Origin of the sequence: Streptomyces sp. NPDC004327 (assembly GCF_042873935.1) — a bacterium.
Taxonomy (GTDB): domain Bacteria; phylum Actinomycetota; class Actinomycetes; order Streptomycetales; family Streptomycetaceae; genus Streptomyces.
Map to the genome: position 1 here is coordinate 483,081 of NZ_JBIAME010000007.1, position 51,173 is coordinate 534,253.

At 70.3% G+C, this 51,173-nt stretch carries 43 protein-coding genes, 2 pseudogenes and 1 riboswitch (1 of these 46 only partly in view); of the genes and pseudogenes, 13 read left to right on the forward strand and 32 right to left on the reverse strand.

Annotated elements, in window-relative coordinates:
- Window positions 1-806, forward strand: partial view of a bifunctional cytochrome P450/NADPH--P450 reductase gene (locus ACFYU9_RS25880; RefSeq protein ID WP_389346187.1) — the end only. 2,410 nt of this gene lie to the left of the window's left edge; only the last 806 of its 3,216 coding nucleotides appear in the window; its start codon lies off the left edge, out of view; its stop codon occupies window positions 804-806.
- A 71-nt stretch (window positions 807-877) separates the two neighbouring features.
- Here the strand turns inward: ACFYU9_RS25880 and ACFYU9_RS25885 are convergent, their stop codons facing one another.
- The 16 genes from ACFYU9_RS25885 to ACFYU9_RS25960 all read right to left on the reverse strand — a co-directional run bounded on the left by ACFYU9_RS25885 (window position 878) and on the right by ACFYU9_RS25960 (window position 20,470).
- Window positions 878-1,504, reverse strand: a complete 627-nt coding sequence (locus ACFYU9_RS25885; protein ID WP_389346188.1) for a TetR/AcrR family transcriptional regulator — start codon at window positions 1,502-1,504, stop codon at window positions 878-880.
- Between the two features lie 17 nt (window positions 1,505-1,521).
- Window positions 1,522-2,505: a SpoIIE family protein phosphatase gene (locus ACFYU9_RS25890; protein WP_389346189.1), complete on the reverse strand. Its 984-nt coding sequence runs from the start codon at window positions 2,503-2,505 to the stop codon at window positions 1,522-1,524.
- A gap of 22 nt (window positions 2,506-2,527) precedes the next feature.
- Window positions 2,528-3,892, reverse strand: coding sequence for an NAD(P)/FAD-dependent oxidoreductase (locus ACFYU9_RS25895; RefSeq protein WP_389346190.1), 1,365 nt, complete (start codon window positions 3,890-3,892; stop codon window positions 2,528-2,530).
- A gap of 178 nt (window positions 3,893-4,070) precedes the next feature.
- Window positions 4,071-5,033, reverse strand: coding sequence for a dihydrodipicolinate reductase (locus tag ACFYU9_RS25900; protein WP_389346191.1), 963 nt, complete (start codon window positions 5,031-5,033; stop codon window positions 4,071-4,073).
- A gap of 570 nt (window positions 5,034-5,603) precedes the next feature.
- Complete coding sequence (locus ACFYU9_RS25905) at window positions 5,604-6,704, reverse strand: phosphotransferase family protein (protein ID WP_389346192.1); 1,101 nt, start codon at window positions 6,702-6,704, stop codon at window positions 5,604-5,606.
- Window positions 6,704-7,942, reverse strand: coding sequence for an acyl-CoA dehydrogenase family protein (locus ACFYU9_RS25910; protein ID WP_389346193.1), 1,239 nt, complete (start codon window positions 7,940-7,942; stop codon window positions 6,704-6,706). The genes ACFYU9_RS25905 and ACFYU9_RS25910 overlap by 1 nt, the downstream gene beginning before the upstream one ends.
- Window positions 7,943-7,969: 27 nt before the next feature.
- Complete coding sequence (locus ACFYU9_RS25915) at window positions 7,970-8,743, reverse strand: SDR family oxidoreductase (RefSeq protein ID WP_389346194.1); 774 nt, start codon at window positions 8,741-8,743, stop codon at window positions 7,970-7,972.
- 3 nt (window positions 8,744-8,746) lie between these two features.
- The gene (locus ACFYU9_RS25920) at window positions 8,747-10,426 is read right to left on the reverse strand and encodes a class I adenylate-forming enzyme family protein (protein ID WP_389346195.1); all 1,680 of its coding nucleotides are present in this window, start codon (window positions 10,424-10,426) and stop codon (window positions 8,747-8,749) included.
- A gap of 44 nt (window positions 10,427-10,470) precedes the next feature.
- Window positions 10,471-12,027, reverse strand: a complete 1,557-nt coding sequence (locus tag ACFYU9_RS25925) for a long-chain fatty acid--CoA ligase (protein ID WP_389346196.1) — start codon at window positions 12,025-12,027, stop codon at window positions 10,471-10,473.
- A gap of 99 nt (window positions 12,028-12,126) precedes the next feature.
- Window positions 12,127-13,278: an aspartate aminotransferase family protein gene (locus tag ACFYU9_RS25930; RefSeq protein WP_389346197.1), complete on the reverse strand. Its 1,152-nt coding sequence runs from the start codon at window positions 13,276-13,278 to the stop codon at window positions 12,127-12,129.
- Window positions 13,279-13,401: 123 nt separating this feature from the next.
- Complete coding sequence (locus tag ACFYU9_RS25935) at window positions 13,402-14,517, reverse strand: Zn-dependent alcohol dehydrogenase (RefSeq protein WP_389346198.1); 1,116 nt, start codon at window positions 14,515-14,517, stop codon at window positions 13,402-13,404.
- Between the two features lie 28 nt (window positions 14,518-14,545).
- Entirely contained in the window at window positions 14,546-15,904 is a 1,359-nt protein-coding gene (locus ACFYU9_RS25940; protein WP_389346199.1) for an NAD-dependent succinate-semialdehyde dehydrogenase, read from the reverse strand.
- 26 nt (window positions 15,905-15,930) lie between these two features.
- Entirely contained in the window at window positions 15,931-16,635 is a 705-nt protein-coding gene (locus tag ACFYU9_RS25945) for a transporter (RefSeq protein ID WP_389346200.1), read from the reverse strand.
- Window positions 16,632-18,026, reverse strand: a complete 1,395-nt coding sequence (locus ACFYU9_RS25950; protein WP_389346201.1) for a flavin monoamine oxidase family protein — start codon at window positions 18,024-18,026, stop codon at window positions 16,632-16,634. The genes ACFYU9_RS25945 and ACFYU9_RS25950 overlap by 4 nt, the downstream gene beginning before the upstream one ends.
- On the reverse strand, window positions 18,010-18,945 hold the full coding sequence (locus tag ACFYU9_RS25955) for an alpha/beta fold hydrolase (protein WP_389346202.1): 936 nt from the start codon (window positions 18,943-18,945) through the stop codon (window positions 18,010-18,012). Before ACFYU9_RS25955 ends, ACFYU9_RS25950 begins: the two co-directional genes overlap by 17 nt.
- Entirely contained in the window at window positions 18,938-20,470 is a 1,533-nt protein-coding gene (locus ACFYU9_RS25960) for a flavin-containing monooxygenase (protein WP_389346203.1), read from the reverse strand. Before ACFYU9_RS25960 ends, ACFYU9_RS25955 begins: the two co-directional genes overlap by 8 nt.
- A gap of 571 nt (window positions 20,471-21,041) precedes the next feature.
- Between ACFYU9_RS25960 and ACFYU9_RS25965 the strand changes: the two genes are divergently transcribed.
- Window positions 21,042-22,529, forward strand: coding sequence for an APC family permease (locus tag ACFYU9_RS25965; RefSeq protein ID WP_389346204.1), 1,488 nt, complete (start codon window positions 21,042-21,044; stop codon window positions 22,527-22,529).
- On the opposite strand, the gene ACFYU9_RS25970 is transcribed toward ACFYU9_RS25965, so the two are convergent.
- A complete protein-coding gene (locus ACFYU9_RS25970) occupies window positions 22,526-23,134 on the reverse strand; it encodes a helix-turn-helix domain-containing protein (protein ID WP_389346205.1) in 609 nt (202 codons plus the stop codon). The genes ACFYU9_RS25965 and ACFYU9_RS25970 overlap by 4 nt on opposite strands.
- 297 nt (window positions 23,135-23,431) lie before the next feature.
- Between ACFYU9_RS25970 and ACFYU9_RS25975 the strand changes: the two genes are divergently transcribed.
- Window positions 23,432-23,557, forward strand: coding sequence for a hypothetical protein (locus ACFYU9_RS25975; protein WP_389346206.1), 126 nt, complete (start codon window positions 23,432-23,434; stop codon window positions 23,555-23,557).
- A gap of 51 nt (window positions 23,558-23,608) precedes the next feature.
- On the forward strand, window positions 23,609-24,844 hold the full coding sequence (locus ACFYU9_RS25980) for a PucR family transcriptional regulator (protein ID WP_389346207.1): 1,236 nt from the start codon (window positions 23,609-23,611) through the stop codon (window positions 24,842-24,844).
- Between the two features lie 7 nt (window positions 24,845-24,851).
- Here the strand turns inward: ACFYU9_RS25980 and ACFYU9_RS25985 are convergent, their stop codons facing one another.
- A complete protein-coding gene (locus ACFYU9_RS25985) occupies window positions 24,852-26,135 on the reverse strand; it encodes an MFS transporter (protein ID WP_389346208.1) in 1,284 nt (427 codons plus the stop codon).
- Window positions 26,136-26,392: 257 nt separating this feature from the next.
- On the opposite strand from ACFYU9_RS25985, the pseudogene ACFYU9_RS25990 reads away from it, so the two are divergent.
- Both ACFYU9_RS25990 and ACFYU9_RS25995 read left to right on the forward strand, forming a co-directional pair.
- Window positions 26,393-26,516: pseudogene (locus ACFYU9_RS25990) on the forward strand (CbtB-domain containing protein); the annotation flags it as partial.
- Window positions 26,517-26,891, forward strand: a complete 375-nt coding sequence (locus tag ACFYU9_RS25995) for a CbtA family protein (protein WP_389346209.1) — start codon at window positions 26,517-26,519, stop codon at window positions 26,889-26,891. It begins immediately after the preceding pseudogene.
- Window positions 26,892-26,976: 85 nt separating this feature from the next.
- Here the strand turns inward: ACFYU9_RS25995 and folP are convergent, their stop codons facing one another.
- The 5 genes and pseudogenes from folP to aceA form a co-directional block, all read right to left on the reverse strand.
- Window positions 26,977-27,828, reverse strand: a complete 852-nt coding sequence (gene folP, locus ACFYU9_RS26000; protein WP_389346210.1) for a dihydropteroate synthase — start codon at window positions 27,826-27,828, stop codon at window positions 26,977-26,979.
- A 120-nt stretch (window positions 27,829-27,948) separates the two neighbouring features.
- Window positions 27,949-30,267, reverse strand: coding sequence for a 5-methyltetrahydropteroyltriglutamate--homocysteine S-methyltransferase (gene metE / locus ACFYU9_RS26005; RefSeq protein WP_389346211.1), 2,319 nt, complete (start codon window positions 30,265-30,267; stop codon window positions 27,949-27,951).
- Window positions 30,268-30,442: 175 nt separating this feature from the next.
- A riboswitch (cobalamin riboswitch) is annotated at window positions 30,443-30,637 on the reverse strand.
- A 197-nt stretch (window positions 30,638-30,834) separates the two neighbouring features.
- Window positions 30,835-31,719: a 3-hydroxybutyryl-CoA dehydrogenase gene (locus ACFYU9_RS26010; protein ID WP_389346212.1), complete on the reverse strand. Its 885-nt coding sequence runs from the start codon at window positions 31,717-31,719 to the stop codon at window positions 30,835-30,837.
- Entirely contained in the window at window positions 31,716-33,311 is a 1,596-nt protein-coding gene (gene aceB / locus ACFYU9_RS26015; protein WP_389346213.1) for a malate synthase A, read from the reverse strand. Before aceB ends, ACFYU9_RS26010 begins: the two co-directional genes overlap by 4 nt.
- Before the next feature lie 96 nt (window positions 33,312-33,407).
- A pseudogene (gene aceA, locus ACFYU9_RS26020) lies at window positions 33,408-34,692 on the reverse strand (isocitrate lyase).
- A 365-nt stretch (window positions 34,693-35,057) separates the two neighbouring features.
- Here aceA and ACFYU9_RS26025 point away from each other — a divergent pair.
- Window positions 35,058-36,467 (forward strand): short-chain fatty acyl-CoA regulator family protein, encoded by a 1,410-nt coding sequence (locus ACFYU9_RS26025; RefSeq protein WP_389346214.1) that lies wholly within the window; start codon window positions 35,058-35,060, stop codon window positions 36,465-36,467.
- 542 nt (window positions 36,468-37,009) lie between these two features.
- Here the strand turns inward: ACFYU9_RS26025 and ACFYU9_RS26030 are convergent.
- The 9 genes from ACFYU9_RS26030 to ACFYU9_RS26070 form a co-directional block, all read right to left on the reverse strand.
- The gene (locus ACFYU9_RS26030) at window positions 37,010-37,900 is read right to left on the reverse strand and encodes a metal ABC transporter permease (RefSeq protein ID WP_389346215.1); all 891 of its coding nucleotides are present in this window, start codon (window positions 37,898-37,900) and stop codon (window positions 37,010-37,012) included.
- The gene (locus tag ACFYU9_RS26035) at window positions 37,897-38,766 is read right to left on the reverse strand and encodes a metal ABC transporter ATP-binding protein (RefSeq protein WP_389346216.1); all 870 of its coding nucleotides are present in this window, start codon (window positions 38,764-38,766) and stop codon (window positions 37,897-37,899) included. Before ACFYU9_RS26035 ends, ACFYU9_RS26030 begins: the two co-directional genes overlap by 4 nt.
- An 11-nt stretch (window positions 38,767-38,777) precedes the next feature.
- Window positions 38,778-39,719, reverse strand: a complete 942-nt coding sequence (locus ACFYU9_RS26040; RefSeq protein ID WP_389346217.1) for a metal ABC transporter solute-binding protein, Zn/Mn family — start codon at window positions 39,717-39,719, stop codon at window positions 38,778-38,780.
- 205 nt (window positions 39,720-39,924) lie between these two features.
- Entirely contained in the window at window positions 39,925-40,287 is a 363-nt protein-coding gene (locus ACFYU9_RS26045) for an ArsR/SmtB family transcription factor (RefSeq protein ID WP_389346218.1), read from the reverse strand.
- A complete protein-coding gene (locus ACFYU9_RS26050) occupies window positions 40,274-40,681 on the reverse strand; it encodes a (2Fe-2S) ferredoxin domain-containing protein (RefSeq protein WP_389346219.1) in 408 nt (135 codons plus the stop codon). The genes ACFYU9_RS26045 and ACFYU9_RS26050 overlap by 14 nt, the downstream gene beginning before the upstream one ends.
- Complete coding sequence (locus ACFYU9_RS26055; protein WP_389346220.1) at window positions 40,678-41,703, reverse strand: WD40 repeat domain-containing protein; 1,026 nt, start codon at window positions 41,701-41,703, stop codon at window positions 40,678-40,680. The genes ACFYU9_RS26050 and ACFYU9_RS26055 overlap by 4 nt, the downstream gene beginning before the upstream one ends.
- Complete coding sequence (locus tag ACFYU9_RS26060) at window positions 41,700-42,749, reverse strand: CobW family GTP-binding protein (protein ID WP_389346221.1); 1,050 nt, start codon at window positions 42,747-42,749, stop codon at window positions 41,700-41,702. The genes ACFYU9_RS26055 and ACFYU9_RS26060 overlap by 4 nt, the downstream gene beginning before the upstream one ends.
- Before the next feature lie 9 nt (window positions 42,750-42,758).
- Complete coding sequence (locus tag ACFYU9_RS26065) at window positions 42,759-43,034, reverse strand: hypothetical protein (RefSeq protein ID WP_389346222.1); 276 nt, start codon at window positions 43,032-43,034, stop codon at window positions 42,759-42,761.
- Window positions 42,977-43,465 carry a Fur family transcriptional regulator gene (locus ACFYU9_RS26070; protein WP_389346223.1) on the reverse strand — a complete coding sequence of 163 codons (489 nt, stop codon included), beginning with the start codon at window positions 43,463-43,465 and terminating at the stop codon, window positions 42,977-42,979. The genes ACFYU9_RS26065 and ACFYU9_RS26070 overlap by 58 nt, the downstream gene beginning before the upstream one ends.
- A 202-nt stretch (window positions 43,466-43,667) precedes the next feature.
- On the opposite strand from ACFYU9_RS26070, the gene ACFYU9_RS26075 reads away from it, so the two are divergent.
- The 6 genes from ACFYU9_RS26075 to ACFYU9_RS26100 all read left to right on the forward strand — a co-directional run bounded on the left by ACFYU9_RS26075 (window position 43,668) and on the right by ACFYU9_RS26100 (window position 51,018).
- Window positions 43,668-44,327, forward strand: coding sequence for a choice-of-anchor M domain-containing protein (locus tag ACFYU9_RS26075; RefSeq protein WP_389346224.1), 660 nt, complete (start codon window positions 43,668-43,670; stop codon window positions 44,325-44,327).
- A gap of 75 nt (window positions 44,328-44,402) precedes the next feature.
- Entirely contained in the window at window positions 44,403-46,124 is a 1,722-nt protein-coding gene (locus ACFYU9_RS26080; RefSeq protein ID WP_389346225.1) for a choice-of-anchor M domain-containing protein, read from the forward strand.
- Between the two features lie 79 nt (window positions 46,125-46,203).
- The gene (locus ACFYU9_RS26085; protein WP_389346226.1) at window positions 46,204-47,748 is read left to right on the forward strand and encodes an anchored repeat ABC transporter, substrate-binding protein; all 1,545 of its coding nucleotides are present in this window, start codon (window positions 46,204-46,206) and stop codon (window positions 47,746-47,748) included.
- A complete protein-coding gene (locus ACFYU9_RS26090; RefSeq protein WP_389346227.1) occupies window positions 47,745-49,391 on the forward strand; it encodes a TIGR03773 family transporter-associated surface protein in 1,647 nt (548 codons plus the stop codon). The genes ACFYU9_RS26085 and ACFYU9_RS26090 overlap by 4 nt, the downstream gene beginning before the upstream one ends.
- Window positions 49,388-50,143 (forward strand): anchored repeat-type ABC transporter ATP-binding subunit, encoded by a 756-nt coding sequence (locus tag ACFYU9_RS26095; RefSeq protein WP_389346228.1) that lies wholly within the window; start codon window positions 49,388-49,390, stop codon window positions 50,141-50,143. The genes ACFYU9_RS26090 and ACFYU9_RS26095 overlap by 4 nt, the downstream gene beginning before the upstream one ends.
- Window positions 50,140-51,018, forward strand: a complete 879-nt coding sequence (locus ACFYU9_RS26100) for an anchored repeat-type ABC transporter permease subunit (RefSeq protein WP_389346229.1) — start codon at window positions 50,140-50,142, stop codon at window positions 51,016-51,018. Before ACFYU9_RS26095 ends, ACFYU9_RS26100 begins: the two co-directional genes overlap by 4 nt.
- The last annotated feature ends 155 nt before the right edge of the window (window positions 51,019-51,173 follow it).

Consider the following 51,173-nt stretch of genomic DNA (forward strand, 5'->3'; position numbering starts at 1 on the left):
CGCTCACCGCCTTCGCCACCGTCGATCCCGGGACCTTTCGGGAGACGGTGACCGCGGCAGGGCTCAGTGTCCTGGACCTCCTGGAGCGATACCGTGCGTGCGAGCTGCCCTTCGAACGCTTCCTGGAACTGCTTCCGGTACTGCGTCCCCGTCACTACTCGATCTCGTCGTCGGCCGCGGCCCGGCCCGGCGAGGCCGACCTGATGGTGTCGCTGCTCGCCGCGCCTCACCGGTCGGGGGAGGGCACCTTCCGGGGCATCGCCTCGCACTACCTGCAGACCGTGAACGCGGGTGACGTGATCCAGGCCCGGGTCCTGCCGTGCAGCGAGTCCTTCCGCCTCCCCGAGGACACCTCCGTGCCGGTGATCCTGATCAGCGCCGGCACCGGCCTCGCGCCCTTCCGCGGCGCGGTCCTCGACCGCCACCACACCGGATCGACCGGCACCCTGCTCTGCTACTTCGGCTGCGACCATCCCGACGTGGACTTCCTGCACCGGGAGGAGTTCGAGGCGGCCGAGGCAGCCGGCGCCGTCAGCATGCGCCCCACCTTCATGCACGCGCCCGAGAACGGGGCCCGCTTCGTCCAGGAGCGCATCGCCCGCGAGAGCGAGGAGGTGTGGTCGGTCCTGGAGGCCGGCGGCCGCGTCTACATCTGCGGCGACGGCCGCCGTATGGCACCCGCCGTACGGGAGGCGTTCATGGCGATGCACCGCGAGCGGACCGGTGCGAGCGACGAGCAGGCCGTGGCATGGCTCGCGGAACTCGTCGCGTCCGGACGCTACGTCGAGGACGTCTGGGCAGGCTGAACCTCACGAGGAGGCGGAGACGGTTGTGGGCGCACCTGGAAAGGTGCGCCCACAACCGTTCTCGCGTCGTGTCACGCCATCGGCACGTCAGGGAGGTCGAGGTCCCCCCTGGCCAGCGCCACGGTCGCGGCCACGAGCGCCATGAGGCCCGTCCGCGCAGCGGCCTCGTCCGGCAGCGACACGAGTACCTGCATGGTCAGTCCGTCGAAGCCGGAGAGGAAGAACCGGGCAACCGTCTCCGGGGACTCGGCCAGTTCCTGCCCCGTCCTCTGCGCCGTCTCCGTGATCACCTGTGCGGTCACCTCTATGACCCGCCGGTAGTGACCCTGCCGCGCCTCGTTGAGACCGGGCACCCGCAGGGCGAACATGGTCAGCTCGCTCAGCAACTGGTGGTGCGACGTCGGCTCGCGCACGGTGCCCCACAGGGCCCCCGCGAAGGCGCTGATGGTCTCCTCGAAGCCCGCGTCCTCCGGCGCCGCCCGCTGCACCTGCGCGACCAGCTGATCGGTGATGTGGTCCATCACCGCGCGGTAGAGGTCCTCCTTCGAGCCGAAGGTGTAGTGGACGGTGGTCTGCGCGACACCGAGCTCCGCGGCGATGGCGCGGGTGCTCCCCGCGGCCACACCCTCCCGGGCCATGAGATCGATGGCCGCCTTGATCAACTGAGGGCGGCGCTCCGCCGCGGAAACATGAGCCATAGGCTCACTATATCGACTCAGTCGGTCGACACAGTCGCCTTGACCGACGCCCGATGGACGGACGGTTTCGGCAGACTCGGTCCTCTCCTGGCTGCGCGTGGGGTCACCCTCCTTCGGCGCTCGGCCCGCTGTCCGCCGGAAGGGCTTGTTCGGCCCAGATGACCTTTCCCTGACGATAGTGTCGCGTGCCCCAGCGCTCGGTGAGCTGAGCCACCAGGAGCAGGCCCCCGGCCGCCTTCATCGAAGATCCGGGCGCGGCGCATGTGCGGGGCGGTGCCGCTGGCGTCGGAGACCTCGCAGGTGAGCGTCGAATGGAGGATCAGGCGCAGCTGGACAGGACTCTTGCCGTAGCTGATTGCGTTTGTCACCAGTTCGCTGATGATCAGCTCCATGACGAAGGACACCTCCTCCAGTCCCCAGGTGGCCAGGACGTTGGAGGCGAATCGTCGGGTCCCGGACACGGCGACTGGATCGGACGGGAGGTCGATCGCCGCGACATGGTCGGGGTCGAGGGTTCGGGTCCGGGCCACCAGCAGCGCCACGTCATCGGCCGGGCGGCCGGGCAGGAGCGCGGTCAGCAGCTGGTCGCAGGTCGCTTCCAGCGACTCGGGAGCAGAGGTGAGGACGTCGTGCAGCGTGGCGATTCCGAGGTCCACGTCAGGCGTTCGGCCGGCGATCAGCCCGTCGGTGTGCTGGACCAGCAGGCTGCCCTTGGGCAGTTCGAACTCGGCGGTCTCGAAGGGGAGCCCGACCAGGCCGAGGGGCGGTCCGATGGGTACCTCGGGCAACTCGGCAACGTTGGAGTTCCGAGTCGCCTCTCCGGCGGTCGAAGGGGTGACCACGGTCCGCGGAATGTGGCCGGCACTGGCGAGGGAGCACTGTCGGGAGACGGGGTCGTAGATCGCGTATAGGCAGGTGGCGCTGGTCTCGCCCCCGTCTCGCGACTCTTCCCGCTGCATCCGGATGTCGTATCGGGTGGCGATCTCATACCCCGCCGTCATGGGCCAGGCGCCACCCGAACCTTCAGGAGTTCCCGCGCCTGCGACGACGGAGCGCCCGTCGCGCCAACGTCTTGCTGCCGTTGAAGAAGTCGTTGAACCGGTCGAACCCCCAGACGGCTCGGAGGACGAGCGGCTGCAGCAGCAGCGACATCGACGCCGAGTACTTCGCGGCGTCCGACCAGATGCCGGCGAGGTCATCCGGCATCTCACCGTCGACGATGTAATCGGCGATCTGATGGGCCACGTACGGCACCTGACAGAGGCCGTGGCCGTTGCAGGCCATCGCGTAGAAGACGTTGTCTCCCACCTGCCCGGCGATGGACAGCCAGTCCGGGCTGATGCCGATCCAACCGCCCCAGGCCCGCTCGATGGCCACGTCGGACAGCGACGGGAACCGGCGGGCCAGATCCTTCCCCATGTCCTGCACGACACGGGGATCCGGGACCCGGTCCGGGAGCGGGAAGGCCGGGCCTCGCTGCGCTTGGCGGACCCCGCAGACGATGGTGTTGCGCTCGGTGAGCCGGTAGTGAGTCATCAACTGGTGCTGGGTGATGATGCCGGACCGGCTGGTCCAGCCCAGTGCGGCGAGCCGCTCCGGCGCGATGGGTTCCGACTCGATCTCGATGACGTACAGCGGCGTCGCGAGGTTCTTGGGCCAGATGTCCCACTCGCCGCCGTAGACGCTGGTCGCAAGCACCACCTTGTTGGCCCGCACGGTGCCATGCGGTGTCGTGAGCTCGACGGTGCTGCCTGTCCGGCGCACATCGCTCACCCGCGACTGCTCGAAGACCTTGGCCGAGGAGGCGAGCAGCGCGCGACGCACACCACGAGCGAGCTTGCCCGGGTTCAGCATCCCGCCGATGGATTCCCGCATACCGCCCACGAAGCCGGCAGGGAGGCCGAGCTCCTCCCTGCTGCCGACAGTCCCCTGCCCACCGAAGGCGCGCAGAACCGCCGCCTGGGTGCGCACCCTGAGCATCATCAGGGGTGAGACCGCACCCCACACCAGGCCGTTCGCCACGTAGTCGCAGTCGATGTCGTGCGTCTTGATGAGGCCTTCCACGTAATGGCCCGCATGCTCCGCCAGTTTGACCATGGCCGGCATCTTCTTCGGGGACTGGAGGCTGAGCATCCGCAGGTCGCCACCCGGTGCCCCGGCGATCTGACCGCCGTTGCGCGAGGCCGAGCCGTATCCGCAGAACTCGGCCTCCAGCAGGACCACGTCCTGGTCACGCTCCGCGAGGCGCAGCGCAGCCGCCATGCCACCCATGCCGCCGCCGATGACGGCGATGTCACAGGTGAGATCGCCGTCCAGCGCGGGCTGCACGTCGTCCGGCCGGTCGATCCAGCCGGTGAAGCTGCTGTATTTCGTGTCGTCGGTCCTCATGCTGTCCTGATCTCGTTGAGGTGGGGTGTTTGTCCTACGTCATGCTTCGCGCCAAGACCTGCTCGGCACGCGCCGCAAGCCCTCGTTCCCGTCCAGCAGACCAACCGTGACGGGCGTCGCTTCGACAAGACGTGTGAAGATGGCGAGCAGCAGGTTTTCCGTCTTCTGTGTCTCCGCCTCACTTCTGAGGAGTGGTGGTTCGGAGCGGGGCCCGGGATGCTCGGCGTTCCCCCTTGGCCGCGAGCGCGCGGGCCGGGAGGTCTGCCATCGACAGGAGTCCGGGTCGCGCCTCGACGACCGCGGCGGCGGCGTTGGCAGCCGCCGCGATCGTGCTGAGGAAGGAATCGAAGCCCACGGGGGAGTGAAGGTCGATGACCTGCTCCTCACCGACGATCCGGTAGTCGTCGCCCGCGGTCTCCTCGTCGGCCGGCTCAAAGAACCCGAACGTGATCCCCAGGTCGATCACCGCTTCGCCCTTGAGCACGCCGCGGGCGGCATGGGTGACGGCCGAGATCTGTCCCGGCTCAATACGTCTGTGGTCCCCGAGACGCGGCGAGGCCGTTACGACGGCGGGTTCGACCTCGCTCACGTCCACCGAGTCGAGATCCCACCCGAGCCCCGCCGCGACCGCTCCGATGGCCTGCTCGAAGCCGTAGTGGCCGACGACCTCGCCCCGACTGCGAGCCTTCTCGAACTCCTTTGGGGTCAGACCGAGGCCGAACTTCGACAGGATCGCGCCGTAACGCGACATGTTCGTCCGTCGGCGGATGCGCACGTTCTCCACGCGCTGGGTCAGTGCGGTCAGCAGGAGGGGAAGGGTGTCCATCAAGATGCCCGGGTTCGCCCCGCTGCCCAGGACGGTCACGCCCTTCGCCCTGGCCGTCTCGTCGAGCCGCCGGGCCAGGTCGGGATGGCTCTGCCAGGGATAGGCGAGCTCTTCGCAGATGCTCAGGACGTTGTACGAACGCTCCAGTAGCGGCAGCAGAGTGCCGGCGACCTGGTTCAGATCCGAGGTGGTCGCCACGATCGCGAGGTCGGCGGCGGGCAGGTCGGCCGGGTCGCTCACGACGAGGATGCCGTTCGCGGGGCCATCAAGGAGCACTCCGAGGTCTTGACCAGCCACGTGGGGGTCCTGGTCCACTGCTCCGACGATCTCCACGTCCGCGCGTTGCAGCAAGGAAGAAGCGATGGCCCGACCAGTGGCACCGAGACCCACAATGACAGTCTGATTACTCAAAGACACTCCTCTAGGCGCCCGAGTCGGCACGCCCACGACACGGTGTTCAGCAATACGAAACTTCGCCTGTGGCGGTTACCTCGTACCTCACTGTCGCCAACCACGGCCGCAGTGAGAACGACACTGAGCACCCGCTTCCCCCTGGGTACGGTGCACGGTGCACAAGCCGGTCACGCCCAACTCGAGCAGCGAGGAGAGGCCATGGCGGCTGAGTGTGGGACGCCGTCGAGGAGTTCGATGTGGTGATCATCGGAGCGGGGATCTCCGGGATCGACGCAGCCGCCCATTTCAGCCGAAAGCTTCCCGAGATGTCGCTGCTTGTCGCCCAAGACGTGATCGGCCGGACACGGGGCCGCACCGGCCTGCTCCGCGGCACCCGGATTGCTTCCATCACGGCGGTGAACCGATGTCGGAGCAGGACGGCCTGGCCGCGGCGAGGTTGCTGAAGCGCCCCGTGCCGGGACGCGTCGGATGTCAGCGGCGAGTGGTCGCCGTCAGGCTGGCATACCGCCCGGCCCGCTCCAGGAGCCGGGGGACACCCGTTTCGAGCGATGGTCCGAAGACCGTGTCGTTCGGACGCTCACCGCGCTGCCAGCGGGTGTAGATGGCCTCGCAGAAGATCGCCGCCTTCCACAGGGCGAGGGTCTGGTACCAGGGCAGCGGGGTCAGGTCGAGGCCCGTGCGGGACTGGTAGCGCTCTGCCAGCCGGCGCTGGGTGAGGTACCCGGGTGACCGGGTCACCCGGGTGAGTTCGAGCGGGGTGGCGGGGTTGCCGGCCTCGGACCAGGTGGCGGTGAGGTACCCCAGGTCCGCGAGCGGGTCGCCGAGCGTGGCCATCTCCCAGTCCAGGATCGCGAGGACCCTGGCCGGTGCCTGGGGTGCGAACATGAGGTTGCCCATGCGGTAGTCGCCGTGCACTACCGAGGCCGCCTGGCTCGTCGGCAGGTTGCGGCCGAGCCAGTCCCCGATGCGCTCCACGGCGGGCAGACTGCGCGTGGTGTTGACCTCCCACAGCCCGCGGAACCGCTCGACCTGTCGCCGGAGATACCCCTCGGGCCGGCCCAGGGTGGCGAGTTCCCCTTCGCTCACGTCGATGCCGTGCAGGGCGACGAGCGTGTCGACGACCGCCTCGCTGGTGGCCCGGCGCTGTTCGATGGGGGAGAGGTGGGTCGGGATCGTGTCGGTGACGACCGTCCCGTCGAGCCGGGACATGAGGTAGAACGGCACGCCCAGCAGCGACTCGTCCTCGCAGACCGCCAGGATCTCCGGCACGGGCACCCCGTGCCCGCCGAGGATCTTCTGGAGGCGGGCCTCGCGCACCATGTCGTGCGTCGACTTCGGCAGCGGCGGCCGCGGGCCACGGCGCAGGACGACGGACTCGCCGCCGCGCTCGATCAGGTAGGTGACGTTGGAGTGGCCGTCGCCGATGCGCTGCCACGCGAGCGGGCCGCTGCCGATGCCGTGTGCGTCGAGGAAGGCGGTGACCGCGTCGAGGACCAGGAGCGGAGGGCTGTCGAGGTGACGGGCACCCTCCCGGTCGGCGACGACTTCCACGCCGTCGGGGGCGGTGTGCATCACGCGCCCCCGTGCCGGCCGACGACGGCGTCGCCCAGGTAGTTCTCGCCGGCCCGGACCGCGGTGCTGCGGCTGGCCGAGGCGCGGCGGGCGATGGCCCACCGGTGGGTCTCGTTGGAGCCGTCGTAGATGCGGAACGGGCGGACCTCGTTCAGGTACTGCGCCAGCGGGAGGCCGTCGGAGACCCCGTCCCCGCCGCAGATCTGGATGGCGCGGTCGATCACCCGGAAGATCGCCTCCGAGCAGTGCACCTTCGCGATCGAGGACATCGCGGACCCTGCCTTGGGGTCGGCGTGGAGCAGTGTCGCGGTCTTGGTGATGATGGCGTCGGAGGTCTCGATGTCGATGACCGATTCAGCGATCAGGTGCTGGGCCAGGCCGAGGGAGTCGATCGGGCCGCCGAACAGCTCTCTCCGTGCGGCCCGGTCCAGCCCGATGTCGTGGGCCCGGCGTGCAAGGCCCAGCCAGCGCATGCAGTGGGTGAGACGCGCCGGTCCGAGGCGTACCTGAGCGTAGCGGAAGCCGAGGCCGACCTCGCCGAGCACCGCCTCGTCGGGGACGAGGCAGTTCTCGAGGTACAGGTGGGGGTGGCCGCCGTCGATGGAGCGGTCGACGGTGTGGATCGCCTCGCCGACCCGGACGCCGGGGTTGGTCATGTCGACGAGGAACATGGTGGCTCCCTCGGGGGAGCCGTCGAGGGCCGGGGTGCGGGCCATCACGATGCAGAACCCGGCGCCGACGGCGCCGCTGGTGAACCGCTTGTGGCCGTCGATGATCCAGCCGCCGTCGGTGCGCACGGCCGTGGTCCGCAGCGCCGCCGGGTCGGAGCCCGCTCCGGGGTGGGGCTCGGTCATGCCGAAGCAGGACCGGATCTCGCCCGCGGCCAGGGGCGCGAGGTAGCGCTTCTTCTGTTCCTCGGTGGCGATCAGGTTGAGCATGTGCATGTTTCCCTCGTCGGGGGCCATGCAGTTGAGCGCGCTGGGGCCGATCGGCGAGTAGCCGGCCTCCTGCAGGATCGGCGACCAGTGCTCGATGGGCAGGCCCTGCCCGCCGTACTCCTTCGGCACGAGCGGCGCGAAGACGCCGGCCTCCTTCGCCGCCGCCTGCAGCCGGTCGCGCGTGACCTGGTCGAGGCGTCCGCCCGGCGCGGGTTCGGCGTCGATGACGACCTCGCGTACGTACCGGCGCGTGCGGTCGCGCAGCTCCGCGACCTCGGGCGGGAGATGAGGGAAAGTCATGGCTGTCCTTTGTCGGGTGAGCGCGGTTTACGCGGTGCCGCCGGCGACCGTGAGGCCGCCGTCGACGGTGAGGATGTGACCGGTGACCCAGGAGGAGTCCTCCGAGGCCAGGTAGGCCACGGCGGAGGCGATGTCCGACGGGACGCCGAGGCGCCTCATGGGGTACTCCGCGGCCACCTCGGCCTCCTTGCCCTCGTACAGGGCTTCGGCGAACCGGGTCTTCACCACCGCGGGTGCGACGGCGTTGACACGGATCTCCGGGCCGAGCTCGACGGCCAGGGTCCTGGTCAGGTGGGACACCGCCGCCTTGCTCACCCCGTAGAGACCGATGCCGGGCGCGGGGGTGTCGCCGGTCACCGAGGAGAGGTTCACGACGGTGCCGCGGCGTTCGGTGAAACCGAGCTTCGGATGGGCGACCGCGTCCTGCACCCAGGCGAGGGTGGCGAGGACGTTGACCTCGAGAACGACGTCGAGGTCCAGGCCGACGACGGGGCCGTACGCCGGGTTGATGCCCGCGTTGTTCACGAGGACGTCCAGTCCGCCGAACTCGCGCGCGACGGTGTCAAAGACCTCGCGGCGGTGCTCGGGGTCGTCGGCCTTGCCGGCGACGGTGATGACGCTGCCCCGGGGGAGGGCGGCGGCGGCCTCTTCGAGCGGCCCGGCCTTGCGCGCGGTCAGGCACACGCGCGCCCCTTCGGCGACGAGCCGTTCGGCGACGGCGAGACCGATGCCCCGGCTCGCTCCGGTCACGATGGCGGTGCGGCCCGAGAAGCGGCCGTGGTCGGTGTGGTTCTCGTTCATGGGTCAGTCCTTCGGGGGCGATGCCGGCCCGGTGCCGTCGAGGCCGCGGAGCTCGGCGCGCCGGATCTTGCCGCTCTGGGTCTTGGGCAGGTCGGCGATGAAGTGGATCGTGCGGGGGCACTTGTAGGCGGCCAGCCGGTCGCGGGAGAAGGCGATCAGCTCCTCCGCCGTCGCGTTCAGACCCGTCTTGAGCGAGACGTACGCGACGACGGTCTCTCCGCGGTACTCGTCCGGCTGCCCGACGACCGCGGCCTCTAGGACCGACGGGTGCTCGTACAGCGCGTCCTCGACCTCGCGCGGCCAGACCTTGTACCCGGACACATTGATCTGGTCCTTGAGCCGGTCCACCAGGTAGACCCAGCCCTCCTCGTCGATGACGGCGACGTCACCGGTGCGGAGCCGGCCCTCCGGCATCGTGTGCCGGGTGGCCTCGGGCTTGCCCCAGTACCCGGGCACCACCTGCGGCCCGCTCAGTTCGAGTTCGCCCTGCTCCCCGTCGGGGACGGGATTGCCGTGCACGTCCACGACGCGTGCCGTGAGGTGCGGCAGCGGCTTGCCCACGGACAGCGTTCCGCTCGGCAGATGGACGGGGGCCCTGCTTCCCGGAGGCACGGCGATGACGGCGGACGTCGTCTCCGTCATCCCGTAGCCGTTGTGGAGGTAGATGCCGAACCGCTCCCGGAACCGCTCGACGGTCGCCGGCGGGATCGGCGCGCCCCCGGAGTACAGGGCCTTCACCGACGCGAAGTGCTCCGGCCCGACCTGCGGGAGTTCGTAGATCGCGTTGTACGCCGTGATGGAGCCGATCGTGTAGGTCACCCCGTGCTCGGCGAAGGCCTCCAGGGCGACCTCGGGGTGGAACCGGCCCGCCAGGACGAGCGTCGTGTCGGTGAGCAGGGAGATCGTCGCGTTGACGACCGCGCCGGTGATGTGGAACAGCGGGGCCAGGGCGAGCACGACGTCCCCGTCGCGCACGTCCATCCACGACGCACAGGTCGTCACCACGCTCAGGACGTTGCCGTGGGTGTTCATGGCGCCCTTCGGCGGCCCCGTCGTTCCCGACGTGTACGTCAGGAACGCGACGTCGTCGCGGGTCAGCTCCATGGGCGAGGGACCGTGGCCCTCGAACTCGTCGATCAGCGCCACCAGGTCGCCGTCCGGCGCCGGGGCGTGGCGTTCCGTCGTCGCGAAGGCCCGCGGATCGTTCCTCGACTGGTAGTCCAGCGCCGACGTGCTGACCAGCCATCGGACCGTGCTCCCCGCCAGCGTGCCGAGCGTCTCGTGGACGTCCGCGTCCGCGCAGACGACCCCGACCGCCCCGGAGTCGTCGATGATCCGGCGGAGCTCCTGGCGCCGGTACATCGGATTGAGTCCCAGGGCGGTGGCTCCCAGCTTCCACAGGGCCAGCAGCACCAGCGCGTACTGCGGAACGTTCTGCAGGTACACGCCGACGCGATCGCCCCGTGCGGCGGCGCGGGCCTCGAACGCGGCGGCCAGGGCGTCGGATGCCGCGTCCACCTCCCGCGCGGACAGGGCACCGTCGAAGTAACGGAGCGCCGTGCCGTCAGGGTTCCTCGCCACGCGTGCCTTCCAGGCGGCCACGAGCGAGTCGGGGGCCGCGTCCGTCCCCTCGCCGAACCCGTCGAGCAACGCGTCCCTCCGCCGATCCTCGTCCACTGTCATCTGCCGTCCTTCCCACCCGTACGAATGCGCGCTTGTCTTTCCGGTCACGTGAGTTCGCGCTTGAGGATCTTTCCGGTGGACGTCATCGGCAGCGTCGTGACGATCTCCACGATGCGCGGGTACTTGTAGCCCGCCATCTGCTCCTTGCCCCAGGCGATCAGCTCGTCGGGGCGGACCTCGGCGCCGCGGTCGAGGATGACGAACGCCTTGATCTCCTCGCCGTGGCTCTCGTGCGGCACGCCGACGACCGCGGCCAGGCTGATCGCGGGGTGCGTCATCAGGACCTCCTCGATCTCGCGCGGGTAGACGTTGAAACCACCGCGGATGATCAGGTCCTTCGCCCGGTCGACGATGTAGTAGAAGCCGTCCTTGTCCCTGCGGGCCAGGTCGCCGGTGCGGAACCAGCCGTCCCTGACCGCGTCGGCGGTGTCCTCGGGGCGGCCGTGGTAGCCCTTCATCACGTTGTGGCCCTTGACCGCGATCTCCCCGATGGCGCTGCCGGTGCCGTCGTCCTCGACCTCCGACCAGTCCGGCTTGACGAGCTTGACCTCGACACCCCAGATCGGCACGCCGATCGACCCGGGCCGCGGTTCCTGCGCCGGATCGCTGAAGGTCACCACCGGCGAGGTCTCGGAGAGGCCGTAGCCCTCCAGGACCTGGACGCCCAGCCTTTCCCTGACCTGTCTGATGAGCTCCGCGGGGAGCGAGGCACCGCCGGAGACGCCGACGCGCAAGTTCCTCGCGATCCTCTCGACGTCGACGTCGTCGCTGAGCGCCTGCAACAGGCCCCACCACATGGTGGGAACGCCCGCGAAGAAGGTGATGTCCTCCTGCTGCATCAGGGACACCGCCTGCCGGGCGTCGAACCGCGGCAGCAGCACCAGTGTGCCCGCCGTCGAGAAACCGGCGTTCATCTGCACGGTCGCGCCGAAGGAGTGGAACAGCGGCAGCACGACCAGATGAGTGTCCAGGGCCGGCCGGTTCTCCAACAGCCGGTTGCACGCGAGGGCGTTGAGGACCAGGTTGGCGTGGGTGAGTACGGCGCCCTTCGCCTGACCTGTCGTCCCACTCGTGTAGAGGAGCACGGCCGGGTCGTCCCCCGAGGTCCCGATGCTGTCGAACGTCGTCGCCGTGCCCCGCAGCGCGGCGCCCATGGTCTCGACGCCCTCGATCGGGGATTCCGCCGCGGGATCGGCGGTGATGAGGAAGAAGTGCTCGCAGCCGGCGGTCTCGCTGAACCCGGCGTGTCCCTCCGTACCCATCGGCAGACCCGCGTCGCCCTCGAAGCAGAAGTACGCCTTCGCCTCCGAGTCGGCGAGGTGGTAGGCGACCTCCCGGCCCTTGAGCAGGATGTTGAGCGGTACGACGACGGCGCCGGCCTTGAGGATCCCGTAGTACACGATCGGGAACCAGGGCACGTTCGGACAACTGAGCGCGACCTTGTCGCCGGGCCAGATGCCGCGGTCGACCAGGAGGTTGGCGATCCGGTTTGCGGCGGCCTCGACCTGGGCGTAGGTGAGACGCGTCGGGCCGAGGACCACTGCGTCCCGGTTCGGGTGCGTGCGGGCGGAGTCCTCGAGCAGGACCGAGAGGTTCAGCATGATGTCTTCCGGGAAGGTGGACCGGGCCAGGCCGCGGGGAACGGGATGTACGGCCTGGCCCGGGGTGGGTGGGGCGTTACACGTGGCTCGATGCGGACGTCACAACTTCCGCAGGAGCCGGTCGAGGGCCTCGGCCGTCGCCTCGACGTCGGCGGTGGTGTGCGCCGTGCTGAGGAAGACCTTGCCGGACGGCATGAAAAGGAAGCCCTGCCGCAGCATCCCTTCGAGGATCTCGGTCCAGATCCCGCCGGTTCCGTGGAGCCCGGTGGTCCCGTCGGCGGGGACGTACTGGAGGAGCGAGCCGACCCTGTTGAAGCGGCCGAAGTCGGGAGACGAACCGAGCACGCCACCGACGACGGCCTCGAAATCGGACGAGGTCTGTTCGAGCAGTTCGTAGACCGTGGGATCGGCCAGGACGCGCATCGTCGCCTCGACGGCCGCCAGTGCGATCGGGTTGGCGTTGAAGGTTCCGGCATGAACGACGCCGGCCGTCACCTGATCGACCAGCTCCGCTCGGCCGACGACGGCGCTCTGGGTGAAACCGCCGGCCATCGCCTTCCCGAAGACGGACAGGTCGGGGAGCACGCCGTACTTCTCGGCCGCCCCGCCCCGTGCGACTCGGAACCCGGCGATCACCTCGTCGAAGACGAGGACGACGCCGTGTCGGTCGCAGAGGATCCGCAACGTGGACAGGAACTGCGGTGTGGGTGCCTCGACGCCGGCGTTGCTCATCACCGGGTCGACGAGCACGGCCGCGATGTCGCGCTCGACGGCCTCGCTCAGCAGGCGCTCGGCCAGGTCCACGTCGTTGAAGCGCGCCACGACCAGGTCGTCGAGCACGCTCGCCGACTGTCCCGGTCCGCCGGGGGAGACGGGGCGGTCGCAGTCGTCCTCGGACATTCCGGCGTACACGGTGTCGTGCCAACCGTGGTAGCTCTTGGCGAACTTGAGGACGCGGCGCCGCCCGGTGGCGGCTCGCGCGAGGCGCAGCGCGACCTGCACCGCTTCGGTCCCCGTGTTGCTCCACAGCAGCCGCTCGCCGTGCGGCACGGCCTCGAGGACCGCTTCCGCCGCGAGATATTCGAGTCGGTGGCCGGTGCCGACGACCTGCATCTTCGTCGCGACCTCGGACACCGCGGACACCACCCGCGGGTCACCGTGACCGAGGACGAGCGGGCCCCAGGCCATCACGTAGTCGGTGTACCGGTCGCCGTCCAGGTCCCAGACGTACGCGCCCCGTGCCTCTTGCACGAAGAGCGGATGGGGAGGCATCGCGGCGCGCAGGCCCGACCCCACACCCCCGCCGATGCTGCGGCGGGCTCGCTCGAAGGCCGAGCGTGATGATTCCAGGGCCATGGGATTGCCCCCTGCCTTTCAGTACGTGATCACCGAGCGGATGCCGATGCCGCGCTTCATCTGGTCGAACGCCTCGTTGACGTCCTTCAGATCGATCACGCGCGTCACGAGGGAGTCGAGATCGATGCGGTGGTTCATGTAGTGGTCGATCAGCATGGGGAAGTCGGAATCCGGCTTGCTGGAGCCGTAGTTCGAGCCGATCAGCGAAAGCTCCTGATCGGACATGACGAAGGGGTCGATGGAGATCCTCATGCCGTCCGCCACCTGCCCGGCGACCACCGCCGTGCCCCCTCGGGCCAGGACCTCGTAGGCCGATTCGATGGTGCGCGGCAGCCCGATGGCCTCGATGGCGATTTCCACACCGCGTCCGTCGGTGAGCTGGCGCACCCTGTCGGCGAAGTTCTCGCGGGCGTTGTTGATCAGGTCGGTCGCACCGAAGACGCGTGCCTGCTCGAGTTTCTCGTCGGAGATGTCCGCGGCGATGATCTTCCGCGCGCCGGCGAGCCGGGCGCCCTGGATCGCGTTCAGGCCGACGCCGCCGCAACCGAGGACCAGCACGGTGTCGCTCGGACGCACCTTGGCGGTGTTGACGGCCGCGCCGACGCCGGTCGTGACGGCGCATCCGACGAGGGCCGACTGCGGGAACGGGGCGTCGTCCCGGATGGCGATCGCGGCCGATTCGGGCACGAGGGTGTACTGGCCGAACGTTCCGAGGCCCGCGAAGCTGTAGAGGTCGCCCCCGTCCACGGACGTGATCCGGGACCGGCCGTCGAACGACAGGTGGTTCGCCGAGTGCTGGCTGACCATGTCGCAGAGGACCGGCCTGCCGCTGATGCAATAGCGGCAACGGCGACACGAAGGCGTCCACGACAGCACGACGTGATCGCCCTTCTTCAGCGTGGTGACGCCTTCGCCGACGCTCTCGACGATCCCGGACCCCTCATGGCCGAGAATCATCGGCGAGGGAACGTCCCATTCGCCCACGAGCACGTGCAGGTCGCTGTGGCACACCCCGCTCGCTTTGAGCCGCACGAGCACCTCGCCGGGCGGAGGCGTCGAGGGGAGAGTCACCTTTTCGATAGTCAGTGGTTCGTTCGGAGTCCTGAAGACAGCGGCGTCGAATTCGATGGTCATGACGGTTCCGTTCCGTGCGCTGTGGCGATCAGGTCCGAGCGGTGCGGATGAGCTTCTTGTTGGCGAACTCGTCGATTCCGCCCCGGCCCAGTTCGCGGCCGAAGCCGGACCGCTTGACCCCGCCGAAGGGCAGTTCCGCGCCTTCGAGGCCGACGCCGTTGACGAAGACCATGCCGGCGTCGATCCTGTCGGCCACGCGCAGCGCCTGCTCGGCGTCCGTAGTGAACACGTAGGAGCCCAGCCCGTACGGGGTCTCGTTCGCCAGCTCGACGGCCTCGTCCTCGGATCCGACGCGGTAGACGGTCGCGACGGGGCCGAAGAGCTCCTCGGCGGCCGACGGCGAGGTCGGCGAGACGCCCGTCAGAACGCCGGGCGGGAAGTACGCCCCTTCGCGCTGTCGAGCGGAGACGAAGCTCGCCCCGTCAGCGACGGCTCGCTCGACCTGGTCCTCGACGTACTCGGCGGCGGCGACCGAGGAGAGCGGCGCCAGCCCGTCGGTCAGGGCGAGCACCTTCTCGGTGAACTTGTCGAGGAAGGCGTCGTAGATGTCCTCGGCGACGATGAAGCGCTTCCCGGCGTTGCACGCCTGCCCGGCGTTCTCGAACCGCGCCTCGACCGCCGCCTGGACCGTGGCGTCGAGGTCATGGGTCGACAGAACGATGAAGGGGTCGGAGCCGCCCAGTTCGAGCACCACCTTCTTGAGGTTGCGCCCGGCCTTCTCGGCGACCTCCGCGCCGGCCCGCTCCGAACCGGTGAAGGAGACACCCTGCACCCTGGGGTCCGCGATGGCGCGAGCGATCTGCTCGCCGGTGGCGTGGACGTTGACGTAGCAGCCCTGGGGGAAGCCCGCGTCCGTGAACAGCTGCTGGAGCGCCTCGGACGACTCCGGACACTGCGACGCGTGCTTGAGCACGATGGTGTTGCCCAGCGCGAGGTTGGGCGCGGCGAACCGGGCCACCTGGTAATACGGGTAGTTCCAGGGCATGATCCCCAGCAGCACGCCGATCGGCTGGCGACGGACGAAGGCGGTGCCCTCTCCGTCGAGAAGCTCGATCGGTTCGTCGGTGAGGAACGTCTCCGCGTTCTCGGCGTAGTACCTGTAGATCGAGGCGCTGAACTCGACCTCCGCGACGGCCTCGTCCACCGGCTTGCCCATCTCCCGGTGGATGATCTCGGCAAGCTGCGTGCTGCGCTCGTCGTGGAGGGCGGCGACGGTGTTCAGCAGCTGGGCGCGCTGTTCCACGGAGGTCTGCCTCGACCACTGCGCGTAGGCCTTCGCCGCCGCGTCGACCGCCCCCTCGACGGCCTCGTCCGTGGCGGTGGCGTACTCCTTGACCAGCTTGCCGCTCGCAGGGTCCACCACCGCGTACACGTGCCTCTTCGCCATCCTGACTCCTTCTTCGTTCTCGGGGTTCATGCGAGGGTTTCGATTGCGCGGGCCGGGTTCGCGTCCAAGGCCGCGTTGTGGTCGTGCAGCGCGCGGTAGGCACGGAAGTAGACGAATCCCTGGGTGCCCCACGTCGCGAGCGCGGCGGTGTAGAAGATCGTGCGGTTCGCGTCGTCGAACGGCAGGGGGAAGAAGTCGTAGGTGATCGCGATGGCGGTCCCGGCGACCGTGACCAGTCCCGTCCAGATCGCCGGCCACCTCGCGCCCGCGTTCCAGAGCCGCTTGACGAAGTACCCGAGGAAGACCGCCGTGAGGAGATTGACGACGACGTAGAACACGGCGACCCAGAACGCGGCGCGGTCGGTGTGGATATCCGCGCCGTGGAAGTGCCGGAGGAACAGGCCGGCCACGATCGCGACTCCGAACACGCCCACATCGACGCCGAGGCTCGGCTTGTAGCGATGGGTGACCTTCATCAGGCCCATGATCAGGATGAGCGTGATGCCGACCGACCTGGAGAACGCGTCGAAGAAGTACGCCACGTCGTACAGGACGCTGTCGCTGTCGCCGCCGAGCAGCGACCAGAGCAGGAAGTTGCTGCCGGACGTCGCGACGACCATCCATTCGAGACCGAGGAGGTAGTTGCCGTAGCGGCGGATGAACTTCCATCCGTAGAAGTAGCCGGCGAAGATCATCCACAGGTCGGCCAGCAGGAACAGTGCTTCCTTCATCGCAACGCCCCCTCTCGGACATCGTGGGACAGGAGGGCGACGATGTTCTCGGCGGTGCGCTGGCCCGTCAGGACCGCGCCGTTCATGGTGCCGGCCCATTCGCCGGCGGTTTCGGTGCCGGCCCAGTGGATGCGCCCGTGAGGCTGGGACAGCGCCTTGCCGTAGCTCGTGGTCGCGTAGGGGGCGACGGCGGGGTTGGGGCCGCCCGGGGCGAAGGGCTCCGCTCCCCAGCAGTGGTCCACATAGTCGATCGGGGTGCGGGCCTGCGGGCCGTAGAGGTCGGCGAGCTGATGGACGACCCGGTCGCGTCGGGTCTCGGGGCCGAAGCCGTCGAAGACGCGCGGATCGCAGAAGGCCATCAGGATGCCCGGTTTGCCGGGGGCGGGGGACACGTCGAAGGTGATGAACACGGTTCCGGTGTCGGTCACCGCCTCACCGGAGAATCCGTCGGCCCGCCAGAAGGGCTTCTCGTAGGCCACGAAGGCCTTGCTCAGCACGCCCATGCGCCAGGTTCGCGCGAGCCCTTCGGCCTGCTCGGGCAGAGCGGGATCGAACTCGATGGCGGCGCGGTGCGCCGGCGCGGCCGTGACGATCGCGTACCTGGCGTGGATCTCCCCGGAGTCGGTGTGGACGGTGACGCCTTCGTCGTCCTGCGTGACGCGGCGCACGGGTGTCTCCAGGCGCACGCGGTCGCCGAGCTTCTCCGCCACCCGTTTGGCGATCTCCTGGGTGGTCTCGACGAGCCGGTCCTGCTGCTGGCCGCCGTCGACGTCCAGCATGTGATCGAGCCCGCCCGCCGAACGGATGTAGCGCAGTGCGTGCAGCAGGGAGACGTCCCCCGGGGTGCAGCCCCACTGCACCTTGCTGATGACGGTCATCAGCGCACGGGTGCTGGGCAGCGCGTTCTTCCGGTCGAGCCACTCGCCGAACGAGATGGCGTCGAGCCGCCCCGCCCCGGGCGTCTCCCACGCGGCGTTCACGTCGATGGTCGCGACCAGCTTGTTCACCGCCATCTGCATGCGGGCCATGTCCACCAGGGCCGCGGCGGAGACCTTGGGAATGGTGCCGCTGTAGGTGCGGCGCCGGCCCGCCATCCACAGCACGTTGCGACCCTGGGCGAACTGGTCGGTCGTGGTACACCCCATCCGGCTCGCGAGGTCCCGGACGGCGGTGTGGCGTCGTGCCACCCACGTCGCTCCGAGGTCGACCTTCACGCCTGCCACCTCGCCGGAGAGCGATCGGCCCCCGACCCGGTCGCGGCCTTCGACGACCAGGACGGACCGTCCCGTGCTCGTCAGCCGCTCGGCGGCGCTCAGGCCGGCGAAGCCGGCACCGACGACGACGACGTCGACCGTGGTGTCCCCGGAGCCGGGCTTACGGGATCCGGACATGGTCTCCTCCTTCGCCCACGCGGGCCGCGTGCTGCGCGATGTACTCGGTGACGGGGCCGACGAGGGCCTCGGGGATGTGATGGCCCATGCCGGGGATGACCACGTGCTGGGCCGAGCGGATCGCCCGGACGGTCGCGGCGCCGCCGCTCGGGTCGACCAGCAGGTCCCGGTCGCCGTTGATGACCAGCGTCGGGGCCGTGATCCTGCTCAACTGGGCCGTCCGGTCGCCGGAGCGCTGCATCGCCTGGACGTGGCGCGCCGCGCCGGCCACCGGATCACCGGCGCTGCGATCCCACGCGTGAGCTGCCAGGGCCGCCTCGGCGGCGTCGTCGATGGGATGTCCCGTTCCGGCGAGGTGCCTGGTGAGCCGCAGGTGGGCACGGACCGCCGCGGTCCTGGTCCTCGCCGCCGGGGCGGCGAGGAGCCGGATCGTCGACAGCGCCGGCTGGCCCACCTTCTTCGACCCGGTGGTCGAGTAGATGGAGGTCAGCGACAGAACGCGCTCGGGTGCCGTGGCCGCGACCGTCTGCGCGATCATCCCGCCCATCGAACGCCCCACCAGGTGCACCCGCGAGATCCCGAGATGGTCGAGTACGCCGACGGCGTCCTGGGCCATGTCGGCCAGCGAGTACGCGTCGGCGCGCGGGCGCGCGGCGACCTGACGCCAGAGCGCGGGAGGGCGTGCGGCGACGAATGTCGACTGGCCGACGTCACGGTTGTCGAACGCGACGACCCGGAAACCGCGGGCGACGAGCGAGCCGGAGAACGAGTCGGTCCAGAAGGTGAGGTCCTCGCCCATGCCGGCGACGAGCAGGATGACGGGGTCGGCCTTGTCGCCGTGGTCCCGGAAGCAGATCGTCATTCCGGACGGCAGGGTCGCGTACTGGTCGACGCTCTCGGCGCCGCTCGTCTCAGGCATGGGCCGCTCGCCTCCCGGTCCGCTGCGCGGCCGACCGGCCGGTGCCGAACACGAGGTTCTCGTCGGCCACCGGTCCGCGCAGGGCCTTGGCGTCCTCGGGGTAGGACATCGCCATCCGCCAGGGCTTCTCGACCCCCTGCTTGGGCATGAGCTTCTCGCCGCGCTTGGCGTACCCGGCCTGGAGGTCCATGACGGGCCTGCGCGTCGTCCCCGACGGCGCGACCGGGACCACCGTCTCGTATCCGCGGGCGTCCATGTGCCTGACCAGGTCGATGAAGTAGCGACACATCAGGCTCACCTTGAGCGTCCAGGACGAGGTGGTGTAGCCGATCGCCATCGCCCAGTTCGGGATCCCGCTCAGCAGCATTCCGCGATAACAGAGCGCGTCCGCGATGTCGACCTTGCGCCCGTCGACCACGATGGGCATGCCGTCGAAGAGCTGCAGGTTCAGTCCCGTCGCGGTGACGATGACGTCGGCTTCCAGCTCCTCGCCCGACTCCAGGACGATTCCGCGCTTGCTGAACCTCGCCACGGCGTCCGTGACGACGGAGGCCTTTCCCTCCTTGATGGCGTCGAAGAAGTCGCCGTCCGGCGCCAGGCACAGCCGCTGGTCCCACGGGTCGTACGGCGGGTTGAAGTGCTTGTCGACGTCGAATCCCTTGGGAAGGCGCTTGATGTTCTCGTGCCGGATCAGCGCTCGCCCGGCCTTGGGGAAGGTCCGCAGGCCCTTGACGACGGCCCGGTCGGCCCAGATGTTCTTGAACCGCGTCACGGCGTACCCGCGCTCTTCTCCGAGCAGCTTCGTGAGGGCCAGGGCGATCTTGTCGACGCGGGGGAGCGCCATGATGTAGGTGGGGGTGCGCTGTAGCATCGTCACGTGCTGGGCGGCGCCCGCCCCGGTGGCCATGGCCGGCACCAGCGTGATCGCGGTCGCGCCGCTGCCGATGACGACGACCTTCTTGCCGCTGTAGTCGAGGTCCTCGGGCCAGTGCTGCGGATGGACGATCTGACCCTCGAAGTCGTCGCGCCCCGGGAACTCCGGGGAGAACCCCTCGTCGTACCGGTAGTAGCCGGTGGCGGCGAAGACCCAGCCCGCGCGGATCGTCTTGGTCCGGCTCTCGCCCGTGGCGGGGTCCGGCGTCTGGACGGTGAGGGTCCACTTCGAGTCCTCCGAGGACCACTCCGAGCTGACGACCCGGTGACGGAGCCTGATGCGGCGCTCCAGGTCGTTCTCCTCGACCGCCTCCTGGAGGTACCCCTTGATGAGGTGGGCGTCGGCGATCGCGGCTTCGTGGCGCCACGGCTTGAACTCGTAGCCGAAGGTGTGGAGGTCGGAGTCCGAGCGGATGCCGGGATAGCGGAAGAGGTCCCAGGTGCCACCGATGTTGTCGCGGGCCTCCAGCACGACGAGCGACTTGTCGATGAGCTCTCGGCTGAAATAGGCGGCCGCGCCGATCCCGGAGATTCCCGCTCCGATGATCACCACGTCGAACTCCTCGACGGCGTCCAACACCTCAGCTGTCATGGCGTTTCCTCGCTGTTCATGTGGCTGGTGGCTTCACTTTCGCCAGCCACGGCCGCCTGCGAGAACGACAGTGAGCACCTGCTTCGCCCGGGTCCGGTGCACGGTGCACAGGCCCCGCGCACCGCTGCTCTCCTACTGTGTCGGCGGGCGGGCGCCGCAGCCGTGCCCACGGCCTTGTGGGGTTCTCGCCGGCGTGATAGAGGTGTGCCGCTGCGGTTTAGTAGCACTAAACACCTTGTCGCGGTCCCCTCCCGGAATGACCGGCGCGGTGACTTCGAGTGACAGACGGTTGCCATGAGTCACAAATCCGACTCGGTGTGCGGGAGCGTGCGCACCCGCCGACAGCCGCCCGCATCGCGCCGCGGGAGCCCGGCCTCGGTCTGACCGCGGAGGAGGCCGAGGCGGCTCGCAGCCGTGGAGATGCCGCCGGTCGCCATGGTCGAGAGCCGGCCGCGGGTGAGGGCTGCCGGATCGCCGGCGAGGGGGAACGGCGAGCAGCCCGGCTCTCGCTCGGGACGATCCATCCAACCATGACGAGCCGGTACCGGCCGTGAGCTGAAAGGTCGTCGACATGACCGACCCCTCCAAGACAGGGCACGTCGAAGCACCCATGGCTGAAGCGGCGTCGGACGACCCGCTCGACCGCGGGCTCGGCATACCGCAGATCGTGTTCATGGTCCTCGCCGCGGCGGCGCCGCTCGGGCTGGTGGCCGGTGGGGTGCCGCTCGCCTTCGCCGTGAGCGGCAGCTCGGGTCTGCCGCTGTACTTCGCGCTGTCCACCGTGATGCTGCTGGTCTTCGCGGTCGGCTTCACGCTGATGGCCGGCCGGGTGCGTGACGCGGGCGCCTTCTACGCCTACGTCCAGGCGGGACTGGGCCGGATACCCGGCCTCTCGGCCGCGACCCTCGCGCTCTTCTCCTACACGCTGCTTCTCGTCGGAGTGAACGCCTACGTCGGCGTCGCGACGAGCAATGTCATCGAGCGGTACGGCGACATCGGCTCCCCGTGGTGGTTGTGGGCGTTCGTCTCACTGGGCATCATCGCTTTCCTCGGCTATCGCGACATCGAGCTGAGCGCCAGGGTGCTCGGTGTCGTGCTGGTGCTGGAAACCCTGCTGCTCCTGGTCATGGACCTCGGCATCGTGGGGCACGGCGGCGCCCACGGCCTGACGGCCGAGCCGTTGTCGCCTTCGATCGTGGGGAACGGCTCCCTGGGCCTCGGTGTGATGTTCGCTTTCTTCGGGTTCATCGGCTTCGAGGCGACGGCCGTGTTCCGCAACGAGGCCAAGGATCCCGACGTCACGGTCCCGCGGGCGACGTACGTCGCGATCCTGGTGATCGGGATCTTCTACTCGTTCACCGTGTGGGCGGTCGTCGTGGGGGTCGGCGTCGACTCCGTGACCGGCGCCGCGAAGGCCGACCCCGAGGGCCTTGTCCTCAAGCTGGCGCAGAGCTACGTCGGGTCCGTCTGGGCCGACGTGATGCAGCTGCTCCTGATCACCAGTCAATTCGCGTGCGTGCTGGCCTTCCACAACGTCGTGACGCGCTACCAGTTCTCGCTGTCCCGGACCGGCGCCCTTCCGGCGTCGCTGGGCGTCGTCCACCCCCGGCACCGCGCGCCGTCATCGTCCTCGGCCGTCGTCTCGGCGGTCGCGTCCGTCACGACGCTCGTCGTCGTCGCGCTCGGCCTCGATCCGATCGGAGACCTCTACGCCTGGTTCTCCGGCGCCGCCACCCTTGGCATCGTCCTGCTGATGGCAGCCACCAGCCTCGCGGTGATCGGCTTCTTCCGGCGTGCCGACGAGCAGCAGTCGGTGTGGCGCACCGTCGTGGCCCCGGCCGTGGCCTTTCTCGGCCTGGCCAGCGTGGTCTACCTGACGGTCGCCAACTTCCCGCTCCTCGTCGGCACCACCGAGCGCGCGTGGGTGATCGGCGGGTTCGTCGCCCTCTCGGCCGTGGTCGGCGCGGTACAGGCCCTCGTCCTGCGGTCGGCCCGACCGGCCGTCTACGAGCGGCTCCAGGCCGTGTCCTCCGGCCGAGGTCCGAACGGCGTGGTTTAGGCCGGCCCTCGCGCGCCGCGCAGCAGGGGAGGTGACAGGACCCACAGGACTTCGCTGACCGTCGTACCCGGATTGTCGAACTGGTGAAGCGTCCGACCGGAGAACGAGGTGGACACGCCGGCTGACAGCATCCGCGTCTCGCCTCCGACGATCAGACGGGTCGAGCCGCTCAGCCCCATCGCGAAGATCACGGCGGTGTCGAGCCGATAGGGGCCACCCGTGCCCCCGCCTGGCTCGATCACCGAGCGGAAGACCTGGAACGCCGTGGTGTCGGCAGGCGTGAGCAGGTACTCGGTCACGCCTTCACCGCCCATGTCGATCCGGCTTCCGCTCTCCACGACCTGCTCGTCCGGGTGGGTGAACAGCTCGCCGACCCCGATCTGCAGCACATCGCAGACGCGCAACAACGTCGGGACGGACACGTTGGTGAGACCACGCTCCAACTGACTCAGGAAGCCCTTGGTGACATCCGTCCGATGTGCGACTTCCGTCAACGACAACCCGCGGCTGAGCCTGATCGCCCTCAGTTGCGCGCCTGTGGACGCTTCGGGGGCAGGGGAGTTCTCGGCCGCTCCGCCTGCTCCCCCGTCGCTTTCGATGGACATCGTGTGCTCACCGCCCGTCCGGAGATCGAGGTCGTGTGCCCATCGGGTGACAGGCCGACTCGGACGAGCCCCCTCCGTGACACGAGGCTAAGGCATGCGCGTCACGGGTGGCCGGTGTCCTTCAGGGGCGACGCCGCCGGAACTGTTGCAGCGCCACCGGCAGCGTGGTAAACCTGCCGCCGGTTTAGTAGCACTAAACAGTCCCCCTTCGGACGGCAGTCGCGTCAACTGCCCATCCCCTGAGCCCGAAAAAAACTCCGTATGCCTCCGGCATGTCCTACTCACGAAGCAGGAACCATGACCCGCATCGTCGACGACGTCGTCAACGGCACTTTCCGGTCCGCCACGGCCGCCATTCCGGCGCGGTCCAGGACGACGCCCGCACCGCGCCAGTACGCGCTGCTCGCCTTCACCTGTCAGTGACACGGCATATCGGGAGCGTCAGCTCCTCGGGACCGGAGGGACACTTAACACATGGAAGAGCTGTGGCCCGCGCCCTCCCGCGAGGTCGCTGATGCGATCAGGTCACTGTGCCAGCGTCTGTTGACGGAAACGGACGCCTTGGTCGACGCCTTCGCAGAGCCCTCTCTGGTGGCCCAGAACGATCCTGCCCTCCTCGCGGACGCCTCGCTGGTCGAGGAGGATCGCGAGCTCAACCGCTCCGATCTCGTCCAATGGCTGACCGCGAACGTCCAGCAACCGGGGCGGCGGGTGGAGCCCTACGTCGGCCCGAGGGCCACGGCGTACATCCACGATCTCGTCTCCCGCGGCATCGCGCCCGACTTCGCCGTCGCCTGGCGCGTGGCACTGGGGATCGGCTGGCGGCGATGGCTGGAGGAATGCGTGGCGCACTGCGCCGACCCCGACCTTCTCGTGGGGGTCCTGGACGTGTCGGGGAAGTCGCTGGTGCAGTACGCCCTCGACTCGGTCGCGGCCCTGCGCGAAGCCGGCTTCGCCGCGGCGATGGGCAATACGGATGCCGAGGGGATCGCACTGATCCAGCTGATCGCCAGCGGGGCACCGATGGCGGAAGACCTGGCCGAGGGGCGCCTGCGCTACCGGATGGGACGGTGGCACGTGGGCCTCGTCCTGTGGATCGATGATCCTCAGCAGGCCGATGCCCTGGACGAGGCGATCCTGGCCGTGCGCTCCGCCGCCGGGGGCCGGAGCGCCCTGGTGGCGCGTGCCAGCGCCACGTCGCGGTGGATCTGGCTCTCGGGGGAGGGTGTTCCGGACCTCCACCATGTGGAGAAGGCCCTCGCGGCGGCCGAGCGGGTCCACGTGGCGGTGGGGAGGCCGGGACGTGGACTCGAAGGGTTCCGGTCCAGCCACCAGGACGCCCTTGCGGCGCAGGCGCTGGTCATCCGGCTCGGGTCCGACCGGCGCTTCACCGCCTACGCCGACGTCGAGTTGATCGACGCACTCACGAAGGACCGTGCCGGCGCGCGTCGGTTCGTCATCAACACGCTCGGGCCGTTGGCCGAAGGCGACTTGGCACTGCGGCAGGCACTCCTCACCTATGTGCAGTGCGGCTTCAACACCACCCGGGCGGCCGCCCACCTCTACGCACACCGGAACACCGTCGAGCGGCGGGTCTCGCGTGCCAACGAGCTCTCGGCCGTCAAGGTGGAGCACAACCCGACCCATGTGGCGGCGGCGCTCCTGCTGCTGGACCTCGCGCCTGACATCGCTGCGACCGATCCCGGCTGAGCTCACCTCACGAGGCCGTGGTGTCGAGCCTCCTGAACCAGTGGAGTGCCGGGAGAGCGAGCAGGGTGGCGGCTGACAGGACCGCGAACGCGATCGCGGGGCGGGTGACGAGCAGTCCGACGGCCGCCGCCAGCAGCACTCCTCCCAGATTGCCCGCCATCCAGATGAGGCCGGCCGCCGTGCTCTCGGCCTCGGGCGCGTGCCGCTCGCTCAGGGAGAGCACGATGGGAAGAGCCGGGAGCAGCACGAAGCCCGTCCCGAGGAGCATGAGGAAGGCCATGGGCGTGCTCGGGACCAGGACGAGATGGAGGCAGGCCGCGGCGGTGAAAGCGATCGCCGCACCCATGACCTGAACCTCGCGGCCGCATCGGTCCGCCCAGACCGGCACGACGGCGCAGCCGATCACACCGGCGATCATGGTCAGCGCGAGGATCAGACCGGCGGTGGATTCCGAAACTCCCGCCGGCGCCAACAGCGGTTGCACGAACGTCGCGAGGGCGATGAACGTACCCATCGGGATGGCGACGACCGCGCACAGACGTCGTACGTAGCGATTGCCGAGTGCCGCGCGAAAGGCCCGGAGCCCACTGGTCGCGGGTGCGTACTCGGGGCGCGCCCGCGGCGGGAAGCGCAGTGCCGCGACGAGACACAGCCCGGCGTCCATGGCGATCAGGGCGGTGATGAGGGTGAGGGTGCGGATGTGGTTCTCGCCGGGCAGAAGCGCGCCCAGCAGGTAGCCCAGGACCATGCCGGCGAACGTGGCGGAGGACGCGGCGGCGATTCCGGGGGCGCGGTGCCTCTTGGCGAGGTAGCCCACGGCGAGACCCGGTATGGCGTTCAGGACGAAGGGCTGTCCTGCGGCAGCGACGGCCTGTCCGATGAACGCCCAGGTGAAGTCGTCGGCAACCAGTCTCAGGAACGCTCCTGACGCCGTGAGCACCGCGCCGACCACGAGGGCCGGACGGAGGAACCGGTCGAGCGCGATGCCGGCGGGGACGGCAAGGAGGACGTAGACCAGCGGGAAGACCTGGGACAGCCAGCCGATCTCGCCGATGGAGACGCCGAAGTGCCGCGCGGCGTCCTCCGTCACGGGCGCGTAGTTCACGAAGAGCGCCTGGGACGCGGCGGCCAGGAGGCCGTAGGCGAGGAAGACCATCCACCGACTCTTCGCGTGCTCCTCGACGCGCGGCGCCGCCGTCGTCGCGGCCGCTCGTGTGGTCTCGTTCGTGCTTCCGGGCAGTGCGTGACGACCGAGCGACTCGCCGCGCCTCCGGGTGCTGCGTCGGATCATGACCGTGGCGACTGCGCCTACACCTACGGCGGCGGCTCCGCGTGCTCGTCGCTGAGCGGTCGTCAACTCCGGCATGTCATTGTCCTTGTCGGTCGACGGTGGTGCTCCACTGTCGCGATCCGGGCCGTTCTTGGGTACGACACACTGCACCCCGGTTTGCATAGCTCTGTGCACTCGGCACCACCGGCGCGGGCTCCGGCGCATCCCTGGTGAGGATTCGCACCGCCGCGCGGGCGACGGGCGATACGCGGGCGTAGGTCCTGATGCTCGTGGCCCTGTACTTCGTGTGCCGAACAGGGCGCCACCTCCGTGTTCGCGGGCACCGACTTGCACGAATGGGTGCACGACGGCCGCCACCTGCTCGGCTTCCCCTGCCACTGAGTGGCCACGCACATCATGTACGCCTCCACTGTCAGAGGTCTGCTGGTCCGCGGCACGCTCACGGGCCTGATCGCCGGACTGTTCGCCTCCCTCGCGCTCTCCTTCGTCCTCGGCCGCGCCGGCCGGTTCAGCCCCCGGGTGACAGCGGCCCTCACCGCCGCCGGCGCGCTCGCACTCGTCTACCTGGTGCCGTTCCCGCCGGCCGTCGGCAACCCCGACACGATCGGCCAGCGCACCACGCTGTTCTTCCTGATGATCCTGCTCAGCGTCCTGCTCGGCGTCGGCGCGATCATCCTCGGGCGGCTCCTGGCCCACCGCACCCACCCCGCGGGTACGGCGGCAGCGGCGCCGCAGCCGGCGTCGGCCCTCGGCTGATCCACACACCGCAGCCACCCAGAGAGTCCTGCCGCCCCGGAGACCCGGGACGGCAGGGCTTCTGCCATCGCAGGGAGCATCGAACTCAGCCGACCCTCCCGGCCCATGCCGATGGGCCCACCCGACCAGATGACGATCTCGCGGTAGGCGTCACGGCGGCGGCGACACGGACGGCGTCGGCGGACGAGGCCACGTCATGAACCCGGACAGCCCAGGCGCCCTGTGCGGCCACCAGTGTCGCCACGGCTGCCGTCGCCGCGTCGCGCGCACGCGCCGGCCGGGGCGCCCCCGTGGTCGGGTCGGCGAGCAGGGTGCCCAGGAAGCGTTTGCGGGAGGCGCCCATCAGCACAGGCCGACCGAGCCGCGCGAAGGCGTCGAGCCCGCCGAGCAGCGCCCAGTCGTCGGCCCGGCTCTTGGCGAACCCGAGCCCCGGATCAAGGATGATCTGTTCCGGATCCACTCCCTGGGCACCCACGGCGTCCATCCGCCGCTCCACCTCGCCGACGACCTCGCGCACGACGTCCTCGTAGCCGGCGAATCCATCCATCGCCGCCGACGGACCGCGCCAGTGCATGACCACGAACGGCACCCCCGTCCATGCGGCCACGCCCGCCATGGAGGGATCGGCGAGGCCGCCGCTCACATCGTTGATCAGCCGGGCGCCGGCCGCCACGGCGGCCTCGGCCACCTCTGCCCGCATCGTGTCGATGCTCACCGGCACGCCGTCCGCGACCAGGCCGCGGACGACGGGGAGGACACGACGAAGCTCCTCCTGTGTCGTGACCCGTGCGGCACCAGGCCGTGTCGACTCGCCGCCGACGTCCACGAGGTCGGCGCCTCGTTCGACCAGGTCGATGCCGTGTTCAACCGCCTTCTCCGGGTCGAGCCAGAGACCTCCGTCGGAGAACGAATCCGGCGTCACGTTGACGATGCCCATGACACCACAGCGCTGCCAGTCCGGTAGGCCGGGAAGAAGGGCTTGTTTCATCGCATTCCCTTGGCTGAGCACCGGCAGGCCGGAGCGTCACGCTCCGGCCTGCCGTGTCGAGGTGACGAATCAGGATGCGGAGAGTTCGTTCCGGACCACCCGGGCCGCGGCGACGAGGTTCTCCAGGGAGGCGCGGGTCTCGGGCCAGCCGCGGGTCTTCAAGCCGCAGTCGGGGTTGCCCCAGAGCCGCTCGGCGGGAATGGCTTCGAGTCCCCTGCGGAGGAGGGTCGTGGCCTCCTCCGTGGACGGTACGCGCGGGGAGTGGATGTCCCAGACGCCGGGTCCGGCCTCGCGGGGGTAGCCGTGGGCCGCGAGTTCGCGGGCGACCTGCATGTGGGAGCGGGCGGCCTCCAGGCTGATGACGTCGGCGTCGAGGTCGTCGATGGCCTGGACGATGTCGCCGAACTCCGCGTAGCACATGTGGGTGTGGATCTGAGTGTCGGGCCGCACGCCGCTGGTGCTGAGCCGGAAGGCTTCGGTGGCCCAGGCGAGGTAGGCGGGGTGGTCGGCGGCCCGCAGCGGCAGGGTTTCGCGCAGGGCGGGCTCGTCGACCTGGATGACGGACGTGCCGGCTGCTTCGAGGTCGTTCACCTCGTCGCGCAGGGCGAGTGCGACCTGGCGGGCGGTGTCTGCGAGGGGCTGGTCGTCGCGGACGAAGGACCAGGCGAGCATGGTGACCGGCCCGGTGAGCATGCCCTTGACCGGCTTGGTGGTGAGGGACTGGGCGTACGAGGTCCAGCGCACGGTCATCGGCGCGGGGCGGGAGATGTCGCCGGCGAGGATCGGCGGGCGGACGTAGCGGGTGCCGTACGACTGGACCCAGCCGTGCTGGGTGGCGAGGTAGCCGTCCAGCTGCTCGGCGAAGTACTGGACCATGTCGTTGCGTTCGGGCTCGCCGTGGACCAGGACGTCGAGTCCGGTCTTCTCCTGGAAGGAGACGACCTCCTGGATCTCCGCCTTGATGCGGTCCTCGTAGGCGGCGGTGTCGATCCGGCCGGCCCGCAGGTCTGCGCGGGCGGTGCGCAGTTCGGTGGTCTGCGGGAAGGAGCCGATGGTGGTGGTCGGAAGGAGTGGCAGGCCGAGGTGGGCGCGCTGGGCGGCGGCCCGCTCGGAGTAGGGCTGGGAGCGGCGGGCGTCGTTGGCGGTGACCGACTCGGTACGGGCGCGGACCGCGGGGGCGCGGGTGATGGGGGAGTTGGCGCGGGAGGCGAGGGCGGCCCGGTTGGCGGCGAGTTCGCCGGTGATCGTGTCGGTGCCCTGTGCCAGGCCCTTGGCGAGCGTTGTGATCTCGGCGGTCTTCTGGCGGGCGAAGGACAGCCAGCGCAGGACCTGCGGGTCGATGTCCTTTTCGGCGACGGCGTCCAGCGGCACGTGGAGCAGGGAGCAGGAGGCGGAGACGTCGACCCGGTCGGCGAGGCCGAGCAGGGTGCCGAGGGTGGCCAGGGACTTGTGCAGGTCGTTGATCCAGATGTTGCGGCCGTCGATCACTCCCGCGACCAGGCGCTTGCCGGGCAGCCCACCGGCTGCGGCCAGGGTGTCCAGGTTGGCGGCGGCCCGGCCGGTGAAGTCCAGCGCGAGTCCTTCGACCTGTGCCTTGGCCAGGACGGGCAGGGCGTCGCCGAGCCGGTCGAAGTAGGACGCGACGAGCAGCTTGGGCCGGTCGGTGAGGCGGCCGAGGTCGCGGTAGGCGCGGGCGGCGGCGTTCAGGTCGGCCGGAGTGCGGTCCTGCACGAGCGCGGGCTCGTCGAGCTGGACCCACTCGGCGTCGGCCGCACGCAGGTCGGCGAGGACCTCCGCGTACACCGGCAGGAGACGGTCGAGCAGGGTCAGCGGGTCGAAGTCCGCGGCCACGCCGGGGGCGGGCTTGGAGAGCAGGAGGTAGGTGACGGGCCCGACGAGGACGGGACGGGGCGTCAGACCCAGGGCGAGGGCTTCCTTCAGCTCCGCGACCTGTCGGGAGGAGTCTGCCGAGAAGACGGTGTCCGGGCCCAGCTCGGGCACCAGGTAGTGGTAATTGGTGTCGAACCACTTCGTCATCTCCAGGGGAGCGACGTCCTGGGTGCCTCGGGCCATGGCGAAGTAGCCGTCCAGCGCGTCGGCGGCGACGGCGTCGCGATGCCGTGCGGGGATCGCTCCGACCATGATGGTGGTGTCGAGGACGTGGTCGTAGAGCGAGAAGTCGCCGGTCGGCACCTCGCGGATGCCGGCCTCGGCCAGCTGCCGCCAGTTCGACCTGCGCAGTTCGGCGGCGGTGGACCGGAGGGCGTCGGCGGTGACGCGGCCCTTCCAGTACCCCTCGATCGCCTTCTTGAGTTGGCGGTTCTGTCCCTGGCGGGGGTAGCCGTGGACGGTGGGTCGTGCTGCCGCGGCTGCGGACTTCGTGGTCACGGAGATCTCCTTCGCGAGATGAATCCCTGAGGTCCGGGGACCGGACGAGGACGCGAAGGGGCGACGGACCGGACGGAACGCGTGCGCGACATGGCACGGTAGTCCGTCAGGTATGTGCGCCGACCCGCCCTCGAGGTCACCGGATGTCCGCGCGCGGAATCGTCCGCGTGCGGGCAGCGGGCAGGTCTTCGGACTCGCGGGCACGTCCTCCATCAGGAGGGTTCCTACTGGCCGTCGCTTCCCAGGTCCGGTACGTCGGACCCAGTGCGTATGACGGCGGTCGTTCCCGCTCACCGCTGCGGGGCAGTCCCGGATTCCCACCGGGTTCCCTCTTACGACGCATCCCGCCTGGCGGACGGGGCGAACCAGCTGCACCCGCCACCCTAAGGGGCCGTTCCGCCGAACGCTGCGAGTTGTCCATCTTGTGGAACGTGGATCGAGACCTGTTTCGGGTGCTTGCAGGGCATGCTGGAGGGCGGGAGGCGCCTCAGCGCCTCCCGCCCTCCCCGCCGGCCACCGGACCCTCACCCGGTGAACCGCGGTGCCGCCCAGGGTCGTCGGACTGGGCTACCGGGGCTCTCCTCCCCGGTCGTATGCATGGAATCCCCTGCCGCTCTTGCGGCCGAGCAGGCCCGCTGCCACCATCCGCTGGAGCAGCGGTGGCGGGGCGTACAGGGGCTCCTTGAACTCCTCGTACAGCGACTCGGCGATCGAGGCGACGGAGTCGAGTCCGATGAGATCGGCGAGCCGCAGCGGCCCCATCGGGTGGGCGCAGCCCAGTTCCATGCCGCGGTCGACGTCGGCGGCGGAGGCGAAGCCGGACTCGGTCATCCGGATCGCCGAGAGGAGGTAGGGGACGAGCAGGGCGTTGACGATGAAGCCCGCCCGGTCGGTGGAGTGGACGACGGACTTGCCCAGAATCCGGGTGGCGAAGTCCGTCACCTCGTGCTTGGCGGCGGGGGAGGTGTGCAGGGTGGTGACGACCTCCACCAGGGGGAGGACGGGCACGGGGTTGAAGAAGTGCAGGCCCACGACGCGGTCCGCCCGGTCCGTGGCCATGCCCAGGCGCATGACGGGGAGTGAGGAGGTGTTGGTGGCGAGGATGGCCTCCGGATCGGTGACGATCTTGTCGAGCGCGGCGAACACCTCGGTCTTGGCGACGGTGTCCTCGACGACCGCCTCCACGACCAGCTGGCGGTCCTCCAGGTCGGTGAGGTCGGCGGTGACGGCGATCCGGGCGAGCGAGGCCTCTGCGGAGATCCGGTCGAGCTTGCCGCGCTGCACGGCGCGTTCGAGGGAGACGGCGATCCGCTCGCGGGCCGCCGCGGCGGCCCGGGCGCCCGTCTCGCACACGAGGACGTCGAGTTCCGCACGCGCACAGACCTCGGCGATGCCCGCCCCCATCTGTCCGCCGCCCACCACACCGACGCGCCGCATGTCGGCGGCCGTCATGCCGGGGCCTGCGAGGTCCGGACGAGGTGGCGCTCGTAAGCGGAAGGAGTGAAGAACGAGGGAAGCTCGGTGGCGAGCGCGGTCTCGTCGAACAGTCGACGCACCGCATCCAGGTCCGCCCACGGGTGCTCGGCACCGAGCGAGGCGAGTTCCTGGTCGAGGAGACGGACGACGGTGGCGCGGTCGACGACCCGGTGGCGCAGCCACTGCCAGATCTGGACACGCGCGATCTCGGCGGTGGCCGCGTCCTCCATGAGCCCGTACAGGGCCACGGCGCCCTGGCCCCGCAGCCAGGCGTCGAAGTACCGCAGCGCAACGGCGATGTTGGTCCGCACACCCTCCTCGGTCGGCGGGCCGCTGACCCGGTGTACGGAGAGCAGGTCGGCCGCCGTGGTCTCCACGTCCTCACGGGTCCGGTGGATCTGATCAGGCCGGTCGCCGAGGACGATGTCGAAGACGCTGCGGCAGATCGACACGAGGCCGGGGTGCGCGACCCAGGAGCCGTCGAAGCCGTCCTCGGCCTCCCGTTCTTTGTCGAGCCGTACCTTGGCCAGTGCGGCGGCGTTGGACTCCGGGTCCTTGCTCGGCACCTGGGCGGCCATGCCCCCGATGGCGTGGGCGCCGCGCCGGTGGCACGTGCGGACGAGGAGCTCGGTGTAGGCCCGCATGAAGGGGGCTGTCATCGTGACCCTGGCCCGGTCGGGGAGGAGGAAGTCGGTGCGGTGGCCGAACGTCTTGATCAGGCTGAACAGGTAGTCCCAGCGGCCCGCGTTGAGCCCGGAGCTGTGCTCGCGGAGCTCGTAGAGGATCTCCTCCATCTCGAACGCGGCGGTGATCGTCTCGATGAGCACGGTGGCGCGGACCGTGCCCCGCGGGATGTCCAGGAGTTCCTGTGCGAGCAGGAAGACGTCGTTCCAGAGGCGCGCCTCGTAGGCGTTCTCCAGCTTGGGCAGATAGAAGTACGGGCCGTGGCCGGCGTCGATCTGGCGCTGGGCGCAGTGGAAGAAGTACAGGCCGAAGTCGACGAGGGACGCCGGGACGGGCCTGCCCTCGTACTCCAGGTGGTGTTCCTCCAGGTGCCAGCCCCGGGGCCGGACCACGATGGTGGCGGGGGTCGGGCCGAGGCGGTACTCCTTGCCCCCGGCGGCCGTGAAGTCGATGCGTCGTTCGATCGCATCCAGCAGGGTCAGCTGCCCCTCGATCACGTTGTCCCAGGTGGGCGCGGTGGCGTCCTCGAAGTCGGCCATCCAGACGCGGGCTCCGGAGTTGAGCGCGTTCACGGCCATGCGGCGGTCGGAGGGCGGGCCGGTGATCTCGACCCGGCGATCGGCGAGTCCGGGCGCGGGCGGCGCGACGCGCCAGGACGGGTCGTCCCGAACGGCGGCGGTCGTGACGGGGAAGTCGAGCGGGGTCCCGGTGGCGAGCCTGATGGCCCGGCGCCGACGCTCCTTCAGAACCCAGAGACGGCGTTCACTGAAGGCGTCGATGAGCCGGCCGACGAAGTCGAGCGCGGCGGGGGTCAGGATCTCCTCGTGGCGTTCCCCCGCCGAGGTGAGGACACGGACGCGGCGGGTCGGTGCGCTGGTGGTCATGGAACCCTCCTGTGGTGCGGGCGGGGAGCGTGCGGGTGGTGCGGGGCCGGGCGGACGAGCCGGACCGCCCGGCCCCGCACAGGCCGGGACGGCGGCCTAGTGGAACTGCTCCTCCTCGGTGGAGCCGGTGAGCGCGGTGGTGGAGGAGGCGGGGTTGACGGCGGTGGAGACCAGGTCGAAGTAGCCGGTGCCGACCTCGCGCTGGTGCTTGACCGCGGTGAAACCCTGAGCCTGGGCGGCGAACTCGCGTTCCTGCAAGTCGACGTAGGCGGTCATGCCGTGCTCGGCGTAGCCGCGGGCCAGGTCGAACATGCCGTGGTTGAGGGAGTGGAAACCGGCCAGCGTGATGAACTGGAACTTGTAGCCCATGGCACCGAGCTCGCGCTGGAACTTGGCGATCTGGTCATCGTCCAGAGCCGCCTTCCAGTTGAACGACGGCGAGCAGTTGTACGCGAGCATCTTGTCCGGGTGCTCGCGGTGCAGCGCCTCGGCGAACTCGCGCGCCTGTGCCAGGTCGGGAGTGCCGGTCTCGACCCAGATGAGGTCGGCGTACGGGGCGTAGGCAAGACCTCGGGCGATGACGGGGCCCATCCCGTTCTGGACGTGGTAGAAGCCCTCCGAGGTCCGCTCGCCGGTGACGAACGGAGCGTCACGCTCGTCGATGTCGCTGGTGAGCAGGGTCGCGGCGAGGGCGTCCGTGCGGGCGACGATCAGGGTCGGCACGTCGGCGATGTCCGCGGCGAGACGGGCCGCGTTGAGGGTCCGGATGTGCTGGGCGGTGGGCACGAGGACCTTGCCGCCCAGGTGGCCGCACTTCTTCTCGGAGGCGAGCTGGTCCTCGTAGTGGATGCCCGCCGCGCCGGCCGCGATCATCGCCTTGGTCAGCTCGAAGGCGTTGAGCGGCCCGCCGAAGCCGGCCTCGGCGTCGGCGACGATTGGCGCCAGCCAGTCCGTGGTGTCCGTGCCGCCCTCGGCGGAGGCGATCTGGTCGGCCCGCAGCAGCGCGTTGTTGATGCGGCGGACCACCTGGGGGACGGAGTTCACCGGGTAGAGGCTCTGGTCCGGATAGGTGTGACCGGCCTGGTTGGCATCGGCGGCCACCTGCCAGCCGGAGAGGTAGATCGCCTGGAGACCGGCCCGCACCTGTTGCACGGCCTGCCCCCCCGGTGAGGGCACCCAGGGCGTGGACGTAGTCCAGCTCGTGCAGCTGTCGCCAGAGCCGTTCGGAGCCGCGCCGGGCGAGGGTGTGCTCCTCGCGGACGCGGCCGGAGAGCCGGACAACGTCCTCGGCGGAGTAGGTGCGCTCGATCCCCTTCCAGCGCGGGTCCGTCGCCCAACGCCGGGCCAGGTCCTCGGCTGCCCGCTTCGTCGACTCTGTCATGACCTTCACCGTCTCCTCGGTTGTCGCGATTGCCAATGCGGCCCGTCTCGGACAAGTCACTGGCACTGCGTGTCGTTCTAGGGGTGCGGCCCTCCGGTCCAGGAGGTGGAGGTGAGCAATCAGCCGCTCCAGTACGGACCGGAGCTCTCGGCGTCAGGGCACGAGCCGGGCTGCAGATCCGGTCTGGATCCGTCCGGTCCGGAGGGCCGCACCCAGAACTCTGGCACTGGCACCGAGTGCCATCAATCGTGGACGCATGCCAAGTTCTGTGAATCTCAGCAGCATGGATTGCCAACTTTGCCAAGCTCGAACGAGGCTCCCCGCCGCGTACATTGGCAGGCGCAGGTACGAGCGGGAGGTGACGGGTGGGGAAGGCATACGCGGGAGCACGGCTCCGTCGTCTGCGTGAGGACCGGGGGATGAAACAGGCGCAGTTCGCCAAGGAGCTGGCCATCTCGCCCAGCTACCTGAACCAGCTGGAACACGACGCCCGGCCCCTGACCGTTCCGGTGCTGCTCCGTCTGACCGAGGCGTTCGGCGTCGACCCCGGCTTCTTCTCGGAGCGCGACACGAGCCGCCTGGTCGCGGACCTCCGAGTGGCCCTGGCCGGGGAGATCGCCGCTGACCGGGTGGCCCCCTCCGACCTGGCCGACCTCGCTTCACGACTCCCACAGGTGGCCCAGGTCCTCGTCGATCTCGGTCGTCGCAACCAGCAGTTGGCGGAACGGATCACCGACGCGTCCGATCCTCGGGGCGCCGATCCCGACCTTCCCCGCTCACCCCACGAGGAGATCCGCGACTTCTTCTACAGGCGGCAGAACTACCTCCACGACACCGATCGCGCCGCGGAACGCCTGGCCGCCGACATCGGCATCAGGCCCGGGGATGTCACCCAGGCCCTGACCGCCCGGCTCGCCGAGGACCACGGCGTACGCCTGTCCTCCGAGACCGCCGAGGGCCTCCACCACTTCGAGCCCGGCACTCGCACCCTCCACCTCTCGCCGAGTCTGCGCCCCGGACAGCGCGCCTTCCGCATGGCGACCCAACTCGCCCTGCTGGAGTACGCGGACGGCCTCGACGCACAGGCGACGGAGGACTTCGAACCGGGCAGCCCCGCCCACCGACTGACCCGCATCGGCGTCGCCCACTACTTCGCGGCCGCGCTGATCCTCCCGTACACGGCCTTCCACACAGCCGCGGAGGAGGTCCGGTACGACATCGAGCGGCTCACCGACCGCTTCGGCCTCGGCTACGAGACCATCTGCCACCGCCTCAGTACCCTCCAGCGCCCCAGGTTGCGCGGAGTCCCGTTCTCCTTCGTCCGGGTCGACCGGGCGGGCAACATGTCCAAGCGTCAGTCCGCCACCGGCTTCCACTTCTCCCGTGCCGGCGGCACCTGCCCCCTGTGGAACGTGTATGAGGCGTTCGCCGCCCCAGGCCGCATCCAGGTCCAGGTGGCGGCCATGCCCGACGGGCAGCGCTACCTGTGGACAGCCCGGACCGTCACCCGGCAAGGCGCCGGTTGGGGCGCGCCCGGCAAGACCTTCGCGATCGGTCTCGGCTGCGAACTACGCCACGCGCACCGTCTCGTGTACTCCGACGGCCTGGACCTGGACAACGTCGCCGCCGCCACCCCCATCGGCATGGGCTGCCGTGTCTGCGAACGTCTCGACTGCCCGCAGCGCGCCGCACCGCCCCTCGGCCGCCCCCTGCGCATCGACCAGAACACCAGCACCTTCGTGCCCTACCCGGTCGAGGTGCCGCCGCCTGCCTGAGCGAGTCCGCGACTGACGCCCGACGCCGTCGCCGTCACTCACCCAGACCGACGAGACGGTCTGAGCCGTCGGAGGCCAGCGGAACGCTCGCTGGCCGGCCACGCCCGGGGCCGGCCACATTCTGTAGCCCGGGATGCGGCGTCGCGGATGGGCTGGCCCGGTGCCCGCGTGTGCCGTGGCGGCTCGGCATCAGGTACGGCTTGAGACCTTCCCGTACGGAGCCTCGGAGCCGATCTCGCCGCCGACCTGCACGGGCGGCCAAGCGGCACCCACCGTGTCAGGTCCGCCGGCCGCATGCCCCGAGCCGGATGGTCAGGCGCCCAGTACTTCCAGCCGCAAGCCTTGGCCGACGTACGTAGCTTGGTGGTCGCAATGAAGGAGCCGGCTTTGTCTGGTGGTGCCCCGTCGCGGCTCATTTTCGGTGACCCCTGCTGGTGAGTGCGGGAGGGCGGAGGGAAGCGCGGTCGTCATCCGGAAGGGCCCCTGCAGATCTGGAGGCTCGCGGAAGGCGTGGTGGCCGACCTCCTCGGGGAAGACATCGGCTACGACATGGCGAGCTGGGGAGAGCTCGACCTTCTGGCACCCCACCGTCGTGCGCGGTTGCCGCCCACCAGGCGGCAGACGACGTAGAGGGTGAACGAGACCGTGGTGACGTACGGGCTGATCGGGATGCTGCTGCCCAGGGCGAGCAGGATCCCGCCCTCGATCGAGACCACGGCGAAGAGCGCGCTGAGCACCGGCAGCAGGACCGGTGACGCGGTGACGCGGGCGGCTGCCGCGGCGGGGGTGACGACCAGAGACAGCACGAGCAGTGCGCCGACTGCCTGCACGGACAGGGCGATCGCGAGTCCGAGCACGAGCATGAAGGCGATCGACAGGCCGCGCACCGGCACCCCTCGGGCCTCGGCGACGTCGGGGTCCGCGCTGGCGAAGGTCAGCGGCCGCCAGATGACCGCGAGGGTGATGAGTACGACGGCGGAGGTGCCGAGCAGCCAGGTCATCTGCGGTGTGTCCACGGCGACGATCTGGCCTGTGAGGAGGCCGAACTTGTTGGCCGCGCGGCCCTTGTAGAGGGCCAGGAAGAGCACGCCCAGGCCCAGGCCGAACGGCATGATGATGCCGATCACCGAGTTGCGGTCCCGGGCTCGCGCGCCCAGGACGCCGATCGCGCCGGCGGCGAGGAGCGAGCCGGTGATCGAGCCGGCCACGATGTTCGTCCCCAGCAGGAGCGCGCCCGAGGCGCCCGCGAAGGACAGTTCGCTGATGCCGTGCACGGCGAACGGCAGGTCGCGCATGACGACGAAGACCCCGGCCAGGCCGCCCACGAGGCCCAGCGCGGCACCGGCAATGAGCGAGTTGCGGACCAGGGTCAGCAGTTCGCCGTAGTTGTCGAAGCTGAAGATCTGGTGCCAGATCCCGTCGGCGAGTGTCATGGGCGTACTCCGTCGGTCTCACGGGTCTGGCGGGGGTGATGGGCAGGCGTGGCCGGCTCGTCGGGTGCTCCCACGACCACGACCCGGCCGTGTACGCGGACGACGTCGACCTGAGTTCCGTACAAGGCGGAGAGCGATTCGGAGGTCAGGACCTGTGCGGGTGTGCCGACCCGATGGCCGCCGCCGGCCAGGTACAGCACCCGGTCCGCGAGACCGAGGACCGGGTTGATCTCGTGGGTCACGAAGACCACCGCCGTGCCGTGCGAGCGGCGCCGGGCGTCCACCAGTTCGGTGACGGCCCGCTGGTGGCGCAGGTCGAGGGAGAGCAGGGGTTCGTCGCAGAGCAGGATGCGTGGATCGGTGGCCAGGGCCTGGCCTATGCGGACGCGCTGGCGTTCGCCGCCCGACAGCAGTCCGAGCGGGACATCGGCATACGTCGACGCCCCCACGGACTCCAGGATCTCGTCCACCCGGCGGCGGACGGCGGCCGAGCGCAGTCGCGGGCCGAAGCGGTGTCCGTCGATGCCGAATCGGACGAGGTCGCGGGCGCGCAACATCGCCTGCGCGGACAGGGCGGCGTGCTGGGGGATGTAGCCGATGTCCCGACTGGCCGTGCGGGGTGGCCGGCCCAGAACCGTCAGGGTTCCGGCGGACAGCGGCTCCCGGCCGAGGAGGGCCCGGACGAAGCTGGTCTTGCCCGCGCCGTTCGGTCCGAGCACGGCCACGAACTCGCCCGGTCGCACGTCCAGGTCGAGGCCGCTCCACACCGTTCGGTCGCCGTAGGCCAGGGCGGCGCCGCGCAGGCTGATCGCCGCGGCGCCGCCGTCCGGGCGTCCGCCCTGGCGTGCGTGGGGCACGGAGGCCATGCCCGGCTGCCTCACTTGTTCAGCGCGCTCGCGAGCGCGTCGAGGTTGGAGGTCATCCAGCCGAGGTAGTCCTTGCCCTTGGGCAGGGTCTCGGTCACGGTGACGACGGGAATGCCTGCGGTCTTGGACGCCTGCTCGGCCTTCTCTGTCTGAGGGCCGGAGGTCTGCTCGTTGTAGACCAGTACCTTGACCTGCTTTCCGGTGAACAGCGCCAGCGTTTCCTGCAGGACCTTCGGGGAGACGTCGTCGCCCTCCTCGATGGCCTCGCTGAACTCCTTGGGCGTCTTGTTGACCAGACCGCTCGCCTCGATCACGTACAGCGGCACGGGCTCGGTGATGGCCACCGCGTCGCCGCCGTGGTCCTTCTTGATCTGCGCTTCCTTCGCCTCAAGGGACTTCACCTTCGCCTTGAAGGTCTCCGCGTTCTTGGTGAAGGCGGCGGCGTTCGCCGGGTCGGCCTTGCCCAGGGCGGCGGCGATGCTGTCAGCGATCTTGGCAACGGTGGGGAAGTCGTACCAGACGTGCTCGTTGAGCTCACCGCCCTGGGGGGCGGTCCTTCCGGAGACCTTGACGGCGTTGATCACCTCGGCGGACGTGTTGCCGCCGCCCTTCAGCATGCGGTCGATGAAATCGTCGTAGCCGCCGCCGTTCTCGACGACGACCTTCGCCTTGGACAGGGCCAGCTGGTTCTGGGTGTTGGCCTCGTAGGAGTGCGGGTCCTGGCTGGGATCGCTGATGACGGAGGTGACCTCGACACGGTCGCCACCGATCTGCTTCGTGATGTCGCCGTACACGTTGGTCGAGGTGACCACCGGAATCGTGGAGGCGGAGGCCGGGCTCGGAGCGTTTTTGTCGCTTCCGGAGCCCGACGGGCTGCCGCAGCCCGCCAGAAGGGCAAGAGCCAGGGGGGAGCCGGCTATCAGGGCCAGACGGCGGGACGGGTTCGGGGGCATGGGTCCTCCACTGTGGGGGTTGGTTGGGGTGCTCTGCATGAGCGGGCGTCCGGAGCGAGCCGGGCGCGATCACGCTAGATGAAAATGAATGTCAATGCCATGGCCGAATCCGATCCATGTGAAAATCGTTGCCAATTGTTGACGCGCTCGCCGGCACGGACGCCGACCGGTGGGCCGAACTCGGCCGTGGTGGCGGAGATGTGCATCAGCCGTGGTCGCGCACGCCGAGGCGCAGGTACTCGATGTGGTGGACGGCCTGGTCGAGGAGGTGGGCGACGTGGTCGTCGTACAGGCTGTAGACGATGCGGCGGCCTTCGCGGCGGCCGCTGACCAGGCCGAGGGCACGCAACAGGCGCAGCTGATGGGAGACGGCGGACTGTCCCATGCCGACGGCGGAGGCGAGTTCGCCGACCGGGTACGGGCGTTGTCGCAGAGTGGTGAGGATCAGCAGGCGCGACGGTGTGGCCAGGGCCTGGAGCGTCGCGGCGACGGAGGCGGCGGTGGCCTCGTCGAGCCGGGCGGCCGCGAGGACGTCGCGGCCGCCGGCGCCGGGATCATCGGCGTGCACGGCCGCGGCCACGGGCCTCGCGCGGTGGCCGGATGAGCTGGAGGGCCAGGGCGGCGGGCGGTTCGGCGATGCCGGGTCCGCCCTCCGCCGCCCAGCGCAGCAGGTCGTCGGTGCAGTCGTCGCCCATCGCGAAGCCCACCCAGACGGCGCGGCCCCCGGCCCTGCGCCCGGCGGTGGAGGGCTGGACGACGATGACGTTGGCCTGGTCGCAGGGACCGAGGCAGTCCGTCGTTCGGAACTGGAAGCCATGCTCCGCCGCACCCGCGCGCAGCCGGTCCAGTTGCCAGGCGTGGTCGGTGCCGGGGTGTTTGCGTGGGTTGCCGCAGCAGCAGCCCCGGCATACGACGAGGGCGCACGGGCGGGGAACGGCCGCCCGGATCACGGAGCGGTTCACAGCATGGTCCGGGACGGCAGGTCGTACGTCCGGATCCGCCCGTCCCGCCACGCGACGGCCAGCACGTGGGAGTCTGCCCAGGCGAGCGCCGCGACCGCCGCGTCCGTACCGTCCAGTTCGCGCACCGGCCGCAGGCGCGCCTGGGGCCGTCCGGCGGTGGCGTGCCACAGGGCTACGGTTCCGTCTGCGCCGCCGCTCGCGAGGTGCCCCGCCGTGCCCGGTCGCCAGGCGAGCGCGGTGACCGTCTCGTGGCAGCGCAGCGAACGCGGTGCCGTGCCCGCCGGCCCCTTCCCGGAGAAGTCCCACACCGTCACGTCGGGTGCTCCGTCGGCGGCCAGCCAGAAACCGGTGTCGTCGAAGGCGAGCCGGGAGACCTTCTCCGGATAGCCGGACATGGTCAGTTCGCCTCCGTCGCGGGCGCGCCAGATGTGGATGGACGCGTCCTGGTTGCCGCTGCAGATCCACCGCCCGGTGGGTGCGACGGCGAGCGCGAGGTGCGAACCGACGTAGGGGTAGGTGGCGACCGGCTTCTCGGTGTGGCGCTCGTGGCAGCGGACGGCCCCGTACGCCGCCACGGCCAGGCGCCGTCCCTGCCGCATCCAGGTGACGTCGGTGACGGTGGACGCGGCGGGCTCCGTACGCCACAACTCGTCGCCGTCCGTGTCCAGTACGAGCGCGAGGCGGCCGGAACCGACCGCGACCCTTGTGTCGTCGGCCCAGGCGGCCGCGGCCGACCATGCGCCGGGCTCCCGTACGGTCGTACGTCCGTCGGAGCGGCGCCACAGCGCGTATCCCAGGGGGCCGGTCGCCACCAGGTGCCCGGCGTCCGGGGCGAGCGCGACCTTGAGCGCACCTCCGGGGAGGTGGAACGATCCCCTCTCGGCGCCGCTCGCCGCGTCGAAGACCTTCACGGTTCCTTCGGCGCCCGCGACGGCGAGCAGATCGCCCTGCGCGCTGAGCGCCACGGGTGCGTCGTCGATGCCGGCCTCCCAGGCGGGCGGGGACTCCACCGTCGTGCTCACGCTGCCACTCCAGCCGTGGTCAGGCATTCGGCGAAACCGCGTTCGAGGGCTTCGCGGTCGAGGTCGCGGCCGATGAACACCAGCTTGTTCGTGCGGGGTTCGTCCTGTCCCCAGTCGCGTGCGAAGGTGCCGTCAAGCAGCATGTGCACGCCCTGGAAGACGTACTGCCTGGGCGCTCCCGCGATGGCGAGGATGCCCTTGGAGCGGAAGAGGTCGATGCCCTTGGTGCGCAGCAGGGTGCCGAGCCAGGCGTTGAGCCGGTCCTCGTCGAGTTCTCCGGCCAGCTCGATGCCGACCGAGGTGATGGTGGCGTCGTGCTGGTGCTCGGTCTCGGTGAGGAAGGCGGGGTCGTCGGCGAGCACCCGCTCCAGGTCGAACGCGCCGACGTCGAGGACCTGCCGCAGGTCGATCTCGGCGTGCCGGGCGCGCAGGATCCGCACCGGGGCGTTGATCGACCGCACGCGGGCCTCGACCTCTGCGATGGTCTTCTCGTCGACCAGGTCGGTCTTGTTGAGCACGACGCGGTCGGCGAAGGCGATCTGCTCGACGGCCTCGTTCTCCACCCCCTCCGGCTTCACCTCGTCCAGGTGCTGGAGGACGTGCGCGGCGTCGACGAGGGTGACGATCGCGTCCAGGCGCAGCTGGGAGGCGATCTCGTCGTCCATGAAGAAGGTCTGGGCGACCGGCGCCGGGTCGGCGAGTCCGGTGGTCTCGATGAGGATGTGGTCGAACTTCTCCCGCCGGCGCATCAGAGCGCCGAGGATGCGGATCAGGTCTCCGCGGACGGTGCAGCAGATGCAGCCGTTGTTCATCTCGAAGATCTCTTCCTCGGCGTCGAGGACGAGGGCGTCGTCGATGCCGACCTCACCGAACTCGTTCTCGATGACGGCGATCCTGAGGCCGTGGTTCTCGGTCAGGATGCGGTTGAGGAGGGTGGTCTTGCCGGAGCCGAGGAAGCCGGTGAGCACGGTGACGGGGATCTTCCTCCCGACTTGGTGCGGGGGCGCCCCGACATCGCGGGTTCCGGGGTTCTCCGAGGTGGTCAAGTCGGTCTCCTAGTCGTGTTGTTCAGGGGCGAGCAGGGCGGCTCGCAGGCCGGCCTCGGTGATGCGGTCGGCGGGGCGGTGCAGGGTCCAGCGGCGGGCCTCGCCCTCCATCGGCAGCACGGCGACGACCGTCTCCAGCGGCGGACAGTCCGGTTCGGTACAGCCGAGCTGACGGACCATGACGGCGGTGTCGTCGTCGAGGCCGAGCAGGGCGCGCACGGTCTCCTTCAGCTCGCGCAGTCGCGGACCGGGTTCGGGCTGCCCGGGGCGAGATCCCAGTGGCATCGTGGTTCTTCTCCTTCGTCCCGGTGCGGCCGGGGTCCGGCCGTGCGAGGCAGGCAGTCGGCGCAGACGCCGGTGAGTTCGACGATGTGCTCCACCGCGGCGAAGCCGGTGTCGGCGGCGATCCGGCCCGCCCACTCCTCGACGATGTCGGAGTCCACCGGCCGGCTGCTGCCGCAGGCGCGGCACATCAGGTAGTGGCGGTGCCCGTCGGCGGGGCGCAGCCGGTACAGCCGCCCGTTCGTCTCGTCGCGTACGACGTCGACACGGCCGTCCGTCTCCAGGTCGCGCAGTGCGCGGTAGACGGTGGTCAGGCCGATCGTCTGGTCACTCTTCAGCAGCAGGTCGTACAACTCCCGGGCCGATACGAAGTCCTGGCAGCCCGCAAGGGTGCCCGTGACCGATCGGCGCTGCCGGGTCATCCGGCCACCCATGCGCATCACCCCTCATGGCTCGTGCAGGGTCGCCACCAAACTAGATGAAAATGAAATCCATGTCCATGTAGGTCATCGCCGTGCGCTGCCCTGGGTGGGGGCGAGGGGGGTGAGCGTCGGTGAGGGGGTTGCGACCAGTAAACGAAAATGATTATCGTCCCCACATCCATGAAAGCCATGGACATGACCCATGGGGGGTCCCTTGCATACCCGTAAGCGCCTGATGACCGTCACCGGCGTTGCCGCCACCGTGCTCGCCGTGGCCGGGCTCAACAGCTCCGCGTTCGCCGCGACCACGCTGTCCACCGGTCACGTCGACGTCGTGGACGCGGACTGGGACGGCGCTGCGCTCACGCTGCACGTGCACGACGAGACGAACGCGGTCGAGTACAACCCGGCCGACGTGGTGCTCTCCGTGCCGGCCGCCGCCAAGATCGCGCGCCCGACCGGCACGCAGTACGCCTTCCTCGGCACCGGCGCCCAGGTCTGGGTCCTGCCGCAGGACCAGGCCGCGGCGACCGCCAAGAACATCCTGTGGCCCGGCATCTCCACCGAGCACCTGGCCACCGGCGTGTTCGCCAACGACACCGTGCAGTACAAGCTCGGCACGGTGACCCGCGACGGCGCCGCCACCGACGACTTCAGCGTCTACAAGGTCAACGGCTCGACCGTCGACCGCTACTACGACAGCGGCACCACCACCTCGTACAAGACCAAGACGGTCGCCGTCGGTGCCCACGACCACGCCAACTGGGCCTTCGAGGAGCCCGGCACCTACAAGGTGACCTTCACCGTCACCGGCACCGTCGGCGGCGTGACCAAGTCGGCCACCGACACGTACACCATCACCGTCACCAGCTGACCGGCGACCGGACCGCGGTGACCCGCCCGTGCCCGCCGCGCGGGCGGGTCACCGCCTTGGCAAGGAGGCAGGACCATGAGCGTCCTGACACACGGCCGGCGCGCCGTCGCGGCGACCGCCGCCACCCTGGCCGCCGCGCTGCTCGCCGCAGCCGCCGGACTGGTCGCCGCGGGCAGCGGGACCGCCCATGCCGGAAGCGGCGCCGTCGTACTGGCCCAGGGCGACATCGACTTCGTGCCGCAGCTCGCCGACGGGCGGCTGGATCTGCGGATCGCCGACCGCACCGGCAACGGAACGGTGGTGCGCGAGCCGTCTGACGTGGTGCTGCATGTCGTGCCCGAGGCGAAGGAGTCGATCCTTTCGCCCGTCAATCCGGTCCTGGGCGACGGACTGTACGGATGGTTCCTGAACGGCCGTCACGCGAAGGACGTCTTCGCCCTGACACCCGGCTGGACAGGTCTGGCCGGTGCGCGATCGGTCGAGGTCGCGCTCGACCGGACCCAGGGGGAGGGACGGTTCGCGCTCTACACCTTCACCGAAGAGATGGAGTGGTCCGACCAGGAGCCCGTCCAGCACCTCAACAGCGACGAGCCCACATACCGCTCCTTCGTGCTGCCCCAGGGGACGGAGCGGTTCGCCCCCACGTGGGGGTTCGCCGCCGAAGGAGTCCACCGGCTCACCCTCACCGTCAGCGCGACCCTGGCCGACGGGAGCAAGGTCAGCGACACCGAGACCCTCGCCGTCGCCGTGGGGTCCACGGACCCCACGCAGGTACGACCCGGTGACGGCAGCACCCCGACAGCCACACCCACACCCACCGCCACCCCCTCCTCGTCCGCCCCGACGCCGACGCCGACTGCGACGGCGCCAGCCGCGTACGTCATCGACGACGGACACATCGACCTGGCCGCGCGGCCGGGAGAGGGCGGAAAGCTCGCCTTCCAGATCAAGGACGGCACGCTCCAGAACCCGCGGTGGCACGAGCCCGACGACGTCGTCATCCACGTCAGACCCGCCGCCAAGCGCCGTCTCAGCGAGGCGTACGCCTTCCTCGGCGCCCCCGGAGACCCCGTCTGGTGGCTTCCGTCCAGCCAGCTCGCCGGACTCGTCTGGCCCGGCTGGAGCACCGAAGGCTTCCCCGCCTCCCAGGTCAGGGGCCGGATCACCTACCGGCTCGACTCGCTCCAGGGCCCCGGCACCCTCGCCGTCGTCAACGACAACTCGATGGACAGCACTGTCCTCATCAACAGCGGCGACGGGCTGCCCGACGCGTTCGAGCACACCGCCGGCAGCCACTCCCACTCCGCGTGGGCCTTCACGAAGGAAGGCGTCTACCGCACGAGGTTCACCGTCGCAGCCACCCTCACCGACGGCACGAAGACCAGCGACACGGCGACGATCGCGTGGGCGGTCGGGGCCGTCGACCCCGCGACGGTGAAGCCGGGGCAGGGCACTGAGCCCACCGCCCCTACGACCGCCCCGTCCAGCGGGACTCCGACCACCACCCCGACCACCACTCCGACCGCGTCCCAGCCGGAGCCGGATCCGTCCCCGTCTTCGTCCGCACCGACACCCCATGGCACGGACAACCCGACGGCCACAGAGACCCCGCGAACGGGCGGCGACTCCGGGAACGGCGGCCAGGTCACCGGTGGGCCGACCGGCGGCCGCCTGGCCTCCACCGGCGCCGGCGCCCTGCTGCCCGTCGGCCTGGCGATCGGCGCGGTCTGCGCCGGAGCGGTGGCCTTCGTGGCCGCACGCCGCCGTCGCTCGGACCCGTCCGACCTCGCCCCCTGACCACCGGCTCCGGGGGTCCACAGCAGTTCCCTCCCCGCCCCCGGAGCCGGTCCTCCGTACCCACCAAGGAGTTACCGTCGTGCGCACCACCGCACCACGAAGAACCGCCCTCGCACTGGCCGGTGCCCTGCTGCTGGCCGGCTGCTCCGGCCGCGGCCCCGGCGCCTCCGACGCCGCCCTGACGGTCTCGACGACCACCGGTATCATCGCCGACCTGGTGCGCCAGGTCGGCGGCGAACGCGTCGACGTCACCTCGATCGTGCCGCACCACGGCGACCCGCACTCCTACGAGCCCAGCCCGAGCGACACGGCCAGGGTGGCCCGGGCCGACGTCGTCTTCTCGAACGGGCTGCTCCTCGAAGAGCCCGGCATCATCAAGATGATCCACAACAACGCCCGCAAGGGCGCGCCGAAGGTCGAGCTCGCCGCCGAGTTGGAGCAGTTCGGCGGCCACGTCATGAAGCTGGAGGAGGACCTCGGGCTCGACGTGCTGTGGCTCGGCTGGGCCGTGGAGGGCGAGGTCGCAGGCGAGGGCGCCCATGTCCGTACCAGCGCCGTGAAGCTCACCGGCCCGGGCGACCTGCACGTCTACCTCACCGACACCCTCGGCAACCCCACCAGCTACATCGACTCGGCCGACGGCCTCGACGCCAAGGACTCCTTCACCCTGCCGCCCGAGGCACACACCCACGTCAACTGGGTCTTCACCAAGCCCGGTACGTACGAACTGACCGTACGCGGCCGGGTCGAGGCCCTGGACGGAACGACCACCGACGCCGGGCAGGGCACCGTCACCTTCACCGTCGGAGGCGCCGCGCACAACAAGGCGGCCCAGGGCCGCAGGACCCTCGACGGGGGACACGCCGACCTCACCCTCAACGCCCGGCAGAAGTCCGTCTACGTACGGACCGACGACAAGGCCACCGGCGAGCGGGTGCGCACACCCGGCACGGCCGTCGCGCTGAACGTCCCCGACCGCGCGAAGCGGAAGGTGCCCAAGGAGCAGCAGTACCGCTTCCTCGGCGCCGTCGGCCAGGACATCTGGGTCCTGCCGCAGGCCGTCATCGGCAAGCACGTCCACGGCGACCTGGACCCGCACGCCTGGGGCGACGTCTCCAACGCCGAGGCGTACGTCCGCCGCATCGAGTCCGAACTCGCCAAGGCCGACCCGGCGGGCAAGGCCGTCTACGAGCGCAACAGCGAGGCGTACCTGCGCACGCTCGCCGGCCTCCACAAGAACGTCGCCACCACCCTGGCGACCGTCCCCGCGGCCCACCGCAAGCTCATCACCACGCACGACGCCTTCGGCTACCTCGCCCAGGCATACGGGATGGAGGTCGCAGGCTTCGTCGTCCCCGTACCGAGCCAGGAGCCGAGCGCGGCCGAGGTCGAGCAGCTGCGCCGCACCATCCGGGAGAAGAAGGTCCCGGCCGTCTTCCTCGAACCCAATCTCGCCGCACGCGCCGACATCCTGCGCCGGGTGGCCCAGGACGAGGGCGTCGGTCTCTGCACGATCTACGGCGACTCCTTCGACGACAAGGTCCACGACTACGTCGGGATGATGCGCCACAACGCCGACGAACTCGCCCGCTGCCTGGGCGGAAAGGGAAGCACGACCCGATGACGAGCCTACGGAAGAAGGGGGCGGCGGGCCGGATAGCCCTGGGCTCCGCCCTCGGTACGGTCCTGCTGCTGGCCCCCACCGCGGCGGCCGCCGCGACACCCGACGAGCCCGGTACGGCCACGACGGCGGCGCCCGAAGCCCCTGCCACACCTGATGCACCGGTCACCGGTCCGTCGGTCGCCATCGACGACAGCCATCTGGTGGTCGTACCGGACGCTGTCGCGCACGCCTTCCTGGGCGAGCCCGGAGAGAAGGTGTGGGACATCGAGGAGCCCGCCGACACCGCCGGACTGACCCTCACGGGCATCGAAGGTCCCGGAGCCCTCGTCATCCACCGCTCGGGGGACGAGGCGGCCACCGAGCTGCTGGCGCACAGCGGCAGTGCCGACGGCTGGCCCGCGGACGGCTACCCGATCCCGTCTCGCCCCGCAGGCACCGCACTGTCGCACGTGGCCCGCTGGGCGTTCACTGCCCCAGGGTCGTACCTGCTCACCCTCGCCCCCACCGCGGCGGACACGGATCCGGTCCGCCGGACGACCACGCTGACGGTACGCGTCGGCGACGACGCCCTGGCCACGCCGCCTCCCTCCTCTCCGCCCACGACCGAGCCGGCGCCGCCCGTCGAGGGCGATTACGGCGTCGCCCCCGGGTGGTTCCGGACCGTCATCCCGCCCGCCGCCGGGCGCGCCCCGGCCCTGGCCGCCGCAGAGTCCGGCACGGAGTCGGTCGGCGCCATGACGACGGCGGAGACAGCCGACACGACGAAGGCCGCCGCGGAGAAGAAGGTGCTTGAGGAAGGGCACATCGACATCGCCGCACGGGTCGTCGACGGGAAACTGCAGATCCAGGTCAAGGACGGCACCGTCGCAGGGAAGACCACCTGGCGCGAGCCGTCCTCCGTGGTGCTCCACGTCAAGCCGGCCGCGAAGAAGCAGATCCCGGCCGGGAACGCCTTCTCCTTCCTGGGCCAGGCCGGCGCGCCGGTCTGGCTGCTCGACCAGGTCCAGCAGGAGGACCTGCTGTGGCCGGGGTGGTCCACCGACAACGTCGAGGCGGGCGCCCTCAAGGGCGGCGTGAAGTTCGCCCTGGCGAAGGTCGAGGGACCCGGCGGCTTCGCCCTGTACACGTACGACGGACTGTCGGGCGCGAACGTCCTGTTCAACAGCAAGGACGGCGTGCCGGACTCCATCGATGTCCCGGCCAACACGCACGCCCACGGCGGCTGGGCCTTCAGCAGCGAAGGCGTCCACCGGCTCACCGTCTCCATGACCGGGACCCTGGCGAACGGCTCGGCCTCGACCGACACGGAGACGCTCACGTTCGTGGTCGGCGACACGGCAGAGGGGGGTTCTGGAAACCCGCCGGGCGGCGGGTCCGTCAGCGGGAGCGCCGGTTCCGGGTCCGGAGGGTCTTCCTCGGGTACGGGCGACCAGCCGGACTCCAGCGGCGGCGTCGGCACGACCGCGTCCGGTGGAAGCGGCAACAGCGTGGGGGACAACAAGGACCCCTCGGGCTCCATGGCCAGTACCGGTGCCGGAGACGTGGCGCTCATGGGGATCGGTGCCGTGGCTCTCGCCGCCGCCGGTGCCGCCCTGGTCGTGTTCAACCGCCGCAGGGACCAGCGCAACGGAGCGCGGGCATGAGCGACAGCGATCCCGCCCTGCGGGCAGATGGGGTCACCGTCGCCCTCGGCGGCCGCATCGCACTCCAGGACGCTCACCTCTCCGTCGGCGCGGGCGAACTGGTCGGGCTGATCGGACCCAACGGCGCCGGCAAGACGACCCTGCTGCGCGCCGTCCTCGGCCTGACCCCACTGTCGGCCGGCCGCGTCCTGGTGGCTGGGCAGCCCGTGTCGGAGGCGCGGCGCCTGATCGGCTACGTGCCCCAGCGCCACGAGTTCGCCTGGGACTTCCCCGTCGACATCGCGGGCGCCGTCCTGTCCGGCCGTACCCGGCGCATCGGCTGGCTGCGCAGACCAGCGGCGGCGGACCACGCCGCCGTGGAGAGGGCACTGGAACTCACCGGTCTCACCGACCTGCGGCGCAGACCCATCGGCGAGTTGTCGGGCGGCCAGCGGCAGCGCGTCCTCGTGGCCCGTGCCCTGGCCGCTGAGCCGCGCATCCTGCTTCTGGACGAACCGTTCACCGGCGTCGACGTCCCCACGCAGGAGCTCCTGAACGACCTGTTCGGCCGGCTGGCCGAGGACGGAACGGCCCTGCTGATGACCACGCACGATCTGGCGGCCGCCGCCCGTACCTGTACCCGTGTCGTCCTGCTCAACCGGACGGTGGTCGCGGAGGGCGGTCCGGAGCTGCTGTCCGACCGGGACCGGATGCTCCAGGCCTTCGGGCTGGACCGGGCGGGCGCTTCGGGAGCGGCGGAGGCGGCGGCGTGATCGACTTCCTGCTCGGCCCGTGGGAACTGCCCTTCATGCAGCGCGCCTTCGCGGTCGCCGCGATCACCGGCCTCGTCTGCGGGGTCGTCGGTGTCTTCGTCGTCCTGCGGGGCATGGCCTTCATCGGCGACGCCGTGGCCCACTCCGCGTTCCCCGGCGTCGCCCTCGCCTACGCCCTGGAGGGCAACCTGCTGCTCGGCGGCGCGGCCGCCGGCATCACCACCGCCGTCCTCATCGCCTTCGTCTCCCAGAACCGGCGGCTGAAGGAGGACACCGTCATCGGGGTGTTCTTCGCGTTCGCCTTCGGCCTCGGCATCGTCCTCGTCTCCACCCGCGACAGCTGGACCACCGACCTGTCCTCCTTCCTCTTCGGCCAGGTCCTCGCCGTCGGCCCCGAGGACGTGTGGACGGTGGCGGGACTCGGCGCCGTTCTCGTCACCGTCGTCCTCCTCCTGCGCAAGGAACTTGTCGCCGTGTCCCTGGACCGCGAGACGGCCCGCGCCGCCGGCCTGCCGGTCTTCGGCCTCGACCTGCTCCTCTACATCGTGGTGACGACGACGATCGTCATGTCGCTCGAGGCGGTCGGCAACATCCTGGTGCTCGCGCTGCTCATCACCCCCGCCGCGACCGCGCGCATGCTCACCGACCGGCTCGGTGTCATGACCCTGCTGGCCTCCGGAATCGGCTGCGCCGGCACCCTGGGCGGGCTGTACGTCTCGTACGCGTACGACCTGGCGGCCGGCGGCTCCATCGTCGTCGTCCTCACCGGGCTCTTCGCCCTCACCTGGGGCCTCGCCCCCAGGCACGGCCTCCTGGCACGCGCCCGCCGCCGCGCGGCGCCCGCGGCGCTGCCTGTGCCGGAGGCGACCGGGTAGGCGGCGGACGGGAGATGAACGAACGAGAGTGGGGGGGGGGGCGGGGGGGGGGCGCCCCCCCCGCGGGGGGGGGGGGGGCCGTTGTTTAAAGTTTAGTAGGGCGGTAAAAAAACAACCCCCCCACCCCCCCCCGGGGGCACCGCGAGCCCCACACC

Bases quoted from the DNA above. Each gene is read 5' to 3' on its own strand.
- ACFYU9_RS25915 (WP_389346194.1), bottom strand. From the start codon at position 8,743: ATGAACGAGAACCACACCGACCACGGCCGCTTCTCGGGCCGCACCGCC.
- ACFYU9_RS25895 (WP_389346190.1), bottom strand. From the start codon at position 3,892: ATGAGGACCGACGACACGAAATACAGCAGCTTCACCGGCTGGATCGAC.
- folP (WP_389346210.1), bottom strand. From the start codon at position 27,828: ATGGGCATCGTCAACGTGACGCCGGATTCGTTCTCCGACGGAGGTCTC.
- ACFYU9_RS25960 (WP_389346203.1), bottom strand. From the start codon at position 20,470: ATGACAGCTGAGGTGTTGGACGCCGTCGAGGAGTTCGACGTGGTGATC.
- ACFYU9_RS26090 (WP_389346227.1), top strand. From the start codon at position 47,745: ATGACGAGCCTACGGAAGAAGGGGGCGGCGGGCCGGATAGCCCTGGGC.
- ACFYU9_RS25950 (WP_389346201.1), bottom strand. From the start codon at position 18,026: ATGTCCGGATCCCGTAAGCCCGGCTCCGGGGACACCACGGTCGACGTC.
- ACFYU9_RS25955 (WP_389346202.1), bottom strand. From the start codon at position 18,945: ATGCCTGAGACGAGCGGCGCCGAGAGCGTCGACCAGTACGCGACCCTG.
- ACFYU9_RS25935 (WP_389346198.1), bottom strand. From the start codon at position 14,517: ATGACCATCGAATTCGACGCCGCTGTCTTCAGGACTCCGAACGAACCA.
- ACFYU9_RS25945 (WP_389346200.1), bottom strand. From the start codon at position 16,635: ATGAAGGAAGCACTGTTCCTGCTGGCCGACCTGTGGATGATCTTCGCC.
- ACFYU9_RS25985 (WP_389346208.1), bottom strand. From the start codon at position 26,135: ATGATCCGACGCAGCACCCGGAGGCGCGGCGAGTCGCTCGGTCGTCAC.
- ACFYU9_RS26010 (WP_389346212.1), bottom strand. From the start codon at position 31,719: ATGACGGCCGCCGACATGCGGCGCGTCGGTGTGGTGGGCGGCGGACAG.
- ACFYU9_RS25965 (WP_389346204.1), top strand. From the start codon at position 21,042: ATGACCGACCCCTCCAAGACAGGGCACGTCGAAGCACCCATGGCTGAA.
- ACFYU9_RS26065 (WP_389346222.1), bottom strand. From the start codon at position 43,034: ATGCCACTGGGATCTCGCCCCGGGCAGCCCGAACCCGGTCCGCGACTG.
- ACFYU9_RS25925 (WP_389346196.1), bottom strand. From the start codon at position 12,027: ATGCTGAACCTCTCGGTCCTGCTCGAGGACTCCGCCCGCACGCACCCG.
- ACFYU9_RS25910 (WP_389346193.1), bottom strand. From the start codon at position 7,942: ATGACTTTCCCTCATCTCCCGCCCGAGGTCGCGGAGCTGCGCGACCGC.
- ACFYU9_RS25920 (WP_389346195.1), bottom strand. From the start codon at position 10,426: ATGACAGTGGACGAGGATCGGCGGAGGGACGCGTTGCTCGACGGGTTC.
- ACFYU9_RS26095 (WP_389346228.1), top strand. From the start codon at position 49,388: ATGAGCGACAGCGATCCCGCCCTGCGGGCAGATGGGGTCACCGTCGCC.
- ACFYU9_RS25885 (WP_389346188.1), bottom strand. From the start codon at position 1,504: ATGGCTCATGTTTCCGCGGCGGAGCGCCGCCCTCAGTTGATCAAGGCG.
- ACFYU9_RS26040 (WP_389346217.1), bottom strand. From the start codon at position 39,719: ATGCCCCCGAACCCGTCCCGCCGTCTGGCCCTGATAGCCGGCTCCCCC.
- ACFYU9_RS25970 (WP_389346205.1), bottom strand. From the start codon at position 23,134: ATGTCCATCGAAAGCGACGGGGGAGCAGGCGGAGCGGCCGAGAACTCC.
- ACFYU9_RS25980 (WP_389346207.1), top strand. From the start codon at position 23,609: ATGGAAGAGCTGTGGCCCGCGCCCTCCCGCGAGGTCGCTGATGCGATC.
- ACFYU9_RS26080 (WP_389346225.1), top strand. From the start codon at position 44,403: ATGAGCGTCCTGACACACGGCCGGCGCGCCGTCGCGGCGACCGCCGCC.
- ACFYU9_RS25905 (WP_389346192.1), bottom strand. From the start codon at position 6,704: ATGCACACCGCCCCCGACGGCGTGGAAGTCGTCGCCGACCGGGAGGGT.
- ACFYU9_RS25975 (WP_389346206.1), top strand. From the start codon at position 23,432: ATGACCCGCATCGTCGACGACGTCGTCAACGGCACTTTCCGGTCCGCC.
- aceB (WP_389346213.1), bottom strand. From the start codon at position 33,311: ATGACCACCAGCGCACCGACCCGCCGCGTCCGTGTCCTCACCTCGGCG.
- ACFYU9_RS25890 (WP_389346189.1), bottom strand. From the start codon at position 2,505: ATGACGGCGGGGTATGAGATCGCCACCCGATACGACATCCGGATGCAG.
- ACFYU9_RS25940 (WP_389346199.1), bottom strand. From the start codon at position 15,904: ATGGCGAAGAGGCACGTGTACGCGGTGGTGGACCCTGCGAGCGGCAAG.
- ACFYU9_RS26030 (WP_389346215.1), bottom strand. From the start codon at position 37,900: ATGACACTCGCCGACGGGATCTGGCACCAGATCTTCAGCTTCGACAAC.
- ACFYU9_RS26035 (WP_389346216.1), bottom strand. From the start codon at position 38,766: ATGGCCTCCGTGCCCCACGCACGCCAGGGCGGACGCCCGGACGGCGGC.
- ACFYU9_RS26070 (WP_389346223.1), bottom strand. From the start codon at position 43,465: ATGGGTGGCCGGATGACCCGGCAGCGCCGATCGGTCACGGGCACCCTT.